This is a genomic window from Pseudomonas sp. D4002 (assembly GCF_013385665.1).
Taxonomy (GTDB): Bacteria; Pseudomonadota; Gammaproteobacteria; order Pseudomonadales; family Pseudomonadaceae; genus Aquipseudomonas.
The window spans coordinates 1-56,132 of sequence record NZ_JACAPN010000018.1 but is presented as its reverse complement, the minus strand read 5'-3'; the positions used below and the strand labels follow the sequence as shown (position 1 = coordinate 56,132).

Annotated in this window: 54 protein-coding genes and 3 pseudogenes; 23 read left to right on the top strand and 34 right to left on the bottom strand. The window is 61.0% G+C overall.

The window, feature by feature from the left end; translation table 11 throughout:
- Positions 1–72: 72 nt before the first annotated feature.
- The gene (locus HX824_RS11845; RefSeq protein WP_008431614.1) at positions 73–582 is read left to right on the top strand and encodes a hypothetical protein; all 510 of its coding nucleotides are present in this window, start codon (positions 73–75) and stop codon (positions 580–582) included.
- A 137-nt stretch (positions 583–719) separates the two neighbouring features.
- Here HX824_RS11845 and HX824_RS32915 read toward each other — a convergent pair.
- The 3 genes and pseudogenes from HX824_RS32915 to HX824_RS11835 form a co-directional block, all read right to left on the bottom strand.
- A pseudogene (locus HX824_RS32915) lies at positions 720–1,145 on the bottom strand (methyl-accepting chemotaxis protein); the annotation flags it as partial.
- A gap of 165 nt (positions 1,146–1,310) precedes the next feature.
- A pseudogene (locus tag HX824_RS32910) lies at positions 1,311–1,934 on the bottom strand (PAS domain-containing protein); the annotation flags it as partial.
- Between the two features lie 272 nt (positions 1,935–2,206).
- Positions 2,207–3,076, bottom strand: a complete 870-nt coding sequence (locus HX824_RS11835; protein WP_177054571.1) for a LysR family transcriptional regulator — start codon at positions 3,074–3,076, stop codon at positions 2,207–2,209.
- Positions 3,077–3,174: 98 nt separating this feature from the next.
- Between HX824_RS11835 and gstA the strand changes: the two genes are divergently transcribed.
- Positions 3,175–3,777, top strand: a complete 603-nt coding sequence (gene gstA / locus HX824_RS11830; RefSeq protein WP_177054570.1) for a glutathione transferase GstA — start codon at positions 3,175–3,177, stop codon at positions 3,775–3,777.
- A gap of 106 nt (positions 3,778–3,883) precedes the next feature.
- Here the strand turns inward: gstA and HX824_RS11825 are convergent, their stop codons facing one another.
- The 9 genes from HX824_RS11825 to HX824_RS11785 form a co-directional block, all read right to left on the bottom strand.
- Positions 3,884–5,278, bottom strand: coding sequence for an aromatic amino acid lyase (locus HX824_RS11825; RefSeq protein WP_177049542.1), 1,395 nt, complete (start codon positions 5,276–5,278; stop codon positions 3,884–3,886).
- Positions 5,275–6,279, bottom strand: coding sequence for an ornithine cyclodeaminase family protein (locus HX824_RS11820; protein ID WP_134327210.1), 1,005 nt, complete (start codon positions 6,277–6,279; stop codon positions 5,275–5,277). Before HX824_RS11820 ends, HX824_RS11825 begins: the two co-directional genes overlap by 4 nt.
- Positions 6,280–6,573: 294 nt before the next feature.
- Positions 6,574–7,500 carry an aliphatic sulfonate ABC transporter substrate-binding protein gene (locus tag HX824_RS11815; protein ID WP_177054569.1) on the bottom strand — a complete coding sequence of 309 codons (927 nt, stop codon included), beginning with the start codon at positions 7,498–7,500 and terminating at the stop codon, positions 6,574–6,576.
- Positions 7,500–8,513 carry an ABC transporter substrate-binding protein gene (locus tag HX824_RS11810; protein ID WP_177054568.1) on the bottom strand — a complete coding sequence of 338 codons (1,014 nt, stop codon included), beginning with the start codon at positions 8,511–8,513 and terminating at the stop codon, positions 7,500–7,502. The genes HX824_RS11815 and HX824_RS11810 overlap by 1 nt, the downstream gene beginning before the upstream one ends.
- 146 nt (positions 8,514–8,659) lie before the next feature.
- Complete coding sequence (locus HX824_RS11805; protein ID WP_177054567.1) at positions 8,660–11,299, bottom strand: TonB-dependent receptor; 2,640 nt, start codon at positions 11,297–11,299, stop codon at positions 8,660–8,662.
- A 253-nt stretch (positions 11,300–11,552) separates the two neighbouring features.
- Positions 11,553–12,488, bottom strand: coding sequence for a FecR domain-containing protein (locus HX824_RS11800; RefSeq protein ID WP_102369757.1), 936 nt, complete (start codon positions 12,486–12,488; stop codon positions 11,553–11,555).
- Complete coding sequence (locus HX824_RS11795) at positions 12,485–12,994, bottom strand: sigma-70 family RNA polymerase sigma factor (RefSeq protein WP_003213062.1); 510 nt, start codon at positions 12,992–12,994, stop codon at positions 12,485–12,487. Before HX824_RS11795 ends, HX824_RS11800 begins: the two co-directional genes overlap by 4 nt.
- Before the next feature lie 218 nt (positions 12,995–13,212).
- On the bottom strand, positions 13,213–13,992 hold the full coding sequence (locus HX824_RS11790; protein ID WP_177054566.1) for a phosphate/phosphite/phosphonate ABC transporter substrate-binding protein: 780 nt from the start codon (positions 13,990–13,992) through the stop codon (positions 13,213–13,215).
- 9 nt (positions 13,993–14,001) lie between these two features.
- A complete protein-coding gene (locus HX824_RS11785; protein WP_177054565.1) occupies positions 14,002–14,943 on the bottom strand; it encodes a fatty acid desaturase in 942 nt (313 codons plus the stop codon).
- Positions 14,944–15,277: 334 nt separating this feature from the next.
- Here HX824_RS11785 and HX824_RS11780 point away from each other — a divergent pair, with 334 nt between their 5' ends.
- Together HX824_RS11780 and HX824_RS11775 are read left to right on the top strand one after the other, a co-directional pair.
- Complete coding sequence (locus HX824_RS11780; RefSeq protein ID WP_177054564.1) at positions 15,278–15,715, top strand: GNAT family N-acetyltransferase; 438 nt, start codon at positions 15,278–15,280, stop codon at positions 15,713–15,715.
- 60 nt (positions 15,716–15,775) lie between these two features.
- Positions 15,776–16,594 carry a class I SAM-dependent methyltransferase gene (locus HX824_RS11775; protein WP_177054563.1) on the top strand — a complete coding sequence of 273 codons (819 nt, stop codon included), beginning with the start codon at positions 15,776–15,778 and terminating at the stop codon, positions 16,592–16,594.
- A gap of 136 nt (positions 16,595–16,730) precedes the next feature.
- On the opposite strand, the gene def is transcribed toward HX824_RS11775, so the two are convergent.
- The 3 genes from def to HX824_RS11760 form a co-directional block, all read right to left on the bottom strand.
- Positions 16,731–17,270, bottom strand: coding sequence for a peptide deformylase (def, locus tag HX824_RS11770; RefSeq protein WP_003213049.1), 540 nt, complete (start codon positions 17,268–17,270; stop codon positions 16,731–16,733).
- A 3-nt stretch (positions 17,271–17,273) separates the two neighbouring features.
- Complete coding sequence (locus HX824_RS11765) at positions 17,274–18,218, bottom strand: YihY/virulence factor BrkB family protein (protein WP_003213047.1); 945 nt, start codon at positions 18,216–18,218, stop codon at positions 17,274–17,276.
- 181 nt (positions 18,219–18,399) lie between these two features.
- On the bottom strand, positions 18,400–18,585 hold the full coding sequence (locus tag HX824_RS11760) for a CsbD family protein (protein ID WP_003213044.1): 186 nt from the start codon (positions 18,583–18,585) through the stop codon (positions 18,400–18,402).
- A gap of 199 nt (positions 18,586–18,784) precedes the next feature.
- On the opposite strand from HX824_RS11760, the gene HX824_RS11755 reads away from it, so the two are divergent.
- Entirely contained in the window at positions 18,785–19,162 is a 378-nt protein-coding gene (locus HX824_RS11755; protein WP_003213043.1) for a hypothetical protein, read from the top strand.
- Positions 19,163–19,343: 181 nt separating this feature from the next.
- Here the strand turns inward: HX824_RS11755 and fadD1 are convergent, their stop codons facing one another.
- Positions 19,344–21,035 (bottom strand): long-chain-fatty-acid--CoA ligase FadD1, encoded by a 1,692-nt coding sequence (gene fadD1 / locus HX824_RS11750; protein WP_003213041.1) that lies wholly within the window; start codon positions 21,033–21,035, stop codon positions 19,344–19,346.
- Positions 21,036–21,429: 394 nt separating this feature from the next.
- Entirely contained in the window at positions 21,430–23,118 is a 1,689-nt protein-coding gene (gene fadD2 / locus HX824_RS11745) for a long-chain-fatty-acid--CoA ligase FadD2 (RefSeq protein ID WP_003213039.1), read from the bottom strand.
- Positions 23,119–23,327: 209 nt separating this feature from the next.
- Here fadD2 and HX824_RS11740 point away from each other — a divergent pair, with 209 nt between their 5' ends.
- Both HX824_RS11740 and HX824_RS11735 read left to right on the top strand, forming a co-directional pair.
- Entirely contained in the window at positions 23,328–24,272 is a 945-nt protein-coding gene (locus tag HX824_RS11740) for an alpha/beta hydrolase (RefSeq protein ID WP_177054562.1), read from the top strand.
- Between the two features lie 58 nt (positions 24,273–24,330).
- A complete protein-coding gene (locus HX824_RS11735) occupies positions 24,331–24,801 on the top strand; it encodes a MaoC family dehydratase (protein ID WP_003213034.1) in 471 nt (156 codons plus the stop codon).
- A 55-nt stretch (positions 24,802–24,856) separates the two neighbouring features.
- Here the strand turns inward: HX824_RS11735 and HX824_RS11730 are convergent, their stop codons facing one another.
- Positions 24,857–25,324 carry a PA2169 family four-helix-bundle protein gene (locus HX824_RS11730; protein WP_003213033.1) on the bottom strand — a complete coding sequence of 156 codons (468 nt, stop codon included), beginning with the start codon at positions 25,322–25,324 and terminating at the stop codon, positions 24,857–24,859.
- Between the two features lie 206 nt (positions 25,325–25,530).
- Between HX824_RS11730 and HX824_RS11725 the strand changes: the two genes are divergently transcribed.
- From HX824_RS11725 to HX824_RS32575, 3 genes and pseudogenes are all read left to right on the top strand, one after another.
- A complete protein-coding gene (locus HX824_RS11725; RefSeq protein ID WP_003213031.1) occupies positions 25,531–25,767 on the top strand; it encodes a DUF3820 family protein in 237 nt (78 codons plus the stop codon).
- Between the two features lie 12 nt (positions 25,768–25,779).
- Positions 25,780–26,961: an aminotransferase class V-fold PLP-dependent enzyme gene (locus HX824_RS11720; protein WP_177054561.1), complete on the top strand. Its 1,182-nt coding sequence runs from the start codon at positions 25,780–25,782 to the stop codon at positions 26,959–26,961.
- Positions 26,952–27,059, top strand: a pseudogene (locus tag HX824_RS32575) (outer membrane lipoprotein carrier protein LolA); the annotation flags it as partial. The gene HX824_RS11720 and the pseudogene HX824_RS32575, both read left to right, overlap by 10 nt.
- 99 nt (positions 27,060–27,158) lie before the next feature.
- Here HX824_RS32575 and HX824_RS11715 read toward each other — a convergent pair.
- The 3 genes from HX824_RS11715 to zwf are packed head-to-tail and all read right to left on the bottom strand — an operon-like array spanning position 27,159 to position 30,008.
- Entirely contained in the window at positions 27,159–27,824 is a 666-nt protein-coding gene (locus HX824_RS11715) for a bifunctional 4-hydroxy-2-oxoglutarate aldolase/2-dehydro-3-deoxy-phosphogluconate aldolase (protein WP_003213027.1), read from the bottom strand.
- Positions 27,825–27,841: 17 nt separating this feature from the next.
- Positions 27,842–28,555 carry a 6-phosphogluconolactonase gene (gene pgl, locus HX824_RS11710; protein ID WP_008431579.1) on the bottom strand — a complete coding sequence of 238 codons (714 nt, stop codon included), beginning with the start codon at positions 28,553–28,555 and terminating at the stop codon, positions 27,842–27,844.
- Positions 28,542–30,008 carry a glucose-6-phosphate dehydrogenase gene (gene zwf, locus HX824_RS11705; protein WP_003213023.1) on the bottom strand — a complete coding sequence of 489 codons (1,467 nt, stop codon included), beginning with the start codon at positions 30,006–30,008 and terminating at the stop codon, positions 28,542–28,544. The genes pgl and zwf overlap by 14 nt, the downstream gene beginning before the upstream one ends.
- Positions 30,009–30,226: 218 nt before the next feature.
- Here zwf and HX824_RS11700 point away from each other — a divergent pair, with 218 nt between their 5' ends.
- Positions 30,227–31,087 (top strand): MurR/RpiR family transcriptional regulator, encoded by an 861-nt coding sequence (locus HX824_RS11700; protein WP_173406104.1) that lies wholly within the window; start codon positions 30,227–30,229, stop codon positions 31,085–31,087.
- A 153-nt stretch (positions 31,088–31,240) separates the two neighbouring features.
- Here the strand turns inward: HX824_RS11700 and HX824_RS11695 are convergent, their stop codons facing one another.
- The 10 genes from HX824_RS11695 to HX824_RS11650 form a co-directional block, all read right to left on the bottom strand.
- Entirely contained in the window at positions 31,241–32,086 is an 846-nt protein-coding gene (locus tag HX824_RS11695; protein WP_177054560.1) for a D-hexose-6-phosphate mutarotase, read from the bottom strand.
- A gap of 178 nt (positions 32,087–32,264) precedes the next feature.
- On the bottom strand, positions 32,265–33,611 hold the full coding sequence (locus HX824_RS11690) for a carbohydrate porin (RefSeq protein WP_134327217.1): 1,347 nt from the start codon (positions 33,609–33,611) through the stop codon (positions 32,265–32,267).
- A gap of 105 nt (positions 33,612–33,716) precedes the next feature.
- On the bottom strand, positions 33,717–34,877 hold the full coding sequence (locus tag HX824_RS11685) for an ABC transporter ATP-binding protein (RefSeq protein ID WP_017475738.1): 1,161 nt from the start codon (positions 34,875–34,877) through the stop codon (positions 33,717–33,719).
- Positions 34,878–34,879: 2 nt separating this feature from the next.
- A complete protein-coding gene (locus HX824_RS11680) occupies positions 34,880–35,725 on the bottom strand; it encodes a carbohydrate ABC transporter permease (protein WP_003213012.1) in 846 nt (281 codons plus the stop codon).
- Positions 35,718–36,626 carry a carbohydrate ABC transporter permease gene (locus HX824_RS11675; RefSeq protein ID WP_003213011.1) on the bottom strand — a complete coding sequence of 303 codons (909 nt, stop codon included), beginning with the start codon at positions 36,624–36,626 and terminating at the stop codon, positions 35,718–35,720. Before HX824_RS11675 ends, HX824_RS11680 begins: the two co-directional genes overlap by 8 nt.
- Before the next feature lie 88 nt (positions 36,627–36,714).
- Complete coding sequence (locus HX824_RS11670) at positions 36,715–38,001, bottom strand: ABC transporter substrate-binding protein (protein WP_003213009.1); 1,287 nt, start codon at positions 37,999–38,001, stop codon at positions 36,715–36,717.
- Between the two features lie 106 nt (positions 38,002–38,107).
- Positions 38,108–39,367 carry an AGE family epimerase/isomerase gene (locus tag HX824_RS11665; protein WP_177049528.1) on the bottom strand — a complete coding sequence of 420 codons (1,260 nt, stop codon included), beginning with the start codon at positions 39,365–39,367 and terminating at the stop codon, positions 38,108–38,110.
- Between the two features lie 156 nt (positions 39,368–39,523).
- Positions 39,524–40,351, bottom strand: coding sequence for a hypothetical protein (locus HX824_RS11660; RefSeq protein ID WP_003213005.1), 828 nt, complete (start codon positions 40,349–40,351; stop codon positions 39,524–39,526).
- Positions 40,352–40,469: 118 nt separating this feature from the next.
- Positions 40,470–41,468 (bottom strand): NAD(P)-dependent oxidoreductase, encoded by a 999-nt coding sequence (locus tag HX824_RS11655; protein ID WP_003213003.1) that lies wholly within the window; start codon positions 41,466–41,468, stop codon positions 40,470–40,472.
- 52 nt (positions 41,469–41,520) lie between these two features.
- The gene (locus HX824_RS11650; RefSeq protein ID WP_102369765.1) at positions 41,521–42,414 is read right to left on the bottom strand and encodes a LysR family transcriptional regulator ArgP; all 894 of its coding nucleotides are present in this window, start codon (positions 42,412–42,414) and stop codon (positions 41,521–41,523) included.
- Positions 42,415–42,512: 98 nt separating this feature from the next.
- On the opposite strand from HX824_RS11650, the gene HX824_RS11645 reads away from it, so the two are divergent.
- From HX824_RS11645 to HX824_RS11615, 7 genes are all read left to right on the top strand, one after another.
- Positions 42,513–42,914 carry an ACT domain-containing protein gene (locus HX824_RS11645; protein WP_177054559.1) on the top strand — a complete coding sequence of 134 codons (402 nt, stop codon included), beginning with the start codon at positions 42,513–42,515 and terminating at the stop codon, positions 42,912–42,914.
- Positions 42,915–42,919: 5 nt separating this feature from the next.
- Complete coding sequence (locus HX824_RS11640; protein ID WP_003212999.1) at positions 42,920–43,522, top strand: LysE/ArgO family amino acid transporter; 603 nt, start codon at positions 42,920–42,922, stop codon at positions 43,520–43,522.
- Positions 43,523–43,697: 175 nt separating this feature from the next.
- On the top strand, positions 43,698–44,294 hold the full coding sequence (locus HX824_RS11635) for a superoxide dismutase (protein ID WP_003212997.1): 597 nt from the start codon (positions 43,698–43,700) through the stop codon (positions 44,292–44,294).
- A gap of 158 nt (positions 44,295–44,452) precedes the next feature.
- Complete coding sequence (locus tag HX824_RS11630) at positions 44,453–44,650, top strand: hypothetical protein (RefSeq protein ID WP_003212995.1); 198 nt, start codon at positions 44,453–44,455, stop codon at positions 44,648–44,650.
- 270 nt (positions 44,651–44,920) lie between these two features.
- Positions 44,921–46,972, top strand: a complete 2,052-nt coding sequence (locus HX824_RS11625) for a bifunctional diguanylate cyclase/phosphodiesterase (protein ID WP_003212994.1) — start codon at positions 44,921–44,923, stop codon at positions 46,970–46,972.
- A gap of 162 nt (positions 46,973–47,134) precedes the next feature.
- Entirely contained in the window at positions 47,135–48,472 is a 1,338-nt protein-coding gene (locus HX824_RS11620) for an imelysin family protein (protein WP_003212990.1), read from the top strand.
- A gap of 265 nt (positions 48,473–48,737) precedes the next feature.
- Positions 48,738–50,192 carry a TrkH family potassium uptake protein gene (locus tag HX824_RS11615; protein WP_102369768.1) on the top strand — a complete coding sequence of 485 codons (1,455 nt, stop codon included), beginning with the start codon at positions 48,738–48,740 and terminating at the stop codon, positions 50,190–50,192.
- Here the strand turns inward: HX824_RS11615 and HX824_RS11610 are convergent.
- Complete coding sequence (locus tag HX824_RS11610) at positions 50,149–51,204, bottom strand: AraC family transcriptional regulator (protein WP_003212986.1); 1,056 nt, start codon at positions 51,202–51,204, stop codon at positions 50,149–50,151. The two genes, HX824_RS11615 and HX824_RS11610, sit on opposite strands and share 44 nt — an antisense overlap.
- Before the next feature lie 161 nt (positions 51,205–51,365).
- Here HX824_RS11610 and HX824_RS11605 point away from each other — a divergent pair, with 161 nt between their 5' ends.
- Both HX824_RS11605 and HX824_RS11600 read left to right on the top strand, forming a co-directional pair.
- Positions 51,366–51,677: a DUF962 domain-containing protein gene (locus HX824_RS11605; RefSeq protein WP_003212984.1), complete on the top strand. Its 312-nt coding sequence runs from the start codon at positions 51,366–51,368 to the stop codon at positions 51,675–51,677.
- Positions 51,678–51,710: 33 nt separating this feature from the next.
- Positions 51,711–52,295 carry an HD domain-containing protein gene (locus HX824_RS11600; RefSeq protein ID WP_003212982.1) on the top strand — a complete coding sequence of 195 codons (585 nt, stop codon included), beginning with the start codon at positions 51,711–51,713 and terminating at the stop codon, positions 52,293–52,295.
- Here the strand turns inward: HX824_RS11600 and HX824_RS11595 are convergent.
- Positions 52,292–53,566: an MFS transporter gene (locus HX824_RS11595; RefSeq protein ID WP_052024259.1), complete on the bottom strand. Its 1,275-nt coding sequence runs from the start codon at positions 53,564–53,566 to the stop codon at positions 52,292–52,294. The genes HX824_RS11600 and HX824_RS11595 overlap by 4 nt on opposite strands.
- 362 nt (positions 53,567–53,928) lie before the next feature.
- On the opposite strand from HX824_RS11595, the gene HX824_RS32570 reads away from it, so the two are divergent.
- The 3 genes from HX824_RS32570 to HX824_RS11585 all read left to right on the top strand — a co-directional run bounded on the left by HX824_RS32570 (position 53,929) and on the right by HX824_RS11585 (position 55,591).
- Positions 53,929–54,057 (top strand): hypothetical protein, encoded by a 129-nt coding sequence (locus HX824_RS32570; protein WP_003212978.1) that lies wholly within the window; start codon positions 53,929–53,931, stop codon positions 54,055–54,057.
- 74 nt (positions 54,058–54,131) lie between these two features.
- Positions 54,132–54,305: a hypothetical protein gene (locus tag HX824_RS11590; protein WP_008430977.1), complete on the top strand. Its 174-nt coding sequence runs from the start codon at positions 54,132–54,134 to the stop codon at positions 54,303–54,305.
- An 86-nt stretch (positions 54,306–54,391) separates the two neighbouring features.
- A complete protein-coding gene (locus HX824_RS11585) occupies positions 54,392–55,591 on the top strand; it encodes an MFS transporter (RefSeq protein ID WP_003212974.1) in 1,200 nt (399 codons plus the stop codon).
- Here HX824_RS11585 and arfB read toward each other — a convergent pair.
- A complete protein-coding gene (arfB, locus tag HX824_RS11580; RefSeq protein ID WP_003212972.1) occupies positions 55,588–56,001 on the bottom strand; it encodes an alternative ribosome rescue aminoacyl-tRNA hydrolase ArfB in 414 nt (137 codons plus the stop codon). The genes HX824_RS11585 and arfB overlap by 4 nt on opposite strands.
- Between the last annotated feature and the right edge of the window lie 131 nt (positions 56,002–56,132).

Here is a 56,132-nt window from a genome sequence, read left to right as displayed (position 1 = left end):
CACGGGGCCATACCACTGGGCACGCTAATTGCTCCACCTGTGGCACCGCCCACATCCACAGGTGTCCTGATCATGCTGATCAACAACAACCCCCAGGCTCAGTCGACGATCCAACGCATCAAGCGCGCAGACATGGACCCGGCCAACGCCGCGGCCAGCGCGCTGTACAGCGGTGCCGCGCAAAACGTGCAACAGGGCACTACCACTGTATCGACCACACAGGCAGCGGCCGACGCCACTGCCGACAACATCAATGCCGCCTTCGCCAAGACCCGTGTGCAGTTGCAAGCCACCACCGCAACCGCCTCGACCACCGATACGGCCAAGACTGACTCCACCACGTCGGCCCGCAGTGACTTCACCGACTACATGAAGAAAAGCCCGGCTGAGCGCATCCGCGAGCAACTGCTCAAGGAACAGGGTTTGACCGAGGATGATGTGAAGAACATGCCTCAGGACAAGCAGGATGCTATTTCCAAGGAAGTTGCAGAACGCCTGAAGGAGCAGCAGGCGCAGCAGGTAGCGGCGAAGACCGCTGACCCGCAGGCGCAGAACGTGAAAGAGACCCTGGCTGCGATCTAAGCCACACCACAAACCAAATGTGGGAGCGGGCTTGCTCGCGAATGCGGTGTGTCAGTCAATCCATGTGCTGACTGACACACCGCATTCGCGAGCAAGCCCGCTCCCACACAAGCTCATTCCACATTTGATCTGCGGTGTTACTGCAATTGCAGTGTCGAGTTGAACTGACTGATCGCATCCACCACATGCCGTGACCCTTCCTGAATCTCCAGGATCACCTGCCCCGCCTCATTCGCCAGCTCCACCCCAAGCCCCGTGCGGCTCAGGCTCGACTGCATGCTCGACACCGCGCTGATCGACAGGTCGTGGTTCTTGCGCACCACATCCACAATCTCGATCGTCGCCTGGCTGGTTCGCGCCGCAAGGCTGCGCACCTCATCCGCCACCACCGCAAACCCGCGCCCATGTTCACCCGCTCGGGCCGCTTCGATTGCGGCGTTCAGCGCCAGCAGGTTGGTCTGGTCGGCGATGCCGCGGATGGTCTGGACGATGGTGCCGATGATGTCCGACTGCTTGCTCACTGCGTCGATGCTCACGGCCGCTTCGTTAAGGTCACGGGAAATTTCTTCGATGATCTGCACGGTCTGCTGCACCACTTCCGAACCCTTGCGGGCGCAGGCGTCGTTTTGCACCGAGGTGGCGTGAGCCGAGTCGGCAGCCGTGCGCAAGGTGGTGACCTGGTCGGTGATGTCGCTGGCGAACTTCACCACTTTGTACAGGCGCCCGTTGGCATCGAAGATCGGGTTGTAGGAGGCTTCCAGGAACAGCGTTTGGCCGAATTTATCTTTGCGCTCAAAGCGGTGGGAGTGATATTCGCCGCGGTTGAGCGAGGCCCAGAATGCCTTGTAGGCCGGCGAATCGGTCTCACCGCGATGACAAAACAGACTGTGGTGCTGGCCGACGATTTCACTGAGGGAATACTTCACCGTCTTCAGGAAGTTGTCGTTGGCATTCAGGATCTGGCCTTGCGGGGTGAATTCAATGACCGCCATGGAGCGGCCGATGGCGTCGATCAGGCTCTGGTTTTCATGCTCGCGGTGAATCCGCGCCGAGATGTCCGAGGCCACCTTGATCACGCTCTGCACCTGGTTGTCGGCACCGATTACCGGCATGTAACTGGCCTCCAGCCACACTTCCTGGCCATGCTTGTTCAACCGCATGAAGGTGCCACTGAGGGGCTCGCCCCGCGCCAGGTCGCGCCAGAGTTTGGCGTAGGCATCGGTGTGGGTGTAGGCCTCTTCGCAGAAAATCCGGTGATGCTTGCCGCGAATTTCTTCGGCGCGGTAGCCCATGGTCTTGCAGAAGTTTTCATTGGCATCCAGCACGATGCCGTCGCGATCAAACTCGATCATTGCCATGGAACGGCTGATGGCGGCCAATTTGGCTTTGGCTTCGGTAAGGGCGCAGGAGAAACGTTCGATTTCCAGCAGGTCGGATTTGTGTTGGCGGTTGAACATGTCAGATCACCCTTTATTTTCCCGACGCCCAGGCGGGCGCATTCCATTCACGGTTTGAATCTTGATCGCAGACCTTTATGGAGAAACCTATCCGAAACGCTTTATATGCCGAGCGTCATCAACGGTTCTGGGTGAGCATAGACAGGCGTTGGCGCTATGCAAGGCCACTAGTCAGCCAGCATTTGCAACAAAGCATTAACCACTGCGGAGGGCGGTTGGTGGCGTGATGTCACCAACGCAAACTCGCGATGCACCGGCTCCGCCAGCGGCATGATGCGCAAGCCGTGGCGCTGGGCCGGCAGGGTCATCTCGGGCACCAGCGTCACTCCCACGCCTTCACGCACCAGGCTGAAAGCGCTGTTCCATTCGCGCACTTCCACCCGCACCTCGCGCAGCACCAGGCCGGCTTCCTGCGCCAGGCTGCGGGCGTTGACGGTGCAGCCGCCGGTGGCAAGCACGAACGGTTGCTCCACCAACTCTTCCAGCGTGACCGTTGCCTGCGCCGGGCGCCGGGAAAACCCGTGGGCCATCGGCAGCACCGCCACCCAGTTATCGCGCCCCAGCACGGCGGCATTGCGCTCGGACGGCGGGTTGAGCACCACGCCCAGGTCGATCAGATTCGCGTCGAGCAAGGTGTTCACTTCATCGTCGGTCACTTCCAGGGCCGTGACCTCGATGCCGGGGTAAAGCTGGTTGAACCGACGCAGCAGCGGCGGCAGGAACACCGCCAGCACCATGGGGAAACTCGCGATGCGAATCGTCCCACGCAGCATCGGCCGCGCTTCGTCCACGGTGGTGCGAATCGCCTGCAAGGCCCCGAGCATCACCCGCGCCTGCTCGATCACTTGCAGGCCCAGGGCGGTAGGCACGGTCTGACGCGCCTCACGCACAAACAACTGCGCACCGAGGTTGGCCTCCATGGCCGCCATCGCTTGGCTGGCGGCGGACTGAGTCATGCCCACTCGTTCGGAGGCGGCAGTGATGCTGCCGTTGTCCGCCACGGCCACCAGCAGGCGCCAGTGCATCAGGTTCATCATGGCAGTAGCTGTCCTTATGGCAGGATTCTGAAAGATTAATTTTACCCAAGGTGCCATGCCCACGAGACTGAAGGCAACTGTCCTGCGGAGTTGCCCCGATGAAGCTGTATTTTTCCCCGAATGCCTGTTCCCTCGCCTCCCATATCGCGCTGCGGGAATTGGCCCTGCCGTTTGAATTGATTCGCGTCGACAACCAGAAAAAGCTCACGGCTGACGGTGATGATTTCCTGCAGATCAATCCCAAGGGCTATGTAGCCGCACTGCAACTGGACAACGGCGAGGTACTGACCGAAGGCGCGGCCATCCTGCAATACCTGGCCGACCGGGTAACCGCAGCGGGCCTGGCGCCGGCCAATGGCAGCTGGGAGCGGGTGCGTTTGCAGGAGTGGCTGAACTTTGTCTCCAGCGAGATTCATGGCGGGCTGGGTGTGTTGTTCAAGGACGCGATTCCCGATGAGGTGAAGGCGCTGTTCAAGGCCACGTTGTTCAAGCGTTTTGCGATTCTGGTACAGACCCTGGAGCGCCAGGATTACCTGCTGGGCGCGCAGTACTCGGTGGCGGATGCGTACCTGTTTGTGGTGCTGCGCTGGGCGGGGTTGTTTGATATCGACTTGCAGCAGTGGCCGGCGTTGGCGAAGTTTCAGCAGCGGGTCGGTGAGCGGCCGGCGGTGATTGCCGCCCTGGCCGCTGAAAATCCATGACCTGAAATGCGATCAATCTGTAGGAGCTGGCTTGCCTGCGATAGCGATGGTGAATCCAACACCGCTATCGCAGGCAAGCCAGCTCCCACATTGGGTCTTCATTGGTTTAGAGAATGGGTTTCAAGCCATCGTTTTCGATGAATGCACTTAACGCCAACACATCCACCGACCCCGAACGGTCCTGATCCAGTTGCGCCACCTGGCGGCGCACCGCCTGATGAATACGCCGGGTGCCCTGCCCCAGTTGAACCGTGCCGCACAGGTCCACCGCCTGCGCCGCCACGATCAACTCAATGCTGCCCAGCCACACCACGCGCTGCACCAGTTGCCGGGTTTTCTCGACCACCGCCAGCGCCTGCCCCGCATAATCTTCCACGCGATCAGCCACCGGCACGCTCACCGCCGGGATCGGATTGGCCAAGTGCCCGATCTCCGCCACCAACGCCGAACCGGTGCGCTGCAAGGCGGCCATGCCCACGTGGCCGGGCTGGTTGATCAGAAAGCGCGGCAGTTCACTGGAAGCCGGCGACAGCAACTTGGCAATCCTCTCGGCGCTGCACACCGCCACACGGCTCAACGCCAGGCCCAAGCCTTCGGCCGCCAGCGCAAGATGGGTGCTGTCGAAATTGGCCGTGGCCAGCACCAACGCGTCTTCGCTGATCAACGCCGGATTGTCCGCACCGCTGGCCAGTTCCAGTTCGATCAACTCGCGCAACGCCTGCATTGCCTGTTGCGCCGCGCCTTGAACCACCGTGGCACAGCGAAAGCTCAGCGGGTCCTGTAGCCGGCGCGGGTTATCGGCCAATTCGCCGCCCGCCAGCAATTCCAGCAACGCCGCTGATTGCCCGCTTTGCCCCGGCGCCGGACGCAACCGCGAAGCCCACGGCTGGAAAGGACTGAGGTTGGCCCGATAGCCTTCACACGACAACGCCAGCCCCGCCAACATGGCCTGCAATGCCTGTTCGGCCTCGGCCACCAGCAACGCGCCAAGGCCGATACTCGCGGAGTTGGCCGACACCAGCGCCAGGCCATCCTTGCCCGTCAATGGCACGTTCAGCGCCAGACTCAAATGCGCCAACGGCGCCAGGTCGCTCTCACCCAGCGAGCCGAGCAACGGCACCGCGGGCTCCATGCCGCAGTTGAGTAACGCCAACAGCGCCTGCGCCGCACCCGGCGAAATACCCGAACGCCCCTGGGCCAACCCGGCCAAGCGGGCTGCGGTGATCGCGCGTAATTCCTCACGCTTGGCCAGGCGGCCAACGCCCACCGCACGCCCCAAAGGAATGTTTGCCTGCACCGGCGCAACCTGCGTATCCACCGCCGCACCGAGGCCGGTGGTCACCCCGTAAATCGGCGTGCCTTCAGCCACCAGGCGCAGCAACAGTCGATGCCCTTCGTCGATACGTTGGCGGGCCGCATCGCTGAAGTCAGCCGGCGCGTCTTGGAGGGCAATCGACAGCAAATCCTCAACCGTCAAACCGGCGGGATCGAAGTGAATCATGCCCAGCGCAACCGCTGGCCGATCCCCAGGCGTCTGGATTTTTCCAGCAGTGCGTGGCCCAGGGCGATATCGCTGAGGCTCAAGCCACGGTGCCAGAACAGGATGGTTTCCTCGGGGGTTTCCCGGCCGGTCTTCAAGCCGGCTACGATCTGCCCCAACTCGGCATGCAAGGTCTCGGCGCTGAGTTTTCCGGCGTCGACATGGGCGCGCAATGCGCCGAACATCCCGCCCTTGCACTGGCCCCAGTCGTCCACCACCAGCTTGTGCATGATGTCGGTCAACGACAGTTCCACCGCGCTCATGGTGCCGTAGGGCACGACGAAGGCACCGGGCTTGATCCACTCGGTGTGCAGCAACGGTTGCGGCTGATCCAGGCGTGAAGCTTCCACCACGATGTCGGCGCCGCGCACCGTGGACTCCCAGTCGTCGGTGACAATCACCGGCTTGCCGAGGTCGCGGCGCAGGCGTTCGGCGAAGGCTTCGCGGCTTTCACTGCGGCGCGAGTGCACGCGGATTTCGTCGAAGTCGAACAGGTGGTCCAGCAGCCGCACGTTCCAATACGCCGTGCCACGGGCACCGATGTGCGCGAGGACTTTACTGTCGGGACGGGCCAGGTATTTGGCACCGATGGCGGTGACGGCGCCGGTGCGCATGTCGGTAATCGCCGAGGCGTCGAGGATGGCCTTGGGGATGCCGGTGGCCGGGTCCAGCAGGTTGAGAATCGCCAGTTCCGAGGGCAGGCCCTTGCGGTAGTTATCGACAAAGTCGCCCACCACCTTGACCCCGGCGTAGCCGATTGCGCCGCCCAATACACCGCGCAGCACGTTGAAGTGGCCGTTGATTTCACCGCCGGGAATCAGGTGCATGCGCGGCTCGATCACCGCCTCGCTGCGGCCCTGGATCGCCAGGCTGGATTCGATGGCGTTGAGGATTTCGTCGTTGGTCAGGGCCAGTTCGTCGATGTCCAGGCCGTTGAGGAAGTCGATGTAGATCGGTTGCATGGTCTGCTCACTGATGGGTTGCGAAGGTCGATGCTGAAGATGCTTTTATGGGGTGAGGGAGATTGCTTTGGGGAGGGAGCTTGTTGTGGCGAAGGAGCTTGTTGTGGTGAGGGAGCTTGCTGTGGCGAGGGAGCTTGCTCCCGCTGGAGTGCGCAGCGCTCCCGCTTTTTTTGGGGCCGCTACGCAGCCCAGCGGGAGCAAGCTCCCTCGCCACAACAGCTCTTTCCCTAAAGCAAGCTCCCTTGCCACAGCAAACTCCCCCCCACAGCAAGCTCCCTTGCCACAGGGATCAAGTTAAGGGGCCTTGAACACAATCTGCTGCACATCGACCTTTTTCGGGATCAGGCCGTTGGCAAAAAACGCGTCGGCCGTACGTTGCTGGTTGGCGATATCCACCGCTTCCAATGGCCGGCTCGGCGTCGGCGAGCGGTGCTGGAAGTAACTCTCCACCACCGCCGGCTGCAAGCCCAATGTCTTGGCCATCAGCGCGACGCTTTCATCATGCTGGTCCAGCGACAACCGCTGCGCCTGGGCAAACACCTTGAGAATCGCCGCAATCGCCTGCGGGTGCTGCTTGGCAAACGGCCCGCTGGCGATGAAGAAACTGCCCGCCGGGTTCAGCCCCTGGCCATCCCCCAGCACCTTCGCCGAACCGTCCACCACGGCCGCCGAGTAGTACGGGTCCCACACCACCCAGGCGTCGACCTTGCCTTGTTCAAACGCGGCACGGCCGTCGGAGGGCGACAGGTACACCACGTTCACGTCCTTCCACTGCAAGCCGGCACGCAGCAAACTTTTGAGGAACAGGTTGTGGGCGCTGGAACCCTTGAGCAACGCCACGCGCTTGCCCTTGAGTTCGGCCACGCTTTGCACGGTGCTGTCCTTGGGCAGCAGGATGGCTTCGGTGCGCCCGTCATTGGGCTCGACGCCGATGTAGCGAATGTCGATGCCGGCAGCCTGGGCGAAGATCGGCGGGATGTCGCCGATATTGCCGATGTCGATGCTGCCGCCATTTAGGGCTTCGATCAGCGGCGGGCCGCCGAGGAATTCGATCCACTCGACCTTGGTGCCCGGCAACCCTTGCTCGAACAGGTGATGCTCACGGGCGAGCACCATGCTCACCGAGCTTTTCTGGTAGCCGACGCGCAGGGTGGCCGGTTCTGCCGCCAGCAGCGGCCCGGCGCACAGTGCCAGCAGTGTGGCTGCGATGAGCTTGCGCATCAGAGACTCTCCTTGACCTTGGCCGCGACGTCCGCCGGCACCCATTGCTGCCAGACCTGCGGCTGTTCTTTCAGGAACGCTTCGGCCACCTGGCGCGGCGCGCTACGTTTCTCGGCCATTTGCGCGAGGATGCCGTTGAGCAGGTCAATCGGCAGGTCGACTTTTTCAAAGAACGTCACCAGTTGCGGGTACTGCGCCTTGAACGGCGCCGACACGCCAATCGCCAGGTGCGCTGGCATCGAACGAGTACCGATGGGGTGCGGGTTGTTGGCGTCGGCCAGGGTCTTCCAGGCTTCGGCGTTGAACGGTGGTTCTTCCAGTTTGATCAACTTGAAGCGCCCCAGCAGTGGCGTCGGCGACCAGTAGTAGAACAGCACCGGCTTGCCGCGACGGATCGAGGATGCAACCTCGGCATCCAGCGCCGCGCCGGAGCCGGTGCGGAAGTTGACGTAGCTGTCGGTCAGGCCATAGGCCTTGAGTTTCTGGCTGTTGACGATCTCCGAGGTCCAGCCGGTGGGGCTGTTGAGGAAGCGCCCACGGGTCGGGTCTTCGGGGTCGCGGAACACGTCCTTGTAGCGGGCCAGGTCGGCGACGGATTTAAGCTCCGGGGCCAGGGGTTTGATGCCCCGTTCGGCGTCGCCCTTGATCACGTACTCCGGCACCCACCAGCCTTCGGTGGCGCCTTTGACGGTGTCGCCCAGGCCGAACACCTTGCCTTCGCTTTCGGCCTTGACCCACGCCGGACTGCGCCCGGCCCACTCTTCGCCGATCACCTGGATATCGTCCTTGGCCAGGGCGGCCTCCAGGCTCACGGTGCTGCCGGGCAAGGTGTCGGTGGGCAGGCCATAGCCTTTCTCGACGATCAGGCGCAGCACTTCGGTGATCAGGCTGCCGCTTTCCCAGGTGATGTCACCGAAGTGGATCGGTTTGGCAGGTTCGGCGGCCGTGGCTGATTGTGCCAGGACGGTGAGTGCCAATAGCGAGCCACCGAGCAGGTTCTTGATTGTTTTCATGTGTTACCTCGTGGTGATTCCATGAAGAGTGCTCTTGTGGCGAGGGAGCTTGCTCCCGCTGGACTGCGCAGCAGGCCCAAAGTGCTTGGGGCCGCTACGCGCCCCAGCGGGAGCAAGCTCCCTCGCCACAGGTTTTGCATCAGGGTTTAAAAGTCATAACTGAGCCGCGTGTAGTAAAACGCCCCTTCCGGCGCCGTCGGCGACAGGTAGCTGTATTGCTGGCCCGGGGTCTGGCGCAAACGGGTGTTGTAGTCGTCAGGCTTGCTGTCGAACAGGTTGTTGACGCCCACCGACACCCGCAGTTGTTTGGTGAAGGCGTAGTTCACGTCCAGGTCGGTGGTCCATTGCGCGCCGAAGGTCTGGTCGTACTGGGCGTTGGCTTCGCTGGACGCATATTTGCGGTACTTGCCGTAACGGGTTTCGTTGAGGGCGATGGTCCATTGGTTGAGCTTGTGGACCGCGCCAAACACCAGCTTGTCTTCCGGGTAACCGTGCTCCAGGAAGCCACGGGATTCACGGGTCAGCACTTCGAAGCCGTTGGGGTTTGCGTGGACCTTCTCGATGGTGGTGCGGGCCTTGGTGTAGCCCGCCGACAGGTTCAGGTTGCCGAACTGCTCAAGGTCCAGGTTGTACTTGCCCACGATGTCGACGCCACGGGTGCGGGTGTCGGCGGCGTTGGTCATGAACTGCGCCCAGGAGTACTGGCCGTAGCCGGCGTCCTTGAGGATCTGCTCGGCCAGCGGCCCGGAAATGCCACCGCTGAACAGCAGGCGGTCACGAATCGAAATCTGGTAGGCGTCGATGGTCAGCGAGGCCTGGTCGGTTGGGCGCAGCACCAGGCCCAGGGAGAAGTTGGTGGACTTCTCGGGCTTCAGCGGCTGCGCACCGAGGGCACGGGCGGCCGGGTTGTCGGCCGGCAGCATGCGGGTCAGCACCGGGTTGCCGTTGGCGTCGAGATTGGTAGTGGTGGTCCAGGAGGTGCCGATCTGGCCCAGGCTGGGCGCGTGGTAGGCATTGTTGACCGTGGCCCGCAGGCCGACTTTCGGGGTGAAGTCATAGCGCGCCGAGAGTTTGCCGGTGGTGGCTGAACCGAAGTCCGAGTAGTGCTCGGTACGCCCGGCAATGCCCACCTGGAGCTTGTCGGTGACCTGGTTTTCCAGGCCGAAATACACGCCGCCCACATCACGCTTGAAGGTGCCGGCGTCATCCGGGGTCAGGCCCGAAGCCTGCACCGCGCCAACCTGCACGCCGTCGATGCCACCGTAGGAATAGGAATCGTAGTCGCCGGCCTCCAGCCGGTATTGCTCATGCCGGTAGGCGACGCCCGCTGAAACGGTGAGTGGATGGCTCGACCAGTCGACGTTCAGATCCTTGGCGTAATCCAGGGTGATGTTGGTCTGGTCGTTGACCAGGGTGGCGACGTTGAACTTGGTCGGGCTGTTGATCCCGTAGCTCGGGTTGACGGTGTTGAAAGCCAGTTCGTCGTGCTCGTCGCGGCCATAGGTGGCGCTCAAATCGAAGCGGCCGATGCTCTCGTCTTCATAGCGGGTGCCGACGGTGACGGCGCCGTCTTCATAGCGATAGCGGTATTTCGGGATGGTGCCGTTGGGGTAGATCCCGGCCACGTTGTTCGGGCTGCTGGCCAGCAGCGGCGGCGTGTTGTTTACCGAAGTGTCCTGGCCGAAGGTGGCGAAACTGTAGAGGCGCCATTGGTCGTTCAGGCCGATTTCGGCGTTGGCCGCCAGGTTGTATTTGTCGCGCCCGGCACCGCCCCAGCGCGGGTCTTGTACCTGGCCATCGGCGACGTATTTGTCGCCGATGTCATCGGGTTTGTTGTTCAGGGTGTTGAAGCTCAGGGTCAGGAAACCATCCCCCGGCAAGCCGATGCCGTACCAGCCATCGGTGGTTTTGCTGAAGCCGTCGCCCTGGGCGTATTTGCCCAGTTGGGTGTTGATGCCGCCACCGCTGTCGCGCTCCTTGAGCACGATGTTGACCACCCCCGCCACCGCGTCCGAACCGTATTGCGCCGAGGCACCGTCGCGCAGCACTTCGACGTGGTCGATGGCGCTGATGGGGATCATGTCGAGGTCCACCGGCTGCGCGCCAATGAACGGCACGCCACCGGAAATGTTCACCACCGCCGAGGTGTGCCGGCGCTTGCCGTTGATCAGCACCAGGGTCTGGTCCGGGGACAAGCCGCGCAGGGAGGCGCCTTTCGGATCCTGGCCGCGGGTGGCGCTGTTGTTCTGCGGAAAGTTGAACGAGGGCAGCAGTTGGAACAGCGCCTGGTTGAGGCTGGTGGCGCCGGTTTGCTTGAGTTCTTCGGCGTTGATCACATCCACCGGGGCGCTGCTGGTGAGGGCCGTGGCGTCGCTGCGACGGGTACCGATGGCGACCACACGGTCGAGGGTCGGCGCCTGGGCTTCGGCGGTTTGCGCCTTGATGCTGTTGCTGGCAGGCGCGACTTTGGCGCCTTCCTTGATGATGAATGCACCGTCCGGGCTGACCTGGACTTGCAGGCCGGTGCCCTTGAGCGCGGCGTCTACCGCCTGTTGCGCCGACAGCGAACCGTCGACCCGCGCCGAGGAATAATTGCCCAGCTGCGGCGTGAAGGAAATCACCTGGCCGCTCTGGCGGCTGATGTTCAGCAGCACTTCATCCAGCGGGCCGGGCGCGATGTGGTAGACCTGGCGCGCCTCTTCGGCGCTGGCAGCGAAAGACAGGAACAGACTGGCCAACGGCACCAGGGCAAAGGTTCGAAGCGGTGTACGGTTGAATGGGCTCACGTTGGCTCCCCCCAAGGAAACTCCTGAGCGCTGCTCCCCGCAGCGCTTACGGGAGTGATGTGGGATGGCCGGGGGAAAACTTGCAGATCGTTTGGTTATGTCGATAGAACCGACATTCGGAAACGACGCGGTCAACTGTGGGAGCTGTCGAGCTTTAGCGAGGCTGCGATGGTATCGCTGCGGTACATCTGAGAGGCCGAGGTGCTCGCATCGCAGGCAAGCCAGCTCCCACATTGACCGAGGTGAACCGTTTTCAGGCGGCACTGACGGTCACCCACAACCCGGTCCGGCGGGTGATGTGGATCGGCAGGGTGCGTGCCAGGGTGTCGAGGATCTGGTCGGGATTGTCGAGGCGGTACAGGCCGCTGACCCGCAACCCTGCCACCGCCGGATCGAGGCGCAGCACACCGTTGTGATACGGGCGCAGTGCATCGATCACCTCCACCAGCGGGCGGTCGCGCACTTGCAGGAAGCCATCGATCCAGGCGGTCGCGCCCGAGGAACTGGCGAGCACCGGTCCGAAGCCGAAGCGGTCGTAAGTCACCTCGTGCCCGGCCTCCAGTTGCAGGCGTTCGCCGTTCTGGCCGTCGATCTCCAGGGCGCCGTTGAGCGCCACCACATGGCCCTGCCCTTCGCGCTCGCGCAGCAACAAGCGATTGCCCAAGGCATGCAGTCGAGCTTGATCGGTCTGAATGAAAAACGGTCGGTTGCTGTCCCTGGCAATCTTCACCAGCAACTCGCCATCGCGCAGGCGCACCACGCGGTGTTGTGGGTCGAACTGGATGTCGGCGGCACTGCGGGCGTTGAGCAGTAACTCGCTGCCATCCGCCAGCTCTACAGTGCGCCGTTCGCCGGTGCCGGTGCGGATATCGGCGGTCAAATCCTCCACCACCGGCCGGGCCAGCCAACCGGCGCCCAGCATCAGGCCAGCGCCCACCAGGGCGCCGCGCAACACCGTGCGGCGGCTGGATGGCGCGTCCAGTGCCTGCTGCAATACCTTGCCGCTGACGCCTTGGGTCTGCGGAATTTGAAACACACCGAGGCGGGTTTCCAGTTGTTGGCACAAGGCTTCGTGACGCGGGTCTGCGGCACGCCACTGATGGTAACGCTGCCAGTCGGCGGCACTCGCCTCGCCGGAGCGCAGCAACACCACCCAGCGAGTGGCGCTGTCGATCAGGTCGTCGCTCATTCCAGGCACAGCCGCAGGCAGCGGTTGACGGCACGGGTCATGTAGTCGCTGACCGAGCGTTGGGAAATGCCCAGCTCGGCCGCGATTTCCGGGTAGGTCAGGCCATTGAGTTGCGACAGCAGAAAGGTCGCCTTGACCTTGGCCGGCAAGCCGTCGAGCAACTGGTCGATGGCCTGCAGGGCTTCGAGCATCTGCGCCAAATCCTCAGGGGATGGCGCGGGAGAGGTTTCGTCCTGGTCGAGGGCGTCGAGGTAAGCGCGCTCCAAGTCACGGCGACGCCACAGCTGGTACATCAGGCGTTGGGCAATGGTGGTGAGCAAGGCGCGTGGCTGGCGGATCGGCGCCACGCCCGGGGAACTCAGGAGCTGGACGAAGGTGTCGGCGGCGATGTCTTCGGCGTGGGCACGGGAATCGAGATGGCGGTGCAAACGGCCGCACAGCCAGTCGTAATGACTGCGGAATAATCCGCCCACGTAATCGCTGTGAGAAGTGTCGGCGCCGGACATAGTGGCTCCATCTGAGTAGGTTGCGCGTTATGTCCGGTGTTCCGGTGGAGCGATCCTAGCAAGGCTGCTTATTCTTTAATAATATTTAAAAGGTATTTTTATATAACCAATCGCTCACACGCTCTGCGTGGGAATGCCGCCTTGGACGCTCTGCGTCTGCTTTGAAATGGTGATGCAGAGCGTCACAGGATGCATTCCCACGCGGAGCGTGGGAACGATCATTGGAGGCGTGGATAACCCAAGGCTTCCGCCTGCTGCCGGTATTCCAGCAGCACCTGGTAATCCGCTTCGCTGGCGGGCAGCACTTCGTGTACGCCGAGGGTTTGCACCACTTCGGGCAGATCCTGCAAGGCCAGGTTCATGACCTCCCGCAGGTGTTCACTTGAGCCCGGCGCGCTGATGTAAGGCAGCGTCGGGCTGGGCGCGCTGCGGGTGACGATCCGCAGCCCGGCCACTTCCTCTGGCGCAAAACGGGCGAGGTAGTCGTAGGTCACGCTGTCGATGGCGGCAAGGTCGGCGCGGTTTTCCCGCAGCCAGCGCAGGCTTTCGCGATGGGCGCCGCTGATGCCGACTTCGGCAAAGAACCGACCGCCCTGCTGCAGCGGCGCCAGGCGTTCGCGCAGCAGGTTCATGCCGCTGTTGGAGTCATGGCCGTTGATCACGCCGCGGCTGTCTTGGAAGTCGGCCAAGGCAACGCGGGGATTGTCGTCGCGGGTCAGCAGCAGGCTGCAATGCTGGCCGCCGCTGCTGTGGGGCAGTTCGTAGCGCGGGCGGCCAATCACCTGGACTTGCCCGCGCAGCGCGGTCATCAGCGGGTAGCCGCAGGTTTGCGTCAGCAGCAATTGCGGGGCACGCCACAGGCTGCGCAGGTCGAGATGATCAGCCTTGCGGCGGGTCGCGCCCAGGCGCTCAAGGATGCGCGAAAGCCAGCGCTCATTGGCCTGTTGCACCTGCTGCGGCGCCACGTACATCAGCAGTTCGGCGTAGCGGTCACTCATGGTCGTCTCTCAAGCAAAGGGGTGCCGTGGGCTGTCGATGGCCTTGAGCCCGTGACGGCCGATCAACTGGCCGTAACCCTGCACCAGGAACCCGCCGCTGCGCGCCACCCATTGTTCGCGGCGCGCGCGGTACACGGTGGGCAGCAAATACCACGGCAGCTTCGGCAAGTCGTGATGCACCAGGTGCAGGTTGTTGTTGAGGAACAGCCAGGTCCACGGCCAGGCGGCTTCGTTAAGCACCGTGCGCTGTTCCGGTTGTGGGTGCGGGCGATGCTCATAGTAGGAACGGATCGCCGCCACCGACAAGGCCGGCACGCTGACCAGCGCCACGTAGTACCACACCGGCAGCACGCTGTAGTGGGCGATGAAGGTCAGCATCAGCACGGTCACGGTGCCATGGCTCAGCCACATCAGCCACGCCTGGCGCTGGCCTTCGCGCAGGCGCCTGACCTCGTTGCGCGCCAGCTTCCACAGCGCCAGCGGCGAACCCAACAGGAAGCGCCCCAGGACGGTCTTGGTCAGCCAATGCAAGGTGCGCTCGAACAGCGAACTGTCATCCCACTGCCGCTGATTCAGGTAGCGGCTTTCCGGGTCGACACCGGGCACCGTCAGGTCTTCGTCGTTGTGGTGCACCAGGTGGCAGTTGCGGTACAGGGTGTAGGGGTACCAGACGGCAAACGGTGCGTAGCCGAGGAGTTTGTTCAAAGCAGTGAAGCGGGTGGGATGGCCGTGCAGCAGTTCGTGTTGCAGGGACATCCACAGCGTCACGAGCGGGATCAACAGTGCGGTACTCAGCCACAGGCCAAGCCAGCGGCTGGCGAGGATCACGGCAAACCAGCCGGCATAGACGCCGATCAACAGCAGCCAGGTCGGCCACTCGGTGCGGGCGGTAAAGGTCTGGGCCAGGGCTTCGATTTCCCGGCGCTGGGTTTCATCAAGGTAGTTGGACATCGGCAGCTCAGGGCAGGCGTGGCCGACGAAAAAGCCGGCTTCATCCTGCTCTGTGCAATGGGGCGGGAAAATCTTGCAGATCGTTTGGTGCTTAGCTTAGAACTTAATGACCGAACAGGTTGCTGTCGGTTTTCTTGGCCTTTTTCTCGGCGCGTTTTTCATCGGCGGTCTTTGCCGGTTTTTTCTTGTCAGCTTTCTTGGAATTCAGACCTTTGGCCATGATGGGTGCTCCACTTACAGGGGATGTAACACTGGGTATAACACCGATTGCCCAACAGAAGGCGCTTTGCCCGACTTATAATCTGCGCCCCCTGGATTCGCGTGTTTGAAAACCATGCCCGAGTTTCACATCGACCGACTGGCAGAGCCGTTGTGGCCGCTGCTGAACAAGTTCTATCGCAGCCATAACTCACCGATGAAGGCCCTCAAGGGTGGCCAGTTGTGGGTGGCCAGGGGCAGCGAGATTGTCGCGGGCCTGTGCCTGACGCCGGTGGTGGGTGGGCAGTGGTTGACCGGGCTGTTTGTCGACCCGGCGCTGCGTGGCCAGGGGCTGGCGGCGCAATTGATTCGCGCCTCGGTCGCAAGCGTTGAAGGCACGGTGTGGCTGCTGTGCCATCCGGACCTGGAAGGCTTTTATCAACGCCAGGGTTTTACCCAGGACACGTTGCTGCCGCAGTCCTTGTCGGAGCGCCTGGTGCGCTACAAACGCAACAAGCCGATGATCGCCATGGGCTTAGAACCGTTGGTGAGGTCGACCTTCAATAAAGTGTGATCAGCCGTTGTGGGCCCCATGCTAGCCTCGGCGGCACCAGCGGCCCATTACAGGATGATCATGAAAGCGACCCTTGCAGCCTTATCCCTTGCAGCCCTCCTCGCCCCGGCCTTGAGCCAGGCAGCCGAAGCGCCGGTTTCCGCCGAGCAGTATGCAACCGTGCTCGCCGGCAGTTGGCGCGTGCCGGCCAACAGCGCGCGTGATGGGTATCGTCACCCGCAGCAGACCCTGGAGTTCTTTGGCCTGCGGGGCGACCAGACCCTGATCGAAATCACCCCCGGTGGTGGCTGGTACAGCGAGCTGCTGGCGCCGCTGCTCAAGGATAACGGCCACTACATCGCTGCCGTGCAGGCGCCGAACAGCAGTGCCTACGCGCGTACATCAGAAGAAAACCTGAAAAAGAAATTCGCCGCAGACCCGGTGCATTATTCCAAGGCCGGCTTCGCCGAGTTCGACCCCAAGGCTCCGGTGCTGGGCAAGCCTGGCTCGGCCGACACCGTGCTGACCTTTCGCAACGTGCATAACTGGGTGATGGCGGATACGGCGCCGGCGATGTTCGAGGCGTTCTTCAAGGTGTTGAAACCGGGCGGCGTGCTGGGGGTGGTGGATCACCGGGCCAAGGACGGGGCGTCGCTGGAAGACATCAAGCACAGCGGTTACCTGACCACCGCGTATGTGGTGAAACTGGCGACGGATGCGGGGTTCAAGCTTGAGGGGCAGAGCGAGGTGAATGCCAACCCGAAAGATACCAAGGACTACCCGGATGGGGTCTGGACCTTGCCGCCGGCGTTGACGTTGGGGGAAAAGGACAAGGCGAAGTATGTGGCGATTGGTGAGTCGGACCGGATGACGTTGCGGTTTGTGAAGCCCGCAAAATAAGCTGAATGCACGCAGAACAAATGTGGGAGCGGGCTTGCTCGCGAATGCGGTGGATCAGTCTATATCTTCGGTGACTGGCACTCCGCTTTCGCGAGCAAGCCCGCTCCCACAGTTTGAGGTGTGTTTTGCCTGAGGGTTATTCGTCTGCCGTCGGATCCATATCCGGGAACATCACTTCGATAAACCCGAACTTGCTGAAATCGGTAATCCGCGATGGGTACAGCCGGCCGATCAGGTGATCGCACTCGTGCTGTACCACCCGCGCGTGAAAGCCTTCGGCAATCCGCACAATCGGCTCGCCCTTGGGGTCAAACCCTTCGTAGCGAATCTGCTGGTAACGGTCCACTGCCCCACGCAAACCAGGCACCGACAGGCACCCTTCATAACCTTCTTCCAGCACCGGGCTAAGGGGCGTGATCAGCGGGTTGATGAGGATGGTCTGGGGCACGGCGGGCGCGTCCGGGTAGCGTTCGCTGCTCTCGAAACCGAAGATCACCAGTTGCAGGTCCACTCCAATCTGCGGTGCGGCCAGGCCGACGCCGCCGACGTGTTCCATGGTCTGGAACATGTCATCAATCAACTGCCACAGCTCGGGGCTGTCGAACATTTCCGGCGGAACCGGCGGGGCAATACGCAGCAGGCGCTCATCGCCCATTTTCAGGATTTCACGGATCATCGATCAGACTTCATCGGTAGTGGGCTTGAGGGAAGGGTCGCGGCCAAGGCCTGAGACATGCTTTTTTTCGTCGTGCTCGCCAAAGTCCTTTTCACCAGGATCCTTGCCTTCGGCCGACATGTGTTCGATCACCGCGTTCATCTCCGCCCCCAGCAACAGCACGGCAGCCGAGATGTAGAAGTACAACAGCAGCACAATGATCGCGCCGATACTGCCATACATGGCGTTGTAGTCGGCAAAGGTTTTGACGTAGTAGCCAAAACCCAGGGAAGCGACGATCCAGACCACCACCGCCAGCACCGAACCCGGTGTGATGAAGCGAAACTTCTGCTTCACGTCAGGCATCACGTAGTACATCAACGCCACGGAGAACATCAACAGGATGACGATCAGCGGCCAACGCAGGATGGTCCACAGGGTGACCACGAATTCCTGCATGCCGATCTGCCCCGCCAGCCATTCCATCACCTGGGGCCCGAGCACCATCAGGGCGGCGGCGGCCAACAGCATGCCGGCGAAGCCTACGGTGTAGAAAATCGACAGCGGGAAGCGCTTCCAGATCGGTCGGCCTTCCACCACGTCATAGGCGGCATTCATCGCACTCATCATCAGGCGCACACCCGCCGAGGCGGTGTACAGCGCGATCACGATACCCACCGACAACAGGCCACCCTTGGATTGCTGCAACTGGTCGATCACCGGGTTGACCTGCTCCAGGGCCTGGGGCGGCAATACCAGTTCCGATTGCATGCGCAGCCAGGTGAAGAAGTCCGGCAGGTGCAGGAAACCGATCAGGGCAATCAGGAACAGCAGGAAGGGAAACAGCGAGAACAGCATCTGGTAGGCCAGCGCCGAGGCGTACGTAGGCATCTCGTCATCGAGGAACTCTGTGACAGTGCGCACCAGCACTTTGTGCAGGGGCAAGCCTTGTAATACCGGAAAAATCATAGCGTCTCCTTTCGCCGCAAAAAGTTGAGTTCGTGGGCGACTCAGGGGCCGTTTTCTACATCAAGGTAGCTTATTTGGCGACCTTGAAACAATTTCCAAACTTTAATCACTGCAGGTGACACAAAAACGGCCATCCGTGGATGGCCGTCGGGCTGCTGGAGTGCAGGCAGCCAGGTCGGGACTATTTGACCGCTTTCTTTACTGCGTCCTTGGTGTCGCCGACTGCTTTTTGCACTTCACCTTTCTTTTCCTGAACCACGCCTTCAGCCCGCAACTTGTCGTTGCCGGTGACTTTGCCAACACCTTGCTTGATGTTGCCTACGGCTTCGTTCGCCAAACCTTTTGCCTTATCCGATGTGCTACTCATGGTATTTCTCCTGGGAACAATCAAGGATTTTGGTCACTACGTAAACGTTGACCCTTGGCCTTTCCAGAGAGTTTCAATTATTTTTTCAGCGGCATTTCATCGCGCCGTACAGGTTTGGCTTTATGTTTTGCGGCCAACCCACGAGAATGCCGGGCACATCCAGGCGCAAGCGCTGGGTAACAGATCCCGTAGGAAGGTTATGAAACTCAATAAAGCACAGGCCATTGCCCGCAGAAACCAGGAACTGGGCGGTGCCGTACTCGGTGTCAACAACTGCCACTTCACCGACCTGGACCGCAAACGCAACATCTGGTGGTTCGACCTGCCGGTGGGCCGGATTGCCGTGGGCCAGTACGAGTGGATCCACTTGTTGATGCACAACGCCGAGAGCGACCAGTTGCTGCACCTGAAGGTGCCAACGGTGTTTCTGCGCGAGAAGCTGGAAGGCCTGGTGGTGCGCAATGCCGGCAAGCGCAAGCCGGAGATTACCCTGGAGCTGAGTGCCGACAAGGACTCGTTCCTCAAGGACGTACGCCCGGCCGGTGCCGGTGTGAGCTTCGCGCAGTTCGCACTGTAGGAATACGGTAAAACCTGTGGGAGCGGGCTTGCTCGCGAAAGCGGAGTGTCAGTCACCGATATGTCACTGACACTCCGCTTTCGCGAGCAAGCCCGCTCCCACATTTGGATTGCATTCCAAGTGGCCGGATCAGCGTTCAACAAAAAGCCCCGCATCTGCGGGGCTTTTTGTTGGGGCCGATTTACTTCTTCAAACCCAGCTTTTTCAGTTCTTCATCCCGCAGTTCGCGGCGCAGGATCTTGCCCACGTTGGTGGTCGGCAGCGCATCGCGGAATTCCACGGCCTTGGGCACCTTGTAGCCGGTGACGTTGGCGCGCATGTGCTCCATCACCTGGTCTTTGGTCAGGCTGGCACCCGGCTTGACCACGATGAAGATCTTGATGTGTTCCCCGGACTTCTCGTCCGGCACACCAATGGCCGCGCATTGCAGCACGCCCGGCAGGGTCGCCAGCACGTCTTCCAGCTCGTTGGGGTAGACGTTGAAACCGGAGACCAGAATCATGTCCTTCTTGCGGTCGACAATGCGCATGTAGCCATCCGGCTGGATGATCGCGATGTCACCGGTCTTCAGCCAGCCTTCGCTGTCGAGGATCTCGGCGGTGGCGTCTTCGCGCTGCCAGTAGCCCTTCATCACTTGCGGGCCCTTGACGCACAACTCGCCCACTTCACCCAGCGCCAGCTCGACGCCGTCATCGGTGATGACCTTGCACAGGGTCGACGGCACCGGAATGCCGATGGTGCCGATCTGGATGTTCTGGATCGGGTTCACGGTGGCCACCGGGCTGGTTTCGGTCATGCCGTAACCTTCGCAGATGGAGCAGCCGGTGACCGCTTTCCAGCGCTCGGCCGCCGCCAGTTGCAGGGCCATGCCGCCTGACAGGGTGACCTTCAGCGCCGAGAAATCCAGCTTGCGGAAGGCGTCGTTGTTGCACAGGGCAACAAACAGGGTGTTCAGGCCGACAAAGCCGCTGAACTTCCACTTCGACAGTTCCTTGACCATCGCCGACAGGTCGCGCGGGTTGCTGATCAGGATGTTGTGGTTGCCGATCAGCATCATCGCCATGCAATGAAAGGTGAAGGCATAGATGTGGTACAGCGGCAGCGGGGTAATCAGGATCTCGCAACCTTCATTCAGGTTGGAGCCCATCAGCGCCTTGCACTGCAGCATATTGGCGACGAGGTTGCGGTGGGTCAGCATCGCGCCCTTGGCCACGCCCGTGGTGCCGCCGGTGTATTGCAGCACGGCGACTTCGTCGCTGGCGGGGCTGACTTCGTTCACCGGCTGGCCGTGGCCCTTGGCCAATACGTCGTTGAACTTGATCGCCTTGGGCAAGTGATAGGCCGGGACCATCTTCTTCACGTACTTGATGACGCTGTTGATCAGCAGGCGCTTGAGCGGCGGCAACAGGTCGGCGACTTCGGTGACGATCACGTGCCGGACGGAAGTCTTGGGCACGACTTTTTCAGCCAGGTGCGCCATGTTGGCCAGGCAGACCAGGGCCTTGGCACCGGAGTCGTTGAATTGGTGTTCCATTTCCCGCGCGGTGTACAGCGGGTTGGTGTTGACCACGATCAAGCCGGCACGGATGGCACCGAATACGGCGACCGGGTATTGCAGGACGTTGGGCAGTTGCACGGCGATTCGATCACCGGGCTGCAAGTCGGTATGCTGTTGCAGGTAAGCGGCGAAGGCGCCGGACAGTTCGTACAGTTCACCGTAGGTGATTGTCTTGCCCAGGTTGCTGAAAGCCGGTTTGTTGGCGAAGCGTTGGCAGGACTGCTTCAGTACCGCCTGAATATTCGGATACTCGTCTGGATTGATTTCTGCAGCAATCCCGGCGGGGTACTTATCCTTCCAAAAGTCTTCGATCATGGAAGCCCACTCCTCAGCGACGCGAATTCATTCATCGCATTTGATGCGATTATTATTTGTTTGTTTTTGGGTGAGTCTGGCGGTTAAAAGCAGGCCAAGAGGTCACAAAGCGCGCCGAGAGTAGCAGCTTTGCCAAGGGCCGCCTAGAGCCAAAAGAGGCCCCTACGGTCATAAACATGACTCAAGAATATCTAATGGTCATTTTTAGAGCAAAGATTCTATAAGCCAAGAAAGGGCTCTGGAATGGGCTTCTACGCATTTAAACTGAATGAATAAAAACCAAATGTGGGAGCGGGCTTGCTCGCGAAAGCGCAGTGTCAGTCACAGGATATGTCGACTGGTATACCGCTTTCGCGAGCAAGCCCGCTCCCACATTTTTTGACCTTATTTCAAATCAGGCTATGTCGCGCAATTCGCGCCGCAGGATCTTGCCCACCGGCGTCATCGGCAACGACTCACGCAGCACAATATGCTTGGGCACCTTGTAGCCGGTGAAGTTGGCCTTGCAGTAGGTCTTCAGCTCTTCAAGGCTCACGCCTTGGGCACGGGCCACCACAAACAGCTTCACCGCCTCGCCGGTACGCTCGTCCGGTACGCCGATCACCGCGCAGCTGGCCACCGCCGGATGCGCCATCACCACGTCTTCGATCTCGTTGGGGTACACGTTGAACCCCGAGACGATGATCAGATCCTTCTTGCGATCAACGATGCGCACAAAGCCGTCCGGGTCGATCACCGCGATATCGCCGGTCTTGAGCCAGCCTTCGGCGTCCAGGGTCTCGGCAGTGGCCACCGGTTGCTGCCAGTAGCCCTTCATCACTTGCGGGCCCTTGATGCACAGCTCGCCCCGCTCGCCCAGCGGCAGCTCCGCGCCGTTGTCGTCGATGATCTTCATCGCCGTGCCCGGCACCGGAATGCCCACGGTACCCAGCTTCGATTTGCCGCCATAGGGGTTGGTGCTGGCCACCGGTGAGGTTTCGGTCAAGCCGTAGCCTTCACCAATCGCGCAGCCGGTCAGTTGCTGCCAGCGCTCGGCCGTGGCCTTGACCAGTGCGGTGCCGCCGGAGTTGGTGAGCTTGAGGTGGGAGAAATCCAGGCTCTTGAAGTCCGGGTGGTCCATCAAGGCCACAAACAGGGTGTTGAGCCCCAGCAGCCCGGTGAAGCGCCACTTTTTCAGCTCCTTGATAAAGCCGCCGATGTCCCGGGGATTGGTGATCAGTACGTTGTGGTTGCCCGATACCATCATGCACATGCAATTCGCGGTGAAGGCATAGATGTGGTACAGCGGCAGCGGCGCCACCATCACCTCCTGGCCTTCCTTGATCAGCGGATGGCCGTCGTCCCCCAGTTGCGACATGCACGCCCGCACTTGCTGCATGTTGGCCACCAGGTTGCCGTGGGTAAGCATTGCGCCCTTGGCCAGGCCGGTGGTGCCGCCGGTGTATTGCAGCACCGCGATGTCGTCGAGGGTCACCGGGTGGCGGTTGAGTGCCTGGCCGGCGCCCATGCGCAGGGCGCGCTTGAAGGAGATGGCTTGCGGCAGGTTATAGGCCGGGACCATCTTCTTCACCTTGTCGACCACGGTGTTGATCAGCCAGCCCTTGGCGGCAGGCATGAAGTCGCCCATCTTCGCTTCGATCAGGTATTCGATCTCGGTGTCCTTGCTGACTTCTTCAACCCGCGAGCCAAACAGGTTCAGGTACACCAGCGCACGAATGCCGGCATCCTTGAATTGGTGACGCATTTCCCGCGGGGTGTACAACGGGTTGGTGTTGACCACGATCAGCCCGGCGCGCAGGGCGCCGAACACGGCAATCGGATAATGCAGGACGTTGGGCATCTGCACGGCAATGCGGTCACCCGGCTTGAGGTCGGTGTGCCACTGCAGGTAACCGGCGAACGCGGCGCTGCGCCGATCCAGCTCGGCGTAGGTCAGGGTGATCCCCATGTTGCTGAACGCCGGACGATCGGCAAAGGTCTTGCAGGAACGCTCGAAGACTTCGATCACCGATTTATAGGCTGTGAGGTCGATCTCGTTGGGAACCCCGGCTGCGCGTTTGTCATTCCAGAAATCAGGTTGCATTATTCTTGTCCTCTTACCTGAGTGGTCCGGCCGCTTTTGATGTTGCGATGAAAGCGGAGCTTTGGGGACGTTAGCAGCTATGGTCAATCAGGCAAATACAACAAGATGCGTCATTGATTGTGTGAATCTCCCCGCCAAGGCCAGCGCTGATCCAGCGGCCTGCGGTGAATGAGCTATACACTGCAACGACCCTGAGCAAAGGAAGCGCCATGAACCACACCACTTTCTGGCTGACCGCGAATGACCGCAGTCGGGTGTACGTCAACCAGTGGCTGCCGGACGGGCCGCCCAAGGCGCTGATCATGCTGGCCCACGGCATGGCCGAGCACAGTGGCCGCTATGCCCGCCTGGCCCAGGCGTTGTGCGATGCCGGCTACGGCCTGTACGCCCCCGACCAGCGCGGCCACGGGCGTACCGCCGACGAGGGCACCCTGGGGCTGTTCGCCGAGAAAGACGGCTGGAACAAGGTGGTGGGCGACCTGGCGAGCCTCAACCAGCATATCGGCCAGCAGGCGCCGGGGGTGCCGATCATCCTGCTGGGCCACAGCATGGGCAGCTACATTGCCCAGGCGTACCTGCTGCACCACAGCGCGAGCCTTAACGGGGCGATTCTCAGCGGCTCGAATTTCCAGCCGGTGGCGCTGTACGGCGCGGCCAAGGTGATTGCCCATGTCGAACGCCTGCGCCAGGGGTTGCGCGGGCGCAGTGCGCTGATTGATTTCCTGTCATTTGGATCGTTCAACAAGGCGTTCAAACCCAATCGCACCGCTTTCGACTGGCTCAGCCGTGACCCGGCCGAGGTCGACAAGTACGTCAGCGACCCGCTTTGCGGCTTCCGTTGCACCAACCAGCTGTGGATCGACCTGCTGGGCGGCTTGCAGCAAATCAGCAAAGCGTCCAATCTCGCTCAGATAGACCCGGGGCTGCCCATCCTGATAATGGGCGGTGAATGTGATCCGGTCAGTGAAGGCAAGCGTCTCAAAAGTCTGGCCAATGCGTTGCGTGAAGCCGGCTGCCAGCACCTGGAGCTGAGCATTTACCCACAGGCGCGCCACGAATTATTCAACGAAACCAACCGTGATGCGGTCACAGCCGACGTGCTGACGTGGCTGGCCCAGGCAGCAGTGCTGCGCCGCCCTACTCACTGCGAATGATTTTTCGTTTAAAATCAATATATTAAGATTTCTGATTAGCCACAGGATGCACCAACTGATGACCCAGGTTACCAACACGCCTTACGAAGCCCTCGAAGTCGGCCAGACCGCCAGCTACAGCAAGACCGTCGAAGAGCGCGATATCCAGTTGTTCGCGGCAATGTCCGGCGACCACAACCCGGTGCATCTGGACGCCGAATTCGCCAAGGCGACCATGTTCAAGGAGCGCATTGCCCACGGCATGTTCAGCGGCGCCCTGATCAGCGCGGCGGTTGCGTGCGAGTTGCCTGGGCCCGGCACGATATACATCGGCCAGCAAATGACCTTCCAGAAGCCGGTCAAAATCGGCGACACCCTGACCGTGCGTCTGGAAATCCTCGAGAAGCTGCCGAAATTCCGCGTGCGTATCGCCACCCGCGTATTCAACCAGCGCGATGAACTGGTGGTGGATGGCGAAGCCGAGATCCTCGCGCCACGCAAGCAGCAGACCGTGACCCTGACCGAACTGCCGGCCATCAGCATCGGTTGAACGAATGCCCATGAAAAAGCCCCGCATCTGCGGGGCTTTTTTATTCAGGCGGGGCTCAAGACTGAGCGCGAGCCTGGTTACGCAGGGCTTTCACCTGGTCGTGGTTGCGTTGCGCGCCGTGGAACTGACGCTCTACCAGGTCACGAATGCCCAGCAGGTTGTGCTTGTTGATCTTCTCGATCGCTTCTTTGTAAGCCTTCAGTGCGTGGTCTTCACCGCGCTCGGCTTCGTTCAGCACGGCTTCTTCGTCTTTACCGGTCACCATCGACTTCACGTCGACCCAACCACGGTGCAAGGCACCGGCGACGCTGCCGGAATCTTCCGGATCGCCACCCAGTGCTCTTACTGCGGTCTGCAGTTCGGCAGCGGCGGTACCGCAATCAACGGAACGTTTGGCAAACAGGGCTTTGAGTTCTGGGTGCTTGATGTCTTCTGCGCAGGTCTTGAAGCCTTCCTGGCCGTCTTTGCTGGTCTCGATCAGGTCGTTGAGTACGGAGATCGATTCTTTGTTGATATCAGTCATTTTTCAATTCCTTCGCGGGTTAAGAAACGTGTATTAGTAATTGCAGCGCCCGTGCCAGCTTTTGAAAAACAATTTATTACTTAAATTTCAATAAGTTAGCCAATACACAAAAATCTGTATCCGCTTTATTTGCATGATCTGTCATTTGGCCTCCATGCAGAATGCCTGTATTTTCCAAGGCATCGACTCAAACACCTGAAGCCGCAATGAACCCTGAAAAACTTGAACTGCTGATCACCCGCGAAATGCCCTTCGGCAAGTACAAGGGCCGGATCATTGCCGACTTGCCCGGCCCCTACCTGAACTGGTTCGCCCGTGAAGGTTTCCCCCACGGCGAACTGGGCGGGTTGCTGGCCCTGATGCAGGAAATCGACCACAACGGTTTATCCGAACTGCTGGAACCCCTACGCGCCAAGCACGGCAAGCCCGCCCCTCGTCATTAATAGAGCACGCACATGGACAGTACCCGCGACGAACAACACTGGCACGCCATCGCCCAGCGCTACGACCTGGAGCCTGGCCCGATCAACCTCGAAAACGGTTACTTCGGGCGCATGAGCCGCGCGGTACTTGAGCAGTATCAGGACAACGTCGCCTTCATCAACCGCAGCAACTCGATCCATGTGCGCCAGCGTTTCGAGCAGGGCGAAAACGTCGAGATCCGTAACCAGTTGGCGCAGTTGATGGACGCCGATCCTGAAGCCATCGCCCTCACCCGCTGCGCCTCGGATGCGTTGCAGTCGCTGATCCGCAACTACAACCGCTTGCAGCCCGGCGACCAGGTGCTGATCAGCGACCTGGAGTACGACACCGTCAAGGGCGCCATGCGCTGGCTGGCGCAGAATCGCGGCGTAGAAGTGATCGAGATTGCCCACGAACACCCGGCCAGTTTCGACAGCCTGGTGCAGACGTATCGCGATGCGTTCCTGCGCTATCCCCGCCTGAAACTGCTGGCACTGACCTACGTCACTCACCGCACAGGGCTGGTGATGCCGGTGGAGGCGATTGCCGGCGCTGCCAGGGAACATGGAATTGATGTGATCCTCGATGGCGCCCATGCGCTGGGGCAGATCGAGTTCAACCTGGCACAGTTGGGTATCGCGTTTGCCGGTTTCAACCTGCACAAGTGGATCGGTGCGCCGTTGACCCTGGGCTTTATTTATATCGACCCGCAACGGTTGGCGGACATTGATCCGGACATGGGTGAGTTTCACTATCCGGTGACCGATGTACGTGCCCGCACGCCGTACAGCACGCCGAATTTCCCGGCGTTGATGACCTTGCCGCTGGTGTTCGAAGAGCATCGTTTGCTGGGTGGATCCAGAGCCAAGGGCGCCCGCCTTAATTACCTGCGGGATTTGTGGGTGAGTGAGGTGCGGCAGTTGCCGGGAATTGAAGTGCTGACGCCCGACGATCCACGGCTGTATTGCGCGATTACGTCGTTCAAGTTCACTCATCAGCCGGATCAACAGGTGATGGCGGACCGACTGCTCAAGGAATACAACCTCTTCACCACAACCCGCAGCGGGGCTTCGTTCGGCAGTTGTATTCGGGTGACACCAGGCTTTTTGACGTCAGCGGCGGACATTCATGCGCTGATCAAAGCCATCACCGAACTGAGCGCGATATCACTGTAGGAGCGAGCTTGCTCGCGAAGGTCGTTAACGATGACACGGGAAACCTGACACCCAGCGGTGCTCTCGGTTTTTTCGCGAGCAAGCTCGCTCCTACAGTGGGAGTGGGCCATTTTCCGCAGGCAAAAAAAAGCGGCACACCGACCAAGTGCACCGCAAAAATGCCGTAGAACACAGCAACAACGATTCGGTAAATCCAATCAGTCCAGCAGGGCCAGCGCCTCGGCGGTGGTTTCCTGGATGCGTGCCCAGTCGCCGTTCTTGACCCACTCCGGATCAAGCATCCAGCTACCGCCCACGCACATCACATTTTTCAACGCCATGTAGCTCTTGATGTTGGCCGGGCCAACCCCGCCAGTCGGGCAGAATTTCACTTCGCCAAACGGACCGCCCAGGGCCTTGATCGCCGCCACGCCACCGCTGACTTCAGCCGGAAACAGCTTGAAGCGGCGATAACCCAGGCCATAACCTTCCATGATCCCGGAGGCATTGCTGATGCCCGGCAACAGCGGAATCGAGCTGTGTACCGAGGCTTCCAGCAGGTCACGGGTAATCCCGGGAGTGACGATAAATTGCGAACCGGCCACTTCGGCCGCTTCCAGCATATGACGATCCAGCACGGTACCGGCACCGGTGCACAGCTCCGGACGCTGCTCACGCAGTACCTGGATGGCCTTGAGGCCGAACTGCGAACGCAGGGTCACTTCCAGTGCGGTCAAACCACCGGCTGCCAGGGCATCGGCCAGCGGCAGGATGTCCTGTTCGCGGGCAATGGTGATCACCGGCAGGATCCGCGCCTTGGCGCAGAGGCTGTCGATCAAGGCAACTTTGTCCGCCATGGAAACGGTAGGTTGAGGGCTGTTCATCGCGGCTGATCCTTGGCTCATGGGCACCAGTAAATCTCTAGAGTAGGTTGCAAAAACGCGCGTATCGGCATGGCAGCAACGTCGTCACTGGCCAGCGCGGCGCTCAAGGTGGTCAATTTCGAGCTGCCGGAAATCGACAGCACGGTGTAGTGGGCGGTGGCCAGCAGCGCGCGACTCATGGTCAGGCGCTGGTGCGGCACGGTCGGCGCCAGCATCGGCCAGCAACGACGGCTGCCGTCCGGCTTCAACGCTTCAGCCAGGTTCGGGCTGTTGGGGAACAGCGACGCGGTGTGGCCGTCGTCGCCCATGCCCAGTACCAGCACATCAATCGCCGGCAACTCGGCCAGCAGGCGATCGGCCTGCTCGGCAGCGTCGTCAAGGGTGGCGGCGACGCTGTACAGGCTCAGGAACTTGGCCTTGGCCGCCGGGCCTTGCAGCAAATACTTCTTCAACAGGCCGGCATTGCTGTCGGCATGTTCCACCGGCACCCAGCGCTCGTCGGCCAGGGTGATGGTCACCTTGGACCAGTCCAGGCCTTGCTTGGCGAGGTTCTGGAAGAACGCCACCGGGCTGCGGCCGCCGGACACCACCAGGGTCGCTTCGCCACGGGCACTGATGGCCGCGCGCAGTTGTTCGGCCACGTCATTGGCCAAGCCATCCGCCAGCAGCACCGGGTTGCGGTACTCATGGGCAGTCACGCCCTGAGGCAGTTTCAAATCAGATATCGCCATACCAAGACCTCCCGTCCCGCGTGATCAGTGCAATCGAGCTCATTGGCCCCCAGGACCCCGCCGCGTACGGCTTGGGCGCATCACCGGATTTTTTCCACCCGGCGATCAACTGGTCACACCACTTCCACGCAGCTTCGATTTCATCTTTGCGCACAAACAGGTTCTGGTTGCCACGCATTACTTCCAGCAACAGCCGCTCGTAGGCATCGGGAATCCGTGCGCTGCGATAGGTGTCGGAAAAATTCAGTTGCAGCGGGCCGCTGCGCAGTTGCATGCCCTTGTCCAGGCCCTGCTCCTTGGTCATCACGCGCAAGGAAATCCCTTCGTCCGGTTGCAGGCGGATGATCAGTTTGTTGCTGATCTGCAAGCGCTGCTCCGGGGCGAAGATGTAGTGGGACGGTTCCTTGAAGTGGATGACGATCTGCGACAGTTTTTGCGGCATGCGCTTGCCGGTACGCAGGTAGAACGGCACCCCGGCCCAACGCCAGTTACGGATATCGGCACGCAGGGCGACGAAGGTCTCGGTGTCGCTCTGGGTGTTGGAGTTCTCTTCTTCCAGGTAACCCGGTACCGGCTTGCCGGCGCTGTAGCCGGCGATGTATTGGCCACGCACCACCTGGGTGGTCAGGCCGTCCGGGCTGATGGGCGCCAGGGCCTTGAGCACCTTGACCTTCTCGTCCCGAATACTGTCGGCAGACAGGTCGGCCGGCGGGTCCATGGCGATCAGGCACAGCAGCTGCAGCAGGTGGTTCTGGATCATGTCCCGCAGCTGCCCGGCCTTGTCGAAATAGCCCCAGCGACCTTCGATGCCTACTTGCTCGGCCACGGTGATTTCCACGTGGGAGATGTAGTTCTGGTTCCACTGGGTTTCAAACAGGCTGTTGGCAAAACGCAAGGCGATCAGGTTCTGGACGGTCTCTTTGCCCAGGTAGTGGTCGATGCGGTAGGTGCGGTTTTCCGGGAAGAACTGCGCCACGGCGTCGTTGACCTTGCGCGAGGAATCCAGGTCCGAGCCGATGGGTTTTTCCAGGACCACGCGGGTATTTTCCGCCAGGCCGACCTTGGACAGGTTCTCGCAGATCGCGCCATACACCGCCGCCGGGGTAGCGAAGTAGGCGATCAGGCGTTGTTCGGTGCCGGCGTTCTCTGCCAGGGCGACGTAGTCATCGGCCTTCAGGAAGTCGACATGCAGGTACGTCAGGCGGGCCAGGAAACGCTGGGCGACGGTTTCGTCCAGTTCCTTGCCAACGTAACCACGCAATTCTTTTTCAATGTGGGCCAGGTGCTGTTGCTCGGAACCGGCCTCACGGGCCAGGGCCAGGATGCGCGTGTCTTCGTGCAGCAGGCCCGCACCATCGAGTTGATAGAGGGCAGGAAATAACTTGCGCAGCGCCAGATCACCCAAGGCGCCAAACAGGGCAAAGGTGCAGGGTTCTACGGTTATCGAAGGCATGATGTTTGTTCTTTTATCAAGTTAAGCTACAAATACCTTTTTTTAAGGCATCACTCAAGGAAAAATGTAGTAATAACCACAACATTTTCCCGAAAAACGTATTCCGAGTGGTGGTGTTCAACTACCCTCAGTAGGATAGGCCACCGCAAAGGGCCGCTCGTCGATTGGTTGACGACCCTTATTTGCATCGTCGCCCTAAGGAAACATGAATGGACCGCGTGCGAAATCTACTGGAACAGATCCAGAAACGCCTCGAAGAACTGAACAAGGCTGAACGTAAAGTCGCCGAGGTCATCCTGCTCAACCCGCAGCAGGCGACCCGCTTCTCTATCGCCGCCCTCGCCCAGGCCGCTTCGGTCAGCGAACCTACAGTGAACCGCTTCTGCCGCTCGTTCGGCGTGAGTGGTTACCCTGAACTTAAATTGCAGCTGGCGCAAAGCCTGGCCAGTGGCGCGGCGTATGTCAGCCGCGCGGTGGAGGCCGATGATAACCCGGAGGCCTACACCCAGAAGATCTTCGGCAGTGCCATCGCGTCCCTCGACAGCGCCTGCCAGGCCCTGGACCCGAACCTGATCAGCAAGGCCGTCGACCTGCTGATCCAGGCTCGGCAGATCCACTTCTTCGGCCTGGGTGCTTCGGCGCCGGTGGCCATGGACGCGCTGCACAAGTTTTTCCGTTTCAACCTGTCGGTCACGGCCCACGCCGATGTGCTGATGCAGCGGATGATCGCCTCGGTGGCCCACACCGGGGAGTTGTTCGTGATCATTTCCTACACCGGGCGTACCCGTGAACTGGTGGAAGTAGCACGTATTGCGCGGGAAAACGGCGCCTCGGTGCTGGGCGTGACCGCCGAAAATTCGCCGCTGGCCAAGGCCAGTACGGTGAGCCTGAACATTCCGTTGCCGGAAGACACCGACATCTACATGCCGATGACCTCGCGGATCATTCAGTTGACGGTGCTGGATGTACTGGCGACGGGCATGACCTTGCGTCGCGGAGTGGATTTCCAGCCGCACTTGCGCAAGATCAAAGAGAGCTTGAACGACAGCCGGTATCCGGTTGGGGATGAATTCAACTAGGCCCGAATCAGGCCCGAATCTACTGTGAATGTGCCGGCCTCTTCGCGAGCAAGCCCGCTCCCACATTCGACTGCATTCCAAAAGTGGAACTCGGTCTAATGTGGGAGCGGGCTTGCTCGCGAAAGCGGCATCAGCAACACCGGAACATCCGGATCAAGCCCCCGCCCTCGCCTGCAAACTCAAATGCGCCCGCTCCCCCGGCGCCAGGCTCGCAGCAGCCATCGCCGACTCCACACACACAAACCCCGCAGCCTCGTTGAAGCTCACCCCCAGCAACGGTCGACTCCCCGGGTGCCACACCACCGTGTCGGCACTCTCGCCGGTGTCGATGCACAATTCGCGCTGCCAGGCATGGTCCTTGAGGTGCAGTTCGCCGTCGTGCTGGAACACCCGCTGACACCCACCATCGACACGCAACTCACCTTCCTGCTGGCACGCCTGGCGATTCAGCTGGTCGTAGCCCTGCGCGCCATCGAGCCCAGACAGCGCTATCTCACCAACATTGCCAATCCGCCAATAAGCGTGCAAAGCATGGCTCAATTGGCACGGCAGCTCGTCCTGGTGCTCGGTGGCCAGGCGCAGCTCCAGGGTTTCCCCCAGGTGTGCATGCAGGTCCACCTGCCAGTCGCATAGCTGCAATTGCCAGTGCAAACGCACGCCGGCGTCGCCGGTGCTGCTGTCCAGCAATTTCCAGTCGATCAGCCGTGCCCAGCCATGGGACGGCCAGGCGTTTTCGCTGGGATGGCGGCCATACCACGGCCAACACACAGGCACGCCGCCACGGATGGCGCCGACCTGCGGCCACTTGGCCGCGCACCACAGCCAGGGCTTCTGACCCGTGGGCTGAAAGTGCAGCAATTGCGCGCCCTGGCGACTGAACACCGCCTGGCAGAGCGGGTGATCAATCACCAGCACATCGCGCATCTGAAAGCGTTCCCAGGCGAATACCGGCCGCTCGCGCAAGGATTTGAAAAAGCGTTGCAGCGGATGCTCATGCATGTGCCACGGTCCTGAATATCTTTGCAGGCGCTGGCTTGCCTGCGATGGCATCGCCTCGGTGTGGCAGATACACCGCGGGGCGCGCATCGCAGGCAAGCCAGCTCCCACACAAAAAAAAGCGGATAGCCATGGCTACCCGCAAAATGCGCACAGAGAGAAGGAGCTTATCGCAACAACGTTAGAACGTAGACTGAATTTTCAGGCCCGCTACCACCGCGTTGTCGACTTGCTTAACACCACCTGGGTTGGCGATGTATTGCAGGTTGGGACGCACGGTCAGCCAGTTGGTGACGTGGATGCCGTAGTTCAGTTCGACGTTGTATTCGGTGTTGCGCAGCGGCGCGTAACCCGCTTCGCTGTAATCGGTGAAACCGTTGGCCTCGTTATACAGCTCGGCGTTTTTCTTCACGTCGCTGTTGGCATGGATACGGGACACACCGATACCCACGTCATCCTTGGTACGGGCGTCGAATGGGCCTTTGTACACAAGCATCACCGACTGGTAGTTGTCGACCAGGTTGGTGTCTTTGTCGTGGAAGGTGGCGTTGGCCGCGATGTTCAAGCCGCGGGAAGCGTCGCCATTGTGGGTAGTGAGTTGCTGTTGCACGACGCCCCAATAGCCGGTTTTGCTGCTGCGCACACGGTAGGCTGCCCCAGTGGTGGCTGCATCGTTGCCATTGACATCTTTAAGTACGTCGTTGGCGTCCGCGGCGCTCTTGTAGTAACCCACACGGTATTCACCCGGCAGGCCATTGACCTTAGGCGACCAGACCAACTCCACCGGAATCACGGTGCCCTTGGTGCCGCTGCCGCTGAGCTTGAAGCCGTTGCCGTGCTCCAGTTGCGACGGGTTCTGGTTGTATGCACCGATTTGCGCATACAGTTCAGGCGTGATGTTGTACTTCACGCGAATAGCCGCCTGGGCGACTGGCCAGTTGTACCAGGTGTTTACATAGTTACCGACCTGGGAGCCGCAGAACGACAGGTTCTGGAAGTCGCACGGGAAGGTGTTGAAGTCTTCGCCTTCACCGAAGTAACCGAGCTTCACGTCCAGCTTGTTGTCGAACATCTGGTGCTGAACCCAGAACTGGGTCAGACGCACCATGTGGCCTCGGCCGTCGACTTCTTGAGACGAACTCAAGGTGCCGGCACGCGGGTCACCGATACGGTCGTTGGAGATGTTTGCGCCATTACGATTGGTCAACTGGATCTTGGCCTGGGTGTTGTCCCAGCCCCACAGCTTTTGCAGGTCCAGTGCCACGCCCAGACCGAACTGGTCAGCGTAACGGGCAGTCTTGTCGTTGTTGTAGCCGCCGCCAAGGTTGCCACCGACTTCACCGACGTAATCCGCCTTGATGTCGATACCTTGCTCGATCAGTTTGGTACGTTCGCCGCCCCAATCACCGGTCATCCACTTGGAGTCGGCGCTGAACGCGTCGTCCGCCATCGCATTGGCGGACAGTACCAGGGCTGCTGCTGCTGACAGTTGGCAGAACAACCGGGTGTTGTTGTGGTGCTTTTTCATCCCTACATCCTCGTCTTTATTGTTATTAACTGTTTTTATCTAACGCGGTTTACTTCTTTGTGAGAGCAGGACTCTCACAAAAGCCCCTACACATCATTTGAAACTTCAGCGTCCCTTGAATTGAGCGACGTTGTCGGCACGGTCCTGGGCAGGCAACGAAGCGGCAGTGCCCAGGCGCTCGCCGGTCTTGGCGTCGAACAGCAACACCTTGGCCGGGTCGAACTGCAAGGTCAGGGTCTCGCCCACTTGCGGCGCCACATCGGGCGCCAGGCGGCAGCAGACCTTGGTGTCATTGATTTGCACGAACACCAGGGTGTCCGGACCGGTCGGCTCGGTGACTTGCACCTCGGCCCGAATGGTCGGCGCGCCGGTGGCTTCGGCGGCGGCCAGCACGATCTGCTCCGGGCGCAGGCCCAGGATCACTTCGCGGTCTTCAAGACCGGCATCGTTCATGTTCAACGGCAATTCACAGCGGGCCTGGCCGCTGTCCAGCAGCGCCACCAGGCGGCCGTCCTTGCGTTGCAGGCGCAGTGGAATGAAGTTCATCGGCGGCGAACCGATGAAGCTCGCCACGAACAGATTGGCCGGGTCGTTGTAGATCTCTTTCGGCGTGCCGAACTGCTGGATGATGCCGTCCTTCATGACCGCCACTTTGTCGCCCAGGGTCATCGCTTCGATCTGATCGTGGGTGACGTAGACGGTGGTGGTTTTCAGACGCTGGTGCATCAGTTTCATTTCGGTACGCATCTCGACCCGCAGCTTGGCGTCGAGGTTGGACAGCGGTTCGTCGAACAGGTAGATCTTCGGGCGACGCGCCAGTGCCCGGCCCATGGCCACACGTTGTTGCTGGCCACCGGAGAGCTGGCCCGGCTTGCGATTGAGCAGGTGCTCGATCTGCAGCAGCTTGGCCACTCGCGCCACTTCTTCATCGATCGCCGCCTGGGGCATCTTGCGAATCTTCAGGCCGAATTCGATGTTCTCGCGCACGCTCATGGTCGGGTACAGCGCGTAGGACTGGAACACCATGGCGATGTCACGATCCTTGGGGCTCATGCCGCTGACGTCCTGGTCGCCGATCATGATCGCGCCACCGGTGATGTTTTCCAGGCCGGCAATGCAATTCATCAAGGTCGATTTGCCGCAACCCGAAGGGCCGACCAGGATCAGGAACTCACCTTCCTTGATCGACAGTTCGATGTTCTTCAGGGTGTCCGGCAGACCGGTACCGTAGGTCTTGTTTACGTTACGAAGTTCGAGCGTTGCCATGATTACCCCTTGACCGCGCCGGCCGTCAGGCCGCGCACGAAATACTTGCCTGCGACCACATAGACCAGCAGGGTCGGCAGCCCGGCGATCATCGCCGCCGCCATATCAACGTTATATTCCTTGACCCCGGTACTGGTGTTGACCAGGTTGTTCAGCGCCACCGTGATGGGCTGCGAATCACCGCTGGAGAACACCACGCCGAACAGGAAGTCGTTCCAGATCTGCGTGAACTGCCAGATCAGGCACACCATGATGATGGGTGTCGACATCGGCAGGATGATCAGGCGGAAGATCGTGAAGAACCCCGCGCCATCCAGGCGAGCCGCCTTCACCAGTGCATCGGGAATGCTGACGTAGTAGTTACGGAAGAACAGTGTAGTAAACGCCAGTCCGTAGACGATGTGCACGAACACCAGGCCCGTGGTGGTACTGGCCAGGCCCATCTTGCCGAGGGTGAACGAGGCTGGCAGCAGCACGGTCTGGAACGGCAGGAAGCAGCCGAACAGCAACAGGCCGAAGAACAACTGCGAACCACGGAAGCGCCACATCGACAGCACGTAGCCGTTCAACGCACCGATGGCGGTGGAGATCAGTACCGCCGGAACGGTGATCTTGATCGAGTTCCAGAAGTAGCCGTCAACCGTGGCCCAGGCTTTCACCCAGCCGATGCCGGTGATCACGGTGGGCCAGCTCAGCAGGTTGCCGGTGCTGATGTCTTCCGGGGTCTTGAAGCTGGTGAGCAACATGACCACCAACGGCACCAGGTACAGCAGGACAGCGAGAATCAGCACCGCGTAGATCGCGACGCGGCTCAGGCTGATGGCAGGTTTGCCAGCAAGACTAGTCATTGCGCTTGGTCCTCAGCTCGGAGTACAGGTAAGGCACGATGATTGCGAGAATCGCACCGAGCATCAGAATCGCACTGGCCGAACCCATGCCCATCTGGCCGCGGCTGAAGGTGAAGGAGTACATGAACATCGCTGGCAGGTCGGAGGAGTAACCCGGACCACCCGCCGTCATGGCCGCCACCAGGTCGAAGCTCTTGATCGCGATATGCGCCAGGATCATTACCGCACTGAAGAACACCGGGCGCAGGCTTGGCAGCACCACTTTCCAGTAGATGCGCGGCATGCTCGCGCCGTCGATCTGCGCCGCACGGATGATCGATTGATCAACACCGCGCAGGCCGGCGAGGAACATCGCCATGATGAAGCCCGAGGCTTGCCACACAGCAGCGATCACCAGGCAATACACCACACGGTCCGGGTCGATCAGCCAGTCCAGGCGAAAGCCTTCCCAGCCCCAGTCACGCAGCAGTTTGTCCAGGCCCATGCCTGGGTTGAGCAGCCATTTCCAGGCGGTACCGGTGACGATCATCGAGAGCGCCATCGGGTACAGGTAAATGGTGCGGATAAAACCTTCGCGACGGATTTTCTGGTCGAGGAAAATCGCCAGGGTCACGCCGATCACCAGGGTGATGCCGATGAACATGCCACCGAACACCGCGAGGTTCTTGCTCGCGACCCACCAGCGGTCGTTGTCGAACAAGCGCACGTATTGCGCCAGACCTACGAATTTGTAGGTCGGCAGGAAAGTCGAGTTAGTGAACGACAGCACGAACGTCCACAGGATGTAGCCATAGAAGCCCACCAGAACGATGAACATGCTCGGCGCCAGCACCAGTTTGGGTAGCCAGCGCTGCAGTGCATCGAACGGCGAGGCTTTGCTGAACACAGCAACAGAACTCATGGGAAAATCCAGTACAGGGAAAAAGGACTACAGGAACATGCCTTGTGGGGGTTAGGGGTCCCCCCACAAGGCCATTCGGTACTAACCGTTACTTGGCCGACTTGATCGCTGCCGCGAGTTTCTTCGCGGTATCGGCAGGGTCAGCTTTCGGGTCATTGATGTAGTTGGTCACGACATCAAAGAACGCGCCTTGTACCGCCAGCGTGGTTGCCATGTTGTGGGCCATGCTTGGTTGCAGGCCGCCAGTCTTGGCATCCGCCAGGAAGTCCTTGGCAGCAGTCTGGGCGCAGGAGTCGAAGCCGTATTTGCCCATGTCTTGCAACATGTCGATACGAACCGGGATCGAGCCCTTGTTGATGCTGAAGACTTTCTGGAAGTTTTCGCTCAGCACGACCTTGGCGATGTCCTGCTGACCGGCAGCAGTGCCTTTGTCTTTCTGCTTGAAGGCTGCGAGGGAGTCGATGTTGTAGGTGAAGGCCTTGTCGGTGCCCGGGAAGGCTACGCACTCGTAGTCTTTGCCGGCGACTTTCTTGGCGGCGGTCCATTCACTCTTGGCCCAGTCACCCATGATCTGCATGCCGGCCTTGCCGTTGATGACCTTGGCGGCTTCCAGGTTCCAGTCCTGGCCTTTGCCGTCGGCGTCCATGTAGGTCGCGACTTTCTTCAGCTCGGTCAGGGACTTGATCATTTCAGGGCCGGTCAGGGCTTTTTCGTCGAGGTCGACCAGGGCTTTCTTGTAACCGTCAGCCCCCATGACCGAGAGCACGACCGCTTCGAAGACGGTGCTGTCCTGCCAAGGCTGGCCGCCGTGGGCGAGCGGAATGAAGCCCGCGGCCTTGAGCTTGTCGCCCGCTGCGTAGAATTCTTCGAGAGTGGTCGGGTTCTTGGTGATACCGGCTTTCTTGAACACTTCCGGGTTGATCCACAGCCAGTTCACGCGGTGAATGTTCACCGGCACGGCCACGTAGTTACCTTCGTACTTCACGGTATCGGAGACTTTCTTGTCCAGCAGGCTATCCCACTTCTCTTCTTTGGCGGGTTCCTTCAGGACGTCGGTGTCGAGCAGCCCGGTGGACGCCCATTCCTGGATGTCGGGGCCTTTGATCTGGGCCATGCCTGGCGGGTTGCCAGCAACGGCGCGGCTTTTCAGTACGGTCATGGCAGTGGAACCGCCACCGCCGGCGACGGCACCGTCTTTCCAGGTGAAACCGTCTTTTTCAACTTGGGCCTTCAGGACATCTACTGCCGCTTTCTCGCCACCCGAGGTCCACCAATGCACAACTTCAACCGTCCCTTTCGAGTCGGCGGCAAAAGCACTGAGGGGAAACAACGAGGCAACGGAAATAGCTACGGCGAGGCGACTGATCGCTTTCATCTGAGTACCTTTTTTCTTGTTGTTATGCATGCAAGTCGGTGCTTGCGCTGCAAACGAGTTTAAACAGGGATTTTTCAGGTGCAGGTAACAAAGGGACGCCAAAATGTCACCACTTGGTGACATAGCGCCCGGTGGCCACGGCACTGGCCATGCTCGGTGACAAGGGTAGACCCGGCAGCAAGACAGACTGCCAGGCGTGGTAGAGGTCCGGTTTGCCACCCCAGATTTTCGCGCTGGGCTGGTTTTTCGGGCTCAGTTCGTGGTGCCAGCTGCCGTGGGTGCGGTCAATGAAACGGGTTTCACAGAACTCCCAGAAGCGCCGGTACCAGGTTTCGTAATGCAGCTCGCCGGTGCGTTTGAGCAGCGCCTGGGCAGCGGCACTGGCTTCGCAATGGGTCCAGTGCAGGCGCTCGCGCACCACGGGGCGCTGGCTCCAGTCGAGGGTGTAGACAATGCCGGGGGCGCCGTCGACGGCCCAGGCGTATTCACAGGCGCTGGCGAACAGGCCCTTGGCGTCGGTCACTAGCCACTCAGGGGTGACGAGCCCGGCATCCAGGCGCGCAGCCTCAAGGTGCAACACCAGTCGCGCCCATTCGAAGCCGTGGCCGGGGGTGATGCCGTAGGGACGAAAACCATCGGCCGGGTTGTCTTCGTTGTAACCACGCAGGGGTTGCCAATGGCTGTCGAAATGCTCGATCACCATGTCCCGGTTTTGCGCCGCATGGGTATGAATAATCCGCTCGACGATGCGCAGTGCCCGGTCCAACCAGCGGGTTTCACCGGTGACATCGGCCAGGGCCAGGAAGGCTTCAGTGGCGTGCATGTTGCTGTTGGCGCCGCGATAGGCTTCTACCCCGCTCCAGTCCTGGGCGAAGGACTCGAGCATCGCGCCCTCCTCTTCGTTCCAGAAGTACTGGTCGATGATGTGGATCGCGTCGTTGAGCAAGGTTTGCGCGCCGGGCGCGCCGGCCACTACTGCGGAGCTGGCGGCCAGGGCGACAAAGGCGTGCAGGTAGGCGGCCTTGCCGGTGTTGCCGTCGCGGGCGTCGGGCGTGGCGAACCAACCGCCGTGCCGGGCATCGCGCAGCGGGCCGCTGAGGGCCACGACGCCGTGTTCCACCAGGTCGGCATAACCTGGCAGGCCCAGGCCATGGGCCATGGCAAAGCTATGGGTCATGCGGGCGGTGTTCATGGTTTCGGCGACGGCATCGGGCGGCAGGACGCCTTGATCGTCGAGGTTGCCGAAGCCGTCAGGCAGCCTGGAAGCCTTGGCGAATGACAGCAGGCGCTGGCCTTCAGTGGCAAGCCAGGCGTGATGGGCAGGTGCGTTCAGCCAACTACTGGCAGGCAGTGGTTGCGTGGTCATGATTAGCCCTTTTTATTATGTGCGGGATGACGGGAGTCTAAACAAGGGCGGCGCGAGGGCAAGTAACGAAGGAGACGGGAAATGTCACCGATTGGTGACATTGATTGTGCCAGGGCCTGCAGGCGTCATGTGTAGTGACGCCTGCAGCACCTCACATCACTGCTGCCCGAGAGGGGTGATCCGGGCCGGCTGGTTGATCTGCTGCTGCAGGTTCTGCACCTGGCTTTGCAAGGCAGTGACGTTACGCGTGGTCTGGATGCGAAACACGTCGAACTCCTTGGTGGACGGACCGTCGGAAGCCGCGGCGCGGTTGTCCAGTTCGCTCTTGAGGACCACAAGGTCCTGCTCCAGGCGGGCGATGGCGGCCGTGGGGTTGCCCTGTTTTTTCAGGGCTGCGACGTCGGCGGAGAGATCCTTGAACTCGGCGTCCCGGGACTTGAGGGTAGCCACCGCCTCCGTCAGCGCCTGGACCTGGCCCTGCAATTGCGCGTTGGCACTGGACAGTTGGGTCGTGCTGGCGGTCATCTGCTCCAGGCGCTTGTCCAGGTCCGTTGCCTGGCCGGCCACGCCCATCTGCTGCTTGCCCTGCTCCAGCAACTGGGTCTCCAGCTGCTTGATCTGCAGTTTCAGGGCCTCGCTGCCATTATTCACATTGGCTTCGCTGGCCACCACCTTGCCGGAAATATCCTGCAGGCGCCCCGCCGCTTCCTCGCTGATGCGCGCGAAGCTTTCCTGGGTCGCCACCAGTTGCTGGCCCATCAGGGAAATCTGCTGGAAGCTCCACCAGGCAAGGCCGGCGAAGGCGAACAGCAGCGCACCGACCAATGCCCACAGCGGCCCGGTACTGGCGCTCTTGACCTTGACGACCGGCGCAGGCCGGGAGCGCACGGAGGTAGCCGGCGTGGGCTCGAAATCATCGTCGTCCGAGGTGTCGGCCCGCAGGCTGGGAACGTTGTCGAAGTCGTCGTTAGCATCGTTACGCATGAATCAACCTTAAATCCTTTGAGGTGGCATATGGATAGCCAGGCGTCGGAGTATAAACCCCCGACCTGCCGCACTGATCGACCCGGGTTCGCAAATTCGGTTCCCGGTGTGTTGCCGGTTATTTAAGTCCCACGTCCTGGGCCTTCCACCAACTGCAGAACTCGTCGAGGGCCGCCCACAGGCTGACCTTGGGCTGGTAGTCGAGATAATGCCGTGCGCGGGTGATGTCGAGGGTGAAATCTTTGTTCATCACCTGCATGCCCAGCCGTGACAAAGACGGTTCCGGGCGCCCTGGCCACATGGCACAGAAGGCTTCATTGAGCGCCGCAACGCTGTAAGACAAGCCGTAGGACCGATAACGGGTGACCTGAGGCATGTCCATCTGTCGCATCACGTAGTTCACCACATCCCACACCGGCACCGGGGCACCGTTGCTGATGTTGTAGACCTTGCCCAACGCCGAGCCCGTCGCCAGCAAACTGCTGAGCAGGGCTTCATTGAGGTTGTGCACGCTGGTGAAATCGACCTTGTTCAGGCCATCGCCGACAATCGCCAGGCGGTTCTTGCGCTGCATCTTCAACAGGCGCGGGAAGATGCTCATGTCGCCGGCCCCCGTGACAAAGCGCGGGCGCAGGGCCAGCACTTCGAGGCCAAACTCCTGGGCGCCAAACACCTTTTGCTCCGCCAGGTATTTGGTGGCTGCATACGGATGCTTGAAACGCTTGGGCACTTGTTCTTCGGTCAAGCCCAGGTGGTCACGGCCGTCGAAGTAGATCGACGGCGAAGACAGGTGCACCAGGCGCCCGACCCGCTGCTTGAGGCAGGCCTCCACCACGTTTTCGGTAACCAGCACATTGCCCTGGTGGAAGTCCTGATAACGCCCCCACAGCCCCACGGCCCCGGCGCAATGCACCACGGCCTCGACGTCGCGGCACAGCTCGCGCACCAGGTCCGGATCATTCAAATCACCCTGGATAAACTCGGCGCCGCGCCGTACCAGGTGCTCCACACCTTCGGCCCGCCGCCCGTTGACCCGCACGTCCAGGCCCTGCTCCAGGGCGAAACGCGCAAAGCGCCCGCCAATGAAGCCGCTTGCGCCGGTGACCAGAATTTTCATGACTTACTCCGCATTCTTTCGTTTTTCATCGCTGTTGCCTTGACGCTGGCCATCACTCCAACGGCACCAACCATTGCCCCGTTGTGTGTGCCAGATGATCCGTCAGCAGGCCCAGCAATTGTCCACCACTGCGCCAATGATGCCAGTACAGCGGCACATCGATCGGCTTATCTGGCAATAACTCCACCAACACGCCCTTTTCCAGTTGGTCTCGCACCTGCAATTCGGGCACCAGGCCCCAGCCCAATCCGGCTTCCGTCAGGCGAATAAAACCTTCGGACGAGGGGCATAGATGGTGTTCGAAACCACCGTCGACGCCCAGGGACGCCAGGTAGCGATGCTGCAGGAAATCATCCGGGCCGAACACCAGCGCCGGCGTGCGAGCCAGTTGATCGGCACGCACGCCCTCGGGAAAGTGCCGGGCGACAAATGCCGGGCTGGCCAGCGCCCGATACCGCATCGCGCCGAGCAACAGGCTGCGGGCACCGGCCACCGGGCGTTCGCTGGCGCAAATACAGGCTGCCACTTCGCCGGCGCGCATGCGCTTGAGGCCGACGGTCTGGTCTTCTACCACCAGGTCCAACAGCAAATGCTGCTCGGCGCAGAAGTCGCTCACCGCCTCGGCCCACCACGTGGCCAGGCTGTCGGCATTCAAGGCGATGCGCAGGCGCTCGGGCATGCCCTCTTCATCCAGCGCGGGCACCTGGCTTTGCAGGTCGCGCTCCAGCAATCGTACCTGTTGCACGTGGTTGAGCAGGCGGCGGCCGATCTCGGTGGGCGTCGGCGGCGTGGCACGTACCAGCACCGGCTGGCCGATTCGCGCCTCCAACAGCTTGATGCGCTGGGAGATCGCCGATTGGGAAATTCCCAGTACCTGCGCGCCCCGCTCGAAGCCGGCCTGTTCCACCACCGCCGCCAGGGCGGAAAGCAATTTATAGTCGAACATCAGTTTTCCTAATGAGCGATCAGCAATATTGGTTTTTCTTATACAACCTTGGACGGGAGAATAGCCAGCATCGCTTCTTCTTATTCAAGGACCTCCACATGGCTGGCGAAACCGCCCTGGCAACCCTGCTGCGCAGCATGAGCCCACAGCTCAATGACGGCGACTACGTGTTCTGCACCCTGGCCGACAGCCGAATCCCCGAAGGTTGCGAGGTGATCGGCAGCTTCCGCGAGCAGGAAGGCCTGACGTTGATCGTCGAGCGCCAGCAGGCCGAGCGCGCCGGACTGGCCTTCGACTATGTGGCTGCGTGGGTCACCCTCAACGTGCATTCGGCCCTGGAAGCGGTCGGCCTGACCGCCGCGTTCGCCACGGCCCTGGGCCAGGCCGGGATCAGTTGCAACGTGATTGCCGGCTACTACCACGATCACCTGTTTGTCGGCCGCGCCGATGCCGAGCGCGCCATGACGGTGTTGCGGCAATTGGCGGCGGGCGCGGAGTAAATCCTATGTGGCAAAGCTATATGAACGGCCTGTTGGTGGCCTTTGGTTTGATCATGGCGATCGGCACCCAGAACGCGTTTGTGCTGGCGCAGAGCCTGCGGCGCGAACATCACCTGCCGGTGGCGGCACTGTGCGTGGTGTGCGACGCGATCCTGGTGGCCGCCGGCGTATTCGGCCTGGCCACCGTGCTGGCGCATAACCCGGTATTGCTGGCGATTGCCCGCTGGGGTGGCGCGGCGTTCCTGCTCTGGTACGGTACCCTCGCCCTGCGCCGGGCCTGCTCGAAGCAGAGCCTGGGCGAGGGTGAGAACCTCAAGGTACGCTCGTTGAAGGCGGTAATGCTCAGCGCCCTGGCAGTGACGTTGCTCAACCCCCACGTGTACCTGGACACCGTCTTGTTGATCGGCTCCCTCGGCGCCCAGCAAACCGAACCGGGCGCCTACGTGGCCGGCGCCGCCAGCGCTTCATTCCTGTGGTTCATGACCCTGGCCCTGGGCGCCGCATGGCTGGCACCGTGGCTGGCGCGCCCCGCCACCTGGCGGATTCTGGACCTGCTGGTAGCCGCCATGATGTTCAGCGTGGCCTATCAATTAATCAGCGCAGCGTAGATATTCCAAAACGCTCTGGAACCTCTATCCCACACAGTTGTTGCGTGGTTTTGCCGCACCCCCGGTGCTATGATCCAGCCCCTGCGCCGCAAAGAGTACAAACTCCCCGGCGCTTGTTTGGCCGCCCGTGATCGGCCTTGCGCTCACCGCAACTGACCTGATTAGGAGAATCATCATGGCTTTCGAATTGCCGCCGCTGCCCTACGCACACGATGCCCTGCAGCCGCACATTTCCAAGGAAACCTTGGAATACCACCACGACAAGCACCACAACACCTATGTCGTGAACCTGAACAACCTGGTGCCTGGCACCGAGTTCGAAGGCAAGACCCTGGAAGAAATCGTCAAGTCTTCTTCGGGCGGCATCTTCAACAACGCGGCTCAGGTCTGGAACCACACTTTCTACTGGAACTGCCTGGCGCCAAACGCTGGCGGCCAACCTACCGGCGCACTGGCTGAGGCGATCAACGCTGCCTTCGGTTCGTTCGACAAGTTCAAGGAAGAGTTCACCAAGACTTCCGTCGGCACCTTCGGTTCCGGTTGGGGCTGGCTGGTGAAAAAGGCTGACGGTTCCCTGGCCCTGGCCAGCACCATCGGCGCCGGCAACCCGCTGACCAGCGGCGACACCCCGCTGCTGACCTGCGACGTCTGGGAACACGCTTACTACATCGACTACCGCAACGTGCGTCCAAAGTATGTGGAAGCGTTCTGGAACCTGGTCAACTGGAAGTTCGTGGCTGAGCAGTTCGAAGGCAAGACCTTCACCGCTTAAGTACCGCTTGCAGTAGAAAGAGCCCGGCGATTGCCGGGCTTTTTTGTGGGCGATTACAAATGGAAAAATGCCAGGAAAACGCTGGAACTCATCAAAAGGATTTCGCCACGCAGCATGTAAGAGGAATGTCCCTCTGATTGACTGCAGGAGAACTTGATATGGATCTAGCATCTTTGATCGGCATGGCCCCTCAAGCACTTAACGTGTTCGATAACGTGACAGATAAGGGCCTGGACGTCCTGGACAAAAGCTTGGGCATCCTTGATAAGACCGTGGACATAGCTCGACAGGCCTTGGGGCAAATCGACCCTCAGGCGCAAGACCAGCCACAACCGCCGAAAATTTCGTTTACCTGATGGGCGCTGACGCTCGACGGTTTGTTTCGCTGGCCTGAAAAACCCGCGCTCGTCCTGAAAAGACAGTATAAGAAGTCGGCACGTACGATCCGCCGACTTCACTCCATGCCAGGCCTGCCTTTCCATTCCCCCTCCCAACGTCTTACCCCCGGACGCGCTCATCTAAACTGCAAAACCTGCCCTGGCCGCAATGTCCCTTTGACTGCCCTCACGGGATTGCCAATACTCATGGCATATTGAGGCTACCCGCATGGAACAAGGAATAACCCTTTGAAGCTGGAACTCAAAAACAGCTTGTCGGTGAAGTTGCTACGGGTGGTACTGCTTTCGGCATTGGCCGTGGGCGTGGTACTGAGCGCGGCGCAGATCGTCTTTGATGCGTACAAGACGCGCCAGGCCGTGGCCGGTGATGCCCAGCGCATCCTCGACATGTTTCGCGACCCGTCCACCCAGGCCGTCTACAGTCTGGACCGGGAGATGGGCATGCAGGTCATCGAAGGCCTGTTCCAGGATGATGCCGTGCGCATGGCCTCCATCGGCCACCCCAACGAAACCATGCTCGCGGAAAAAACCCGCGACCTGCAACAATCCCCGAGCCGCTGGCTGACCGACCTGATTCTGGGCCAGGAACGCACGTTCACCACACCGCTGGTGGGGCGCGGGCCTTACAGCGAGTACTACGGTGACCTGAGCATCACCCTCGACACCGCCACCTATGGCAAAGGGTTTCTCGTCAGTTCGGTGATCATTTTCATCTCCGGGGTGCTGCGGGCGCTGGCCATGGGGCTGGTGTTGTACCTGGTCTATCACTGGCTGCTGACCAAGCCGCTGTCGCGCATCATCGAGCACCTGAGTTCGATCAACCCCGACCGCCCCAGCGAGCACAAGATCCCGCAGCTCAAGGGCCACGAGAAAAACGAGCTGGGGCTCTGGATCAACACCGCCAACCAGTTGCTCGAATCCATCGAGCGCAATACGCACTTGCGCCATGAGGCGGAAAACAGCCTGCTGCGCATGGCCCAGTACGACTTCCTGACCGGCCTGCCGAACCGCCAGAAACTGCAGGAGCAACTGGACAAGATCCTGATCGACGCCGGCCGCCGGCAACGCCGGGTCGCGGTGTTGTGCGTGGGGCTGGATGACTTCAAAAGCGTCAACGAGCAGTTCACCTACCAGGCCGGCGACCAGTTGCTGCTGGCCCTGGCCGACCGCCTGCGCGCCCACAGCGGCCGCCTCGGCGCCCTCGCCCGCCTCGGCGGCGACCAGTTCGCCCTGGTGCAGGCCGATATCGAGCAGCCCTACGAAGCCGCCGAATTGGCACAAAGCATCCTCGACGACCTGGAAGCCGAATTCGCCCTCGATCACGAACAGATCCGCCTGCGTGCCACCATCGGCATCACCCTGTTCCCGGAAGACGGCGACAGCACCGAGAAGCTGCTGCAAAAAGCCGAACAAACCATGACCCTGGCCAAGAGCCGCTCGCGCAACCGCTACCAGTTCTATATCGCCAGCGTCGACAGCGAAATGCGCCGCCGCCGCGAGCTGGAAAAGGATCTGCGCGACGCCTTGAGCCGCGAGCAGTTTCACCTGGTGTACCAGCCGCAGATCAGCTATCTCGACCACCGTGTGGTGGGTGTCGAAGCGTTGATCCGCTGGCAACACCCGGAGCACGGCCTGGTGCCGCCCGACCTGTTTATCCCCCTGGCCGAACAGAACGGCACCATCATTGCCATCGGCGAATGGGTACTGGACCAGGCCTGCCGGCAACTGCGGGAATGGCATGACCTGGGCTTCACCGAGCTGCGCATGGCGGTCAACCTGTCGACCGTACAGTTGCACCACGCCGAGCTGCCACGGGTGGTCAACAACCTGCTGCAAATCTACCGCTTGCCGCCGCGTAGCCTGGAGCTGGAAGTCACCGAGACCGGCCTGATGGAAGACATCAGCACCGCCGCCCAGCACCTGCTGAGCCTGCGCCGCTCCGGGGCACTGATTGCGATTGATGACTTCGGCACCGGCTATTCGTCCCTGAGCTATCTGAAAAGCCTGCCGCTGGACAAGATCAAGATCGACAAGAGCTTCGTCCAGGACCTGCTGGATGACGACGACGATGCGACCATCGTGCGGGCGATCATCCAGCTCGGCAAAAGCCTTGGCATGCAGGTGATCGCCGAGGGTGTGGAGACCGCCGAACAGGAGGCCTACATCATCTCCGAGGGTTGCCACGAGGGTCAGGGCTACCACTACAGCAAACCCTTGCCGGCACGGGAGTTGGTGGCCTACTTGAAACAGGCCCAGCGCAATAATGCCGCCATCCTCTGAAGCGATGCCGGCCATCGGGGCCATGCGCACCGATGGCCGGCAAATCGATACTAAATATTTCCTGCTTATAACGCTTTACACAAAATGCAAATCTTTCGCATTATGTCGCAGTTTTGCGCGCCCCCCGCGTGCCCCATCAACAACCGAAGCAGGATGTTCGCCATGATTCGTATGCCCCTGGCCACCGCCAGCCTTCTCGCCATTGCCATTTCGCTCGCCGGTTGCGGTGAAGGCAAAGACAAGGCCGCCGCGCCTCAAGCCCCGGCCGCCGCCAGCACCACCGCCCCGGCGGCTGCCCCGGCAGGCCAGGTAGACGAGGCCGCCGCCAAGGCTGTGGTCGCGCATTACGCTGACATGGTGTTCGCGGTGTACAGCGATGCCGAGTCCACCGCGAAAACCCTGCAAACCGCGATCGACACTTTCCTTGCCAACCCGAACGACGACACCCTGAAAGCGGCCCGTACCGCCTGGATCGCCTCGCGCGTGCCGTACCTGCAGAGTGAAGTGTTCCGCTTCGGCAACACCATCATTGACGACTGGGAAGGCCAGGTGAACGCCTGGCCCCTGGACGAAGGCCTGATCGACTACGTCGACAAGACCTACGAACACGCCTTGGGCAACCCTGGCGCCACCGCCAACATCATCGCCAACAACGAGATCCAGGTCGGCGAAGACAAGGTCGATGTCAAAGACATCACCCCGGAAAAACTCGCCAGCCTGAATGAGCTGGGCGGTTCCGAAGCCAACGTAGCCACCGGCTACCACGCAATTGAATTCCTGCTCTGGGGCCAGGACCTGAACGGCACCGGCCCGGGCGCCGGCAACCGTCCAGCGTCGGACTACATGACCGGTGATGGCGCCACTGGCGGCCACAACGAGCGCCGCCGCACCTACCTGCGCGCCGTGACTCAACTGTTGGTCAGCGACCTGGAAGAAATGGTCGGCAACTGGAAGCCCAACGTCGAAGACAACTACCGCGCCACGCTGGAAGCAGAACCTGCGACCGATGGCCTGCGCAAGATGCTGTTCGGCATGGGTAGCCTGTCCCTGGGCGAGCTGGCCGGTGAGCGCATGAAGGTTTCCCTGGAAGCCAACTCGCCGGAAGACGAACAGGACTGCTTCAGCGACAACACCCACAACTCGCACTTCTACGACGCCAAGGGTATTCGTAACGTTTACCTGGGTGAGTACACCCGCACCGACGGTACCAAGATGACCGGCGCCAGCCTGTCTTCCCTGGTGGCCAAGGCCGACCCGGCGGCCGATGAAGCGTTGAAGGCTGACCTGGCCTCCACCGAAGCGAAGATCCAGGTGATGGTGGACCACGCCAACAACGGCGAACACTACGACCAGTTGATTGCTGCCGGTAACGACAAAGGCAACCAGATCGTACGTGACGCCATCGCCGCATTGGTGAAGCAGACCGGTTCGATCGAACAGGCTGCTGGCAAGCTGGGCATCAGTGACTTGAACCCGGATAACGCTGATCACGAGTTCTGATCAGTACCGCGTTGAATGAGGCGACCTTCGGGTCGCCTTTTTTGTGCCTGCCCTCCAAGCTCCATCAACCAGCACAAATCTCCTGTGGGAGCGGGCTTGCTCGCGAAAGCGGTGGGTCAGCCAATGCATCCGTTGACTGATACACCGCTTTCGCGAGCAAGCCCGCTCCCACACTTGATCTGCCACGTCTCCAACGCCCCCCCCGGTTTACTTGCCCTGCACCGCAGGTAGAATGGCGCCTTTCCTGTCACCCCGAGCGGACCTCATGGCGTTGCCGACCTTACGGATAATCGGTTTCATTATCGGCATCTTCCTGATCACCCTGGCGATCGCCATGGTCATCCCCATGGCGACCCTGGTGTTTTTTGAACGCACCAGCGACCTGCCGTCGTTCCTCTGGGCCAGCCTGATTACCTTTATCGCAGGCCTGGCGCTGGTCATCCCCGGCCGCCCGGAACACGTGCACCTGCGCCCGCGGGACATGTACCTGCTGACCGTCTCCAGCTGGCTGGTGGTGTGCATCTTCGCCGCACTGCCGTTCCTGCTGACCCAGCACATCAGCTACACCGACTCGTTCTTCGAAAGCATGTCCGGTATCACCGCCACCGGTTCCACGGTGCTCAGCGGCCTGGACACCATGTCCCCGGGCATCCTCATCTGGCGCTCGCTGCTGCACTGGCTCGGCGGTATCGGCTTTATCGGCATGGCGGTGGCGATCCTGCCGCTGCTGCGCATCGGTGGCATGCGCCTGTTCCAGACCGAATCCTCCGACCGCTCGGAAAAGGTCATGCCTCGCTCACACATGGTGGCGCGCCTGATCGTGGCGGCGTACGTGGGCATCACCATCCTCGGCAGCCTGGCGTTCTGGTGGGCCGGGATGGGGCTGTTCGATGCGATCAACCATGCGATGTCGGCGATTTCCACCGGCGGGTTTTCCACTTCCGACGAATCCCTGGCCCACTGGAAGCAACCGGCGGTGCACTGGGTGGCGGTGGTGGTGATGATTCTCGGCAGCCTGCCGTTCACCCTGTATGTGGCCACGATGCGCGGCAACCGCCGGGCGCTGATCAAGGATCAGCAGGTGCAAGGCTTGCTCGGGTTGCTGGTGGTGACCTGGCTGGTGCTCGGCACCTGGTATTGGTGGACCACCGACCTGCCTTGGCTGGACGCGCTGCGCCACGTGGCGGTGAACGTCACCTCTGTGGTGACCACCACCGGTTTCGCACTCGGGGACTACAGCATCTGGGGCAATTTCTCGCTGATGCTGTTCTTCTACCTGGGCTTTGTGGGCGGTTGCTCCGGCTCCACGGCTGGCGGGATCAAGATCTTCCGTTTCCAGGTCGCCTACATCCTGCTCAAGGCCAACTTGAACCAGCTGATTCACCCACGGGCGGTGATCAAGCAGAAGTACAACGGCCATCGCCTCGATGAAGAAATCGTGCGGTCGATCCTGACCTTCTCGTTTTTCTTCGCCATCACCATCTGCGCCATCGCCCTGGCCCTGTCATTGCTGGGCCTGGACTGGATGACCGCACTGACCGGCGCCGCCAGCACCGTGTCCGGTGTAGGCCCGGGCCTGGGTGAAACCATCGGCCCGGCCGGTAACTTCTCCACCCTCCCGGACGCGGCCAAGTGGATCCTGTCATTCGGCATGCTGCTGGGCCGGCTGGAGATCATTACGGTGTTTGTGCTGTGCATTCCGGCGTTTTGGCGTCACTGACAGGCAGCTCATGCAACCGCGCCCGGTACTCGCCGGGCGTGGCATCGAACCAGCGGCGAAACGCACGAAAGAAGTTGCTCGGGTCGGCAAACCCCAACAGGTAGGCAATTTCCAGCAGGGTCATGCTCGGCTGCGCCAGGTATTGCTCGGCCAGTTCGCGGCGGGTGTCGTCGAGCAAGGTCTGGAAACTCGTGCCCTCCTCCTGCAAGCGGCGCTGCAAGGTGCGCTGGGACAGGTGCAACGTCTGCGCAACCACTTCACGCTTGGGCTCGCCCTGGGGCAGCAATCGGCATAGCACCTGCCGCGCCTTGTGGGTCACCCGGCTCTCGGAAAACCGCGCCAGGTACTCCCCGGCAAAACGATCGTGCAACAACGCCATCGCCTCGTTCGCCGTGGGCAACGGCGCCTCCATATCGGCCCGTTCGAAGATCAGCGCGTCATAGGGCGCGTTGAACACCAGCGGTGCATGGAAGGCTTGTTTGTAGGGCGCCAGGTCCGCTGGCTGATCGCCCTGCACCAGCACCTTGCGCGGTTGCAACGTGCGCCCGGTCAGCCAGCCGCATAACGCCAGGGCACTGGCCAGGGACGCTTCGGCACTTTGCCGGGTAGGCGGCAGGTGGTCGCCGTGCACCGTCAGAATCAGCGCATAACCTTCGGGCAACAGGCGGAAACTCAGGTCGGCACTTTCAGCAATGATTCGCTGGTAACGCACCAGCCGCATAAAACCTTCGGCCAGGGTATTGCTGGACATCAAGGCGTAGCCGGCCACATGAAACGACGCCGGGCGCACCACCTTGCCCATGTTCAAGCCAATCGCCGGGTTGCCCGACAGCTCGACCGCGCGCTGCCAGAGCCGGGTCATGGAGTCCTGGGGGAAGCGTGCATCCGGGTCATTCAGCGCGGCGTAATCCAGGCCAAGCTGCTTGAACAAGGCACGGCAATCCAGGCCGTCCATTTCCAGCGCCTTGACTATCCCCATCGCCCAGCTTGCAGAAGTCGTTCGTTCGCTCATGGCGTTTTCTTAACAAGGAAGGCTGAAACGACAGCCAGGAATCCGAAGGATACTAAAGTGGCATCTATTGTCACTGGCTGTTACCACTGATGACTCTAGACTCAAATAAGCTCCCCGCCGAACATCTGTCGGGCAGAACAATAACCAGAGGGCCGACCACTGTGGAAAATGCCAGGCAATTCAACAGCTTCGCCGATTTCTACCCGTATTACCTGAGCGAACACGGCAACAGTACGTGCCGTCGCCTGCACTTTATCGGCACCAGCCTCGTTATCTTCATACTCGCGTTGGCGATCGGCAAAGGTGCGTGGTGGCTGCTGTTGGCGCTGCCGGTGGCCGGCTACAGCTTTGCCTGGATCGGCCATTTCTTCTTTGAAAAGAATCGCCCGGCGACCTTCCAGCATCCGCTGTACAGCCTGTTGGGGGATTTCGTGATGTACCGCGACATGATTCTGGGCAAGGTGCCGTTCTAGCCCCACGCTTGAAGAACAATAAGAGAGGCTTTGATGAACCAGCAGGCCCGTTTCACCCATATGCAGGATGGTACCCAGGAAGACTGGGCGATCATCGCCAAGGATTTCAGTGCTTACGCCCGGCAATTGCCAAGCCGGATCCTGGCGCATCTACGGCTGCTGGAGGGCGACTTCGGCGGCTTCCCGGTGGACCGCCTGACCCACTCGCTGCAAACCGCCAGCCGCGCCTGGCACGATGGCCGGGATGAAGAGTACGTGGTGTGCGCCCTGCTCCACGACATCGGCGACACCCTCGGTTCCTACAACCACCCGGACATCGCCGCCGCGATTCTCAAGCCGTTCGTAAGCGCCGAGAATCTGTGGATGGTGGAGAAGCACGGGATCTTCCAGGGCTACTACTTCTTCCACCACCTGGGGATGGACCGCCACCTGCGCGAGCAATTTGGCGACCACCCGCAGTACCGGCAAACCATCGAGTTCTGCGCGCAGTACGACGCGGCGGCGTTCGACCCGGCCTACGACACCCTGCCGCTGAGCTTCTTCGAGCCGATGCTGGCGCGGGTGTTTGCCCAGCCGAAGAACTCGCTCTACAAGGCGGCGATGGAACGCCAGGGTTAAACCGGCAGCAATGTGCCGCCGTGACCGGTTTGGGTGGCTGGCTCCGGATCTTTGACGATCTCCCGGGCCACCATCAGGATCACGATGGCCGCAATGATGTCGAAAATCGCCAGCACCACAAACAGCGGGCTGTAGCCGACCTTGGTCACCAGCACGCCGAACACCGCAGTAAATGCCGCAGCCCCGATAAACCCGCACATCTGCCCGCCACCGGTGGCGGTGGCCACGTCATTCTTGCCGAATGAGTCCGAGGCGATGGAAAACAGTGCACCCGACAAGGTCTGGTGGGCGAAACCGCCGACACACAGCAGGGCAATCGCGGTGTAGGCACTGTCCACCAGGCCGATGCACGCCGGGCCGATCATGCACAGGCAACCGAACAGCATCACCAGCTTGCGCGAGGTGAACAGCGAGACCTTGAAGTAGCGGTGGAACAACGGGCTCAGGTAGCCACCCAGCACACAGCCAATGTCGGCGGCCAGGAACGGCAGCCAGGCGAACAGCGCCATTTCCTTGATGTTCATGTGCCGCTCGGTCATCAGGTACAACGGAATCCAGGCATTGAACGTCTGCCAGGCCGGCTCCGAGAGCATCCGCGCCGAGGCGATGGCGAAAAAGTTGCGGCTCTTGAGGATGCGCTTCCAGCTGGCTTTCTTCTGCACGCCTTCCTTGAGGTGGGTTTCCTGGCCGGCCTCGATGTACTCACGCTCGGCCTGGGCCAGCAGGCGCTGGTCACGCGGGTGCTTGTACAGCAGCAGCCACAGCCCGCTCCACACCAGGCCGATGCCGCCAACGATCAGGAATGCCAACTGCCAGCCGCTGTGCAAAATCGCCCAGACCACCAGTGGCGGCGCCAACAACGCACCAAACGACGAACCAAAGTTGAACCAGCCGATGGCGACGGAGCGCTCCTTGGCCGGGAACCACTCGGTAATCGCCTTGACGCCGCCGGGGAAGCCCGCCGACTCCGTCAGCCCCAGTGCGCCACGGGCCACTGCCAGGCTCTGCCAACCGGTGGCGAATGCCGCCAGGGCACAGACTACCGACCAGGAGATGGCGAAGATGGCAAAGCCCATCTTGGTACCGATCGCATCGATCACATAACCGGCGATCGGCTGCATCAAGGCGTAGCACACCTGCCAGGCAACAACGATGTGGGAATACTGCTCAGTGGAGATGCTCAGGTCGGTCATCAGCGTGGGGGCTGCGACCGAGAGCGTGTTGCGGGCCAGGTAGTTAATAATCAGGCCGACCGTCATCAGCCCGACCATCCACCAACGGATGCCTTTGATTTTCATCGCTTCACCTTAATTATTTTTAGATTTGAGGCGTACGTTCTGCGACCGAGCGCATCCGTATTACGGGCGCTATAAAACTGTAACGTCATATGTCGTCATACAACTGTTAGCGTTATATTCAGTCCGCAGTACGATGTCAATCCGTGAAGGGTGATGTTGTACGATGACAATCGACACCCCTGTGGCGCCACGTCACTTGCGCGGCGGGATGAAGACGCGTTCATTTTCTGAGATAAAATCTTTCTGTCATTTACAGTGCTGTATCCTGCACAGGCTTTTTGAACGCGCGGAATCACCTGCGATTGATAAAACAGATCTTGCGAGGAGCGACGACGATGCACGAAATCCCTAATCTCCCCTTCCCAAGCCTGCACGAAACTGAGCAGCCAACCCCGCAACAGGCCGGTGCCACCAAGCCCGAGCCCAAAGAGGCAAAACCGGTCGACCGCAAGAGCGAAGACTGAGAGCCGTACCCAGACCGTGTGGAAAGCGTGACATTGCGCGCTTTCCACACCGCCTGAACACCGTGAGCCCCGCCATGACCGACACCACCCCCGATACCGCCCTGCTCGACACTGCCTTGCACATGGTCGACGTATGGAACCGCCTCACCCCGGAAAAACAGGCCCTCCTGCTCAAGCGCTTCGGCACCCAGGAAAACGCCCTCGCCGCGTTGGTAACCACGCAACTGCTCAACCCCGCCGATCGCTAAAAGTTTGCTTTGCTGCCCCCGCACGCGCCCAGCATCGGTATCATAAGCAGCCTATCTTTTCCTGCTGCGACAGTGGACCTCTCCCCATGCCAGATACCCAGCGCCCCATGGCGGTCACGCTGCAAGTCGTTTCCATCGTTTTGTTCACCTTCATCGGCTACCTGAATATCGGCATTCCCCTGGCCGTGTTGCCTGGCTATGTGCACAGCGACCTGGGCTTTGGCGCCGTGATCGCGGGCCTTGTGATCAGCGTGCAATACCTGGCCACTCTGCTGAGCCGGCCCTACGCGGGACGCATCATCGATAACCGCGGCAGCAAGCGCGCCGTCATGTACGGCCTGGCCGGTTGCGGGTTGAGCGGCGTGTTCATGTTGCTCTCGGCGTGGCTGTCACACCTGCCGGCGCTGAGCCTCACCAGCCTGCTGATTGGCCGCCTGGTGCTGGGCAGCGCTGAAAGCCTGGTGGGCTCGGGTTCCATCGGCTGGGGCATTGGCCGGGTGGGCGCGGCGAATACCGCCAAGGTCATCTCCTGGAACGGCATCGCCAGCTACGGCGCCCTGGCCATCGGCGCACCGCTGGGGGTGTTGCTGGTCAGTCATTTCGGGCTGTGGAGCATGGGCGTCAGCATCATCCTGCTGGCGGTGCTGGGCCTGCTGCTGGCCTGGCCGAAAGTCGCCGCGCCGATCGTGGTGGGCGAGCGCCTGCCGTTCATGCATGTGCTGGGGCGCGTGTTGCCTCACGGCTGCGGGCTGGCGCTGGGCTCGATCGGGTTTGGCACCATCGCCACCTTCATCACCTTGTATTACGCGACCCAGCATTGGGATAACGCGGTGCTGTGCCTGAGCCTGTTCGGTGCCAGCTTTATCGGGGCGCGGTTGTTGTTCGGCAATTTGATCAACCGCATTGGCGGGTTTCGCGTAGCGATTGCCTGTTTGTCGGTGGAGACGCTGGGGCTGCTGCTGCTGTGGCTGGCGCCGGATCCTCATTTGGCGTTGGCGGGTGCGGCGTTGAGCGGGTTTGGCTTTTCCCTGGTGTTTCCGGCCTTGGGTGTGGAGGCGGTCAACCTGGTGCCCGCCTCGAGCCGGGGTGCGGCGGTGGGGGCGTATTCGCTGTTTATCGATTTGTCGTTGGGGATCACCGGGCCGTTGGCCGGGGCGATTGCGGCGGGGTTCGGGTTTGCCTCGATCTTCCTGTTTGCGGCGATCGCGGCGTTTGGCGGGTTGCTGTTGAGCCTGTATTTGTATCGGCAGGCGCCGAAGTATCGCGAAGAACGTCAGGCGAGTTAGAAGTCCACCTTGCCGCGGCCGGCCTTGATGCTGCCGCGTTTGGTCTTGGATTCGAGGCGGCGCTTCTTTGAGCCCAGGGTGGGTTTGGTGGGGCGGCGTTTCTTTTCGACCTTGGTGGCGCTGAGGATCAGTTCCACCAGGCGCTCGAGGGCGTCGGCGCGATTTTGTTCCTGGGTGCGGTATTGCTGGGCCTTGAGGATCAGTACGCCTTCGCTGGTGATGCGGGTGTCGCGCAGGGCCAGCAGGCGTTCCTTGTAGAAGTCAGGCAGGGACGAGGCCGGGATGTCGAAACGCAGGTGCACGGCGCTGGAGACCTTGTTGACGTTTTGACCGCCAGCGCCCTGGGCGCGGATGGCTGTCAGTTCGATCTCGGCGTCGGGGAGGTGCACGTTGTTGGATATCACCAGCATTTTTTGATCGGGCCTTGGGGTGGAGGGGTAAGGATACGCCAATGTGTTGGGCTGCTGGGGGCTGGGGGCTGGGGGCTGGGTACATATCCGTTATTTGGGTGATGGCTGATATTGGTTCCGCTCTTACAGCG

Coding starts and splice junctions, on each gene's coding strand:
- HX824_RS11610 (WP_003212986.1), bottom strand. CDS start 51,204: ATGAGCGAACGAACGACTTCTGCAAGCTGGGCGATGGGGATAGTCAAG.
- HX824_RS32570 (WP_003212978.1), top strand. CDS start 53,929: ATGCACGAAATCCCTAATCTCCCCTTCCCAAGCCTGCACGAAACTGAG.
- HX824_RS11775 (WP_177054563.1), top strand. CDS start 15,776: ATGAAAGCGACCCTTGCAGCCTTATCCCTTGCAGCCCTCCTCGCCCCG.
- HX824_RS11735 (WP_003213034.1), top strand. CDS start 24,331: ATGACCCAGGTTACCAACACGCCTTACGAAGCCCTCGAAGTCGGCCAG.
- HX824_RS11725 (WP_003213031.1), top strand. CDS start 25,531: ATGAACCCTGAAAAACTTGAACTGCTGATCACCCGCGAAATGCCCTTC.
- HX824_RS11845 (WP_008431614.1), top strand. CDS start 73: ATGCTGATCAACAACAACCCCCAGGCTCAGTCGACGATCCAACGCATC.
- HX824_RS11785 (WP_177054565.1), bottom strand. CDS start 14,943: ATGTCCAACTACCTTGATGAAACCCAGCGCCGGGAAATCGAAGCCCTG.
- HX824_RS11670 (WP_003213009.1), bottom strand. CDS start 38,001: ATGAAAGCGATCAGTCGCCTCGCCGTAGCTATTTCCGTTGCCTCGTTG.
- HX824_RS11585 (WP_003212974.1), top strand. CDS start 54,392: ATGCCAGATACCCAGCGCCCCATGGCGGTCACGCTGCAAGTCGTTTCC.
- HX824_RS11675 (WP_003213011.1), bottom strand. CDS start 36,626: ATGAGTTCTGTTGCTGTGTTCAGCAAAGCCTCGCCGTTCGATGCACTG.
- HX824_RS11685 (WP_017475738.1), bottom strand. CDS start 34,877: ATGGCAACGCTCGAACTTCGTAACGTAAACAAGACCTACGGTACCGGT.
- HX824_RS11730 (WP_003213033.1), bottom strand. CDS start 25,324: ATGACTGATATCAACAAAGAATCGATCTCCGTACTCAACGACCTGATC.
- HX824_RS11740 (WP_177054562.1), top strand. CDS start 23,328: ATGAACCACACCACTTTCTGGCTGACCGCGAATGACCGCAGTCGGGTG.
- HX824_RS11665 (WP_177049528.1), bottom strand. CDS start 39,367: ATGACCACGCAACCACTGCCTGCCAGTAGTTGGCTGAACGCACCTGCC.
- HX824_RS11615 (WP_102369768.1), top strand. CDS start 48,738: ATGGCGTTGCCGACCTTACGGATAATCGGTTTCATTATCGGCATCTTC.
- HX824_RS11835 (WP_177054571.1), bottom strand. CDS start 3,076: ATGATGAACCTGATGCACTGGCGCCTGCTGGTGGCCGTGGCGGACAAC.
- zwf (WP_003213023.1), bottom strand. CDS start 30,008: ATGCCTTCGATAACCGTAGAACCCTGCACCTTTGCCCTGTTTGGCGCC.
- HX824_RS11795 (WP_003213062.1), bottom strand. CDS start 12,994: ATGTCCGGCGCCGACACTTCTCACAGCGATTACGTGGGCGGATTATTC.
- HX824_RS11680 (WP_003213012.1), bottom strand. CDS start 35,725: ATGACTAGTCTTGCTGGCAAACCTGCCATCAGCCTGAGCCGCGTCGCG.
- HX824_RS11690 (WP_134327217.1), bottom strand. CDS start 33,611: ATGAAAAAGCACCACAACAACACCCGGTTGTTCTGCCAACTGTCAGCA.
- HX824_RS11640 (WP_003212999.1), top strand. CDS start 42,920: ATGTGGCAAAGCTATATGAACGGCCTGTTGGTGGCCTTTGGTTTGATC.
- fadD2 (WP_003213039.1), bottom strand. CDS start 23,118: ATGCAACCTGATTTCTGGAATGACAAACGCGCAGCCGGGGTTCCCAAC.
- HX824_RS11600 (WP_003212982.1), top strand. CDS start 51,711: ATGAACCAGCAGGCCCGTTTCACCCATATGCAGGATGGTACCCAGGAA.
- HX824_RS11715 (WP_003213027.1), bottom strand. CDS start 27,824: ATGAACAGCCCTCAACCTACCGTTTCCATGGCGGACAAAGTTGCCTTG.
- HX824_RS11720 (WP_177054561.1), top strand. CDS start 25,780: ATGGACAGTACCCGCGACGAACAACACTGGCACGCCATCGCCCAGCGC.
- HX824_RS11815 (WP_177054569.1), bottom strand. CDS start 7,500: ATGCGCAAGCTCATCGCAGCCACACTGCTGGCACTGTGCGCCGGGCCG.
- HX824_RS11800 (WP_102369757.1), bottom strand. CDS start 12,488: ATGAGCGACGACCTGATCGACAGCGCCACTCGCTGGGTGGTGTTGCTG.
- HX824_RS11635 (WP_003212997.1), top strand. CDS start 43,698: ATGGCTTTCGAATTGCCGCCGCTGCCCTACGCACACGATGCCCTGCAG.
- HX824_RS11765 (WP_003213047.1), bottom strand. CDS start 18,218: ATGATTTTTCCGGTATTACAAGGCTTGCCCCTGCACAAAGTGCTGGTG.
- HX824_RS11595 (WP_052024259.1), bottom strand. CDS start 53,566: ATGGTCGGGCTGATGACGGTCGGCCTGATTATTAACTACCTGGCCCGC.
- HX824_RS11650 (WP_102369765.1), bottom strand. CDS start 42,414: ATGTTCGACTATAAATTGCTTTCCGCCCTGGCGGCGGTGGTGGAACAG.
- fadD1 (WP_003213041.1), bottom strand. CDS start 21,035: ATGATCGAAGACTTTTGGAAGGATAAGTACCCCGCCGGGATTGCTGCA.
- HX824_RS11630 (WP_003212995.1), top strand. CDS start 44,453: ATGGATCTAGCATCTTTGATCGGCATGGCCCCTCAAGCACTTAACGTG.
- HX824_RS11825 (WP_177049542.1), bottom strand. CDS start 5,278: ATGATTCACTTCGATCCCGCCGGTTTGACGGTTGAGGATTTGCTGTCG.
- arfB (WP_003212972.1), bottom strand. CDS start 56,001: ATGCTGGTGATATCCAACAACGTGCACCTCCCCGACGCCGAGATCGAA.
- HX824_RS11820 (WP_134327210.1), bottom strand. CDS start 6,279: ATGCAACCGATCTACATCGACTTCCTCAACGGCCTGGACATCGACGAA.
- HX824_RS11620 (WP_003212990.1), top strand. CDS start 47,135: ATGATTCGTATGCCCCTGGCCACCGCCAGCCTTCTCGCCATTGCCATT.
- HX824_RS11660 (WP_003213005.1), bottom strand. CDS start 40,351: ATGCGTAACGATGCTAACGACGACTTCGACAACGTTCCCAGCCTGCGG.
- HX824_RS11655 (WP_003213003.1), bottom strand. CDS start 41,468: ATGAAAATTCTGGTCACCGGCGCAAGCGGCTTCATTGGCGGGCGCTTT.
- pgl (WP_008431579.1), bottom strand. CDS start 28,555: ATGGCGATATCTGATTTGAAACTGCCTCAGGGCGTGACTGCCCATGAG.
- def (WP_003213049.1), bottom strand. CDS start 17,270: ATGATCCGTGAAATCCTGAAAATGGGCGATGAGCGCCTGCTGCGTATT.
- HX824_RS11590 (WP_008430977.1), top strand. CDS start 54,132: ATGACCGACACCACCCCCGATACCGCCCTGCTCGACACTGCCTTGCAC.
- gstA (WP_177054570.1), top strand. CDS start 3,175: ATGAAGCTGTATTTTTCCCCGAATGCCTGTTCCCTCGCCTCCCATATC.
- HX824_RS11760 (WP_003213044.1), bottom strand. CDS start 18,585: ATGAGTAGCACATCGGATAAGGCAAAAGGTTTGGCGAACGAAGCCGTA.
- HX824_RS11780 (WP_177054564.1), top strand. CDS start 15,278: ATGCCCGAGTTTCACATCGACCGACTGGCAGAGCCGTTGTGGCCGCTG.
- HX824_RS11810 (WP_177054568.1), bottom strand. CDS start 8,513: ATGAAAACAATCAAGAACCTGCTCGGTGGCTCGCTATTGGCACTCACC.
- HX824_RS11695 (WP_177054560.1), bottom strand. CDS start 32,086: ATGCATGAGCATCCGCTGCAACGCTTTTTCAAATCCTTGCGCGAGCGG.
- HX824_RS11645 (WP_177054559.1), top strand. CDS start 42,513: ATGGCTGGCGAAACCGCCCTGGCAACCCTGCTGCGCAGCATGAGCCCA.
- HX824_RS11790 (WP_177054566.1), bottom strand. CDS start 13,992: ATGAGTGACCGCTACGCCGAACTGCTGATGTACGTGGCGCCGCAGCAG.
- HX824_RS11755 (WP_003213043.1), top strand. CDS start 18,785: ATGAAACTCAATAAAGCACAGGCCATTGCCCGCAGAAACCAGGAACTG.